Origin of the sequence: Exiguobacterium sp. UBA7533 (genome assembly GCF_002479335.1) — a bacterium.
GTDB lineage: Bacteria > Bacillota > Bacilli > Exiguobacteriales > Exiguobacteriaceae > Exiguobacterium_A.
Genome location: NZ_DLMP01000005.1, coordinates 1 through 57,671, shown reverse-complemented (window position 1 = coordinate 57,671; position 57,671 = coordinate 1). Strand labels below are relative to the sequence as shown.

Genomic DNA, 57,671 nt, shown 5'->3' with positions numbered 1-57,671 from the left:
TATCCTTCTGCGAGATCTCCTTCGAGCATGTTGCGCTCTCCACCGATTAGACACTCTGCGCCTTCCGACTTACCGATTTCAAGATACGAAAGGATTTTCTCCATCTGTTCGTTCGAAGCTTGAGCACCCATCATGACGTCGGCATCAAGAGGATTTCCGATTTTGATGGCTTTGACGCGCTCTAAAACACGTTCCATGAACGGTTCGTAAATCGATTCTTGAATCAAGGCACGCGACGGACACGTACAGACTTCCCCTTGGTTCAACGCAAACATCAATAATCCTTCGATTGCTTTATCAAAGAATGCATCGTCTGCCTGCATGATATCTTCAAAGAAAATGTTCGGTGATTTCCCACCGAGTTCGAGTGTGACCGGGATCAAGTTCTGCGAAGCATACTGCATGATCAAACGTCCTGTCGTCGTCTCACCCGTAAAGGCGATTTTGGCGATTCGTTTGCTTGAGGCGAGCGGTTTCCCTGCCTCAAGACCGAATCCATTGACGATGTTGAGCACACCTGGTGGAAGTAAATCTTCGATGATCTCAACGAGTACCATGATGCTCGCTGGTGTTTGTTCTGCTGGTTTTAAGACAACACAGTTTCCTGCTGCGAGAGCTGGTGCTAATTTCCAGACAGCCATCAGGAGCGGGAAGTTCCACGGAATGATTTGACCGACGACGCCAAGTGGCTCATGGAAGTGATACGCAACCGTATCTTGATCGAGTTCGCCGACTGAACCTTCTTGTGCACGAATGACCCCAGCGAAATAACGGAAGTGGTCGATCGCGAGCGGTAAATCGGCGTTAAGTGTCTCACGAACGGCTTTTCCGTTCTCAAGTGTTTCCGCATAAGCGAGCATCTCGAGATTTTCTTCCATTCGATTGGCGATCTTATTTAAAATATTCGAACGTTCGGTTACAGATGTTTTTCCCCATGCTTCTTTTGCCGCATGTGCTGCGTCAAGAGCGAGTTCGATATCTTCCTTTGTAGAACGAGCGACTTGGCACAACACCTTACCAGTAACAGGTGTCACATTATCAAAATATTCTCCCCCGACTGGTGCCGTCCATTTTCCATTAATGTAGTTTTCATACCGTTCCTTGTACTGTACTTTTGACCCTTGCTTGTTCGGAATGTCATAAATCATGCGTTATATCCTCCCTCAACTAAAATGGTCAAGCAGTGAGACGGATGCTTGTATGCGCTTACATTTTAATATAGGCTAAAACAGTCCTCTCGATACCATCGTACCAAAATTATATGAAAAGTCAAAAAATTCTGGTAAATACCTGTGATATTTTTCGAAAAAAAACATCTCCATTTTCGGGAGATGTTTTGCCGGTCAAGACCGTGTCGGATCGATTCCATCTTCTTGATCAGACGGTGTATCAGAACTACCAAAGTCACTGACTTTCGAGAATCCGTCCGTATCACCGTCGATGTCTTTCCCGCGAGCTGTGACAGATGGATCTAGTACATCTTCTTCGCTTGGTCGCGAATTCGGATCGTTCTCGTTTTGTTCTGCTTCTTCTTTTGCATGCTCAATGCATAATAGGGTTTCTGGAATGATATCAAGGCGTTCGATTTCAATCTCTTTTCCACAGACTTCGCAAATGCCATACGTTCCGTCCTCGATCGCTTTTAATGCGCGATCCACATCTGATAGCATATCCTCTTGCATATCCGTGATTGCTTGATCACGTTCCCGCAAGAACAATTCATCGCCAGAATCGGCAGGATGATTATCGTAACTCGACAATTCACCTTCATCGTAATCGGTATCGCGTTGTTCGATGTTTGATGTCGTCTTTTCTTTTTCCTTCAATAACCGTTGCTTGAATTCTTCCGTCTGTTGTTTAGATAACATGATTGTTCGACTCCCCTTCGTTAGAACCTCTGTTAAGAATGTAGCCTATTCGAAGAAGAATTAAACCATCACGAACACTTATAAGACCGAATTGATCCGTGAAGATCACAGATAACCGTCATACATTCATTCCCATCGTTAAAACAAATCTGATGTGATCGTCCATTCTTGGATGTCGTGATGTCATCAATCCACAGTTGCGAAGCATCTGCTGAAGACAGCATCGCGATTTTGTCGCGAATCATGAATAAATCAAACGGTAACAGATTCAAGGATTGAATCGTCAAACCATGTTTACGGAAGAGTGGATCAAGCTGATATTGCGAGAGACTGTACAAACACTTCTCGGCCCCACCAATCAACAACTGAATCGAATGGGAGGGTTCATGACTATCGATTCGCTCCTTGTGCAGGATAATTCGTCCTCGAACACCAGACTCATTGAAAATTCGTTGCGTATCCTCTTGTGAAAGACGTGGTCCACCTTCCTTAACCTTTAAGACGATGTGAGCGAATTCTGCGAAATCCGGTTTTCCGATTTCAAGCGCTGGGATATGACGAACTTCTTCACGTTCAATGATTTCAATCAAGTCACGCTCGACTTGGATGCTGACCGTATCTGTTGAAAAGACACGGACGTCGATCACGAATTGATCAAGTACCGCATTTACTTCGATCGTATACGTTAAATCCAGGTTTTTTTCTTGCTCAACCAACAATCGATTCAAGATGAGTTGATGCAATAAATGGACTGGTGTACGTGAAGAAAACTGACTCGAATAAATCAAATGCTTCGGTCCGGTTCCTTTTGTTGCTTTTGGTCGTGCTCCGTTTAATCTATATACATTCACTTTATAATTCAACATATGATCACCTTCTCTTACCTGAAAAATCGGAATAGAGATGTTCCGTTCATATAGCGTACAATGTATTTTAATCGCTAAATATTCGTTTTCGAATATTCCAAATTTAATATACAAATTGTAATCAAATTGTGATAATAAGATTTTTAGAAACTGCTTATTTTGTCGATACCATGACATATTTAAATCGTAAACTAAAAACACCCTCCACAGATGTGAAAGGTGTTCGGCTTACAGAGTTATTCATTCTTAAGCAATCGAATTGACTTGTTGTTGCATCGCTTCATAATGCTCAACGATCCGAGATCCAAGTGGATCCGTTGCTGACAGTTGTAGATATGCGTTCAGCGCATCTTCGATTCCATGTTTCGTAATATATGCATTTAATTCTGAAGATTCTGAATCATTTGGATCGAAATAGGTTAGGGCTGCTGCGATCCCACGTGCTAATCCATCTGCTTCGATCCCACGCTCCATCAATTCCTTCGCTGGTTTGACAAGTCGGTCACTTGGACTCAATTTACGAATCGGTGAACGGGCGACACGAATGATTTCATCATGAATTCGCGGGTTTTCAAAGCGTTTCATATTCTTTTGGATGTACGCACTATGATCGACCGGATTAAAGCCGTACTTTTCAAGTAACAACCACCCTGTTTCGTAAAGTGCCGTCTGGACACCCCGACGGATGCGTGGATCCGTTAAACTTTCAGCGATCGTCTCTTTATGAAATAGTGCTCCGAGGTATGAAGCAATTGCATGTCCCGTGTTGACAGTGAACAGCTTCCGCTCGATGAACGGTTCGATGTTCTCGACATAGGTGACGCCGTCGATCCGTGGATAGGCTTCCGGTAGTCCAGTCGTTTCGATCACCCATTCGAAGAATTCTTCCACTTCGACGTACAACGGATCTTCGTGATGCTGAAGTGGAACGATCCGATCAACTGCTGCATTCGGGAAATACCAATTCTCCGCTACCGGTTGATGTTTCGCCACCTCTGTTTGTAAGTGTTTTGACCCACCAATCATGTTTTCACACGCAATGACGTAGACAGGTGTCTGTTGATCCCGTTGACGTAACCCTTCCGCGATCAAAGGAGCTACTTTCGACAACAAGCTCGGTCCGACAGCTGTCGTGATTACATCTGCTTCACGAATCGCTGCAATGACCTGATCTGGTTCAGATAAACTGTTAAGTGCCGTCACGCCGTCGACCCGTTCACGCCCTCCTCTTTCAGAGGCATAACCCACCTCATAGGTATGTCGTGCTTTTAATGCATCGACGACCGTCGTATTGACATCTACGAAACAGACTTCGTAACCCGTCTTTACGAGTTGTAAGCCAATGAATCCTCGTCCGATGTTACCGGCACCAAAATGGATGGCTTTCATGGTTACACCTCCGCTGTCAATAACGCGATGATTTCTTCTTTTGATGTCGCTGCCACGATACGCTCGACGTTCTCCTCATCGGAGCAAATGACTGCGATATTTGATAACAACTCGAGATGTTCATCACCGACGCCAGCGATACCGATGACGAGTCGTGCTTGTTCCGTTCCGAACGCTACGCCTTGCGGTACTTGTAGAATCGATAGCCCCGTTTTCTTGACTTGTGATTTAGCCGACTCTGTTCCGTGTGGAATCGCGACATGGTTGCCAATGTAGACCGTTGATAAGGCATGACGTTCCTGCATTGAATCGATATACCCCGCTTCGACATATCCGTGATCGACGAGGAGTTGACCGGCAGCCGTAATGGCTGCCGTCTCGTCTGCGAATTGTTGATCAAGTAATACAAGTTCCGGTGAAAGGTTCATTGTCGTTGTCATGTTTATTCCTCCTTGAGTGTCTCTATCTTTATCTTTAAGAAATCTTATTTCTTGCTGTTTCGATCTCGTGGACGAGTTGATCATAATATCCGGCATTTAAGAAATTATCGACTGATCGGTGTTCTGCCGTTGGTACCTGTTCCTTCGCCCGCTCCGTCAAATCACGATGCGTGATGATCAGTTCGGCGTTTTGCGGCAATTGACTGATCGACGTATTCGTCACTTTGATGGGTAAGCCCGCTTTATTGATCTTATTGCGAAGGACGGATGCTCCCATCGCACTCGATCCCATACCAGCGTCACAAGCGAAGATGATATGTTCGACTTCCGCAAGTGGTTTGGCATCAGCTGAAACGAGTGTCGAGGCAATCGATTGTTTTCCTTTCATCGCACTGACGTTCGCGCTCGCCTCTTCAAGCGACGTTTCTTTTGCCTTGCTAGTTTTTAGCAGGACAGTCGAGACAACAAATGTCACAGATGCTGAAACAAGTACACCTGCAATCAATCCGACGTAAGAACCGCGTGATGCCATTGCGAGGACCGCGATGATACTACCTGGTGAAGCGGGTGCGACTAATCCGACATCAAACAGGACGAAAGTGAGGATACCACTCATGCCACCTGCAATCATCGCAAGCAACAAGACTGGCTTCATCAAGACGTATGGGAAATAGATTTCGTGAATTCCACCGATGAATTGGATAAATGCTGCACCGGGTGCTGTCTTCTTCGCTGCACCAGAACCGAAGAACGAGTAAGCAAGTAACAATCCAAGACCTGGACCTGGGTTGGCTTCGAGTAAGAACAGAACTGATTTACCCGCCTCGTTTACTTGGTCGAGACCAAGCGGGCTTAAAATACCGTGGTTGATCGCATTATTTAAGAACAAGATTTTTGCCGGTTCGATGAACAAACTCGCTAATGGTAGCAAATGTGCGCTGACGATCGCACCAACTGCTGCGGCCATGATGTCGTCAAGACCTGTCATGAGTGGTCCGAATACTTTGAATCCACCGAGCATCAACAAACCACCGATGATTCCGACTGAGAAGTTATTGACGAGCATCTCGAGACCTGGTTTGACTTTTCCTTCAATCAACTGATCGAACTTTTTGATGACGTATCCACCAAGTGGTCCCATGATCATGGCACCGAGGAACATCGGAATCTCTGTTCCGACGATAACCCCCATCGTCGCAAGCGTCCCGACAACGCCTCCCCTGACGTCATGCATTAATTTCCCGCCCGTGTATCCAATCAGCAACGGTAAGAGATAGGTGATTGTCGGACCGACAAGTTCACCGAGTTCCTTATTCGGTGCCCATCCAGTCGGGATGAAGAGTGCCGTGATGATCCCCCAAGCGATGAATGCACCGATGTTCGGCATGACCATACCGCTTAAAAAGCTACCGAACCGTTGAACTTGTACACGGATACCCCGTGCTCCATTTTGAGCTGTCGCCATTGCGTTAGCCTCCATTTCGTGTATGAGTTGATAAGATGATTGCTTTGCTATGCCCTTATTGTAAGATCATTGCAAGCGCTTACTCAATCTTTCCTAGTTCAGTCTTTGTCCAAGAAGTTGGACAGACTGGAAAGAAGCCTGCCTGATCAAAGAAAAAACCCCTGCCACTTCAAAGATCAAGTGACAGGGGTTTTTCAAGTATTGCCTAGGAATTGATCAATTACCGTTCGAAACGTTCGATTTAAAAGCAGACGAATTGCATGTTCCTCTCCGAACTCAAATTGATCCATTTGTTCGGGACTTTCAATGATTGCGGCACTAATCGAACTGAGCAATTCAAGCAGTTCGTTCGAGGTCTCTTCCGGTGCGACAAGTACAAGAAGCCTTTCGACGGATTGCAACTGTTGATCCATCCCGAGTAAGTCGATTGGTTCAGGCAATTCAAAAATGAGAAATCCTCCTCTTTGAATTGTCGCATCACGTCCGTGGAATAAAGCAAGCCGTGTTCCTGGAATACCAAGACCCGACATCTCATGACGACGCAACAATTGCGCCGAGAGTGAAACAGCTGATTTTGCTAATCCTTGATCGACCATTCTTGTGCTGATCTCAAATAATAACGATTCAATCCCATCGTCCACGCGCTCCAACCGTTCCATTTGAAATCCGTTCGACACTTGAATCGACGATGCAACGAGCCGATGCAATTGCTCGAGATCGAGCCATTCTGTTTTCGTCTGCCGTGGTTCTGGTTGGAAGGATTTTGGTAAGGCAAGAATCAATTTTCGGATCCGTTCCACCTCATCCTGAGGGAGCAACGGGTTGACAAGAAGATGTGGTGGGCGGATGTCAGGCAACGGCACGGTCGATAAAACGAAGTCATACGATTCAATCGGTAACCGTTCAATGCCAAACAGCGACGAGTTATCGATATGTTCAAGTTCAGTAAATTCTTGCCGTAACCGATTCATCAATAACTTTGAAGAGCCGAGTCCAGCAGAGCAGACGACTAAAACGCGATATGGTAGTTTAGGTGTCGGTTTGCTGAGAACAGCCCCGAAATGCATGACCCAAAATGCTAAATCCACGTCTTCAAATGTCGCATCTGTGAAGATCGACAGCGCTGCTTGTTTGACCGCATCGAACAGACGTGGATATTCCCGTTCAATTTGTTTGATGACATAGGACGGATTGACGCTATTTTGACGCGTATAGGATTGAATATGCGAAACGAGCCCCCGCTCCAAAGCATAATCTTTCGTAAAGTTCGTTCCATATAATAAAGAGACGTGTTCAATCAATCGTTTCACACGGAGGCGTGTGACGAGTTCTTCCGTATCTCCTGCGTCCGATTGAAAAAACGCGCGCAACTCTTCTGATAACCATTGACGTTCGGCAATCGACAATGTGTCAGGTAATCGCTCTTCGACGCGTTCCACCCATTTGAGAATTTCGACTGGGTACGCTTTTAACTCGTAACGCATCGGAAACTGATCTTTGCGCAACGCTTGTAAAGCTAAGCTGAGTGTGGCACGCATGATTTGTCGGTCATTGAGACGTCCTTCTTTCGTCAACGGTGCAATGACTGCATACGCTTGATTGATCATCTCAAGCCATGATGTTCGGTTCATTTGTAACAGATGGGGTAACTGATCGACATCTCCTTGCAACAACCGATAGAAAGCAAGAACATCCCATTGTGTAAAGATCAATGAGATCAATAAGCGTCGTTTGTTGATCTCTTCGCCGATGACTTCGGCACCAATGCCTTTTTTGCGCTTGATTTCAAGGTCATATTGCATAAACCACTCATCAATCCGCTCTAAATCCTGGCTGATCGTACTCGGTGCCACGTACATCGCATGGGCGATCGCCTGTAATTTGACCATCCCGTCTTCTTGCAGTAGCCGATACGCTAACTCGACTTGGCGATCCTCAGCAGTCGGTAATTGTTTGTGTGACAACAATAATTGGTCCCGTAGTACGTGTTTGGCTTCATCCGTTCCCTCAATCAACAGACCTCTGCCGCGGACATATGTCAAACGTAACTCATGGTCTTCTAAAGACTGGGCAAGACGATCCCGTTCACGCTGAATCGTTCGTTCCGATGTCTCGAGCGTTTCCGCGATTTCTTGTATTTGAACAGGTTCCTCACGTGATAAGAGGAAAAATAAGATATCGTGTTCCCGTGGTGTGAATTCAGTCATGTAGCCTCACTCTTTTCCGCCAAGATTCGAGGATGACGTCATATGCAGTCGGATCCAGAATCCGATCGACTGGATGAACAGAGCGATACGCTTTCCAGACGTGTCGATGGATAAGTTGTGCTTCTCCGACGATAAAAGATGCGTGATCAGGAAGATCTACGATTCGACATGTCTTGACGTCTATCGTAATCCCACACTCAAGTAAGCGTTTTCTAAAAATCGTAGCCCCTATGACACTACTTGCCATTCCACTCTCGCATACGAAATAGATGATTTCTGGATTCATCCGTCATTCCTCCCCTTCATTTTATAAGAATATCAGAAATAGTTTCGGGGTTTTACCTTGAAACAAAATCAATAGTTATTTTTGAACTGACAGATTTCTTTGCCAAACACAAAAAAGCCTGGATTTCTGAAGATGCCAGAAAATCCAGACTGCGTGATTTAACCAGTTTGTTGCATTGTTCTTAAATATTGACCGACGGCTTCCGCCACTTCACGACCTTCTCGAATTGCCCAGACAATGAGCGATTGACCGCGTCGTGCGTCACCTGCGGCAAATACACCTGAACGATTCGTCTCATAACGAGTCGTCTTGATTTTTCCGCGTTCCGATGCAACCGCTAAATGCTCGAGTATACGCTCTTCCACACCGCTGAATCCGATAGCGATCCAGACTTGATCGACCGGGAAGTAACGATCGCTCCCTTCGATTTCCTCAAAGATCACCGCACCCGATTCATTTTTTGTTTTTGTCGTCTGAATTGTCCAGACACCGGTGACTTGACCCGATTCACTTGTCGTGAACCGCTTAATGGCGATCAAGTATTCACGGGGATCTCGACCGAATTGTTGGAATGCTTCCGCATATCCATAATCGATCGAATAAAGCAAAGGTGTATCCGGCCACATGTTTCCTGTTGCACGTGTCGTACCTGGTTGTTCATGCTTGCCGAATTGGACGACGGAGCGGCAGCGTTGACGGAGCGCCGTCGCTACACAGTCCGCTCCTGTATCGCCGCCACCAATGACAAGAATATCCTTATCTCTCGCATCGTGATCAGGAGACAACGGTTCTTTCGAGAGCACGTGGCGTGTCACTCCAGTCAGATAATCCATCGCATAACCGACTCCTTGCGTTGGTGCTTCTGTCAATTTTCGTGGTTCCGTCGCACCGACACACAAGATTACAGCATCATACTCTGCTTCAAGTGTCTCGAGCGTGATATCTGCGCCGATCGTAACATTCGTCCGAAAGTGGATTCCTTCTGCTTCAAGCAAATCAACACGACGCTGTACGACCTCTTTATCGAGTTTCATCGCTGGTATACCGTATGTCAAAAGCCCGCCGACGCGGTCCTCTCGTTCAAAGACGGTGACCTGGTGCCCTGCTTGATTCAGCTGATCAGCAGCTGCAAGACCGGCAGGACCAGATCCGACGATGGCAATAGAATGCGACGAACGTATCATTGGAATTCGAGGCACGACCCATCCTTTTTCAAACCCGATATCAATGATCGATCGTTCAATATCCTTGATTGCAACTGCAGGTTCATGAATTGATAACGTACACGATCCTTCGCACGGCGCTGGGCAGACGCGACCCGTGAATTCAGGAAAATTGTTCGTCTCAAGCAGTCGATCGAGGGCCTCTTGAAAACGACCTTCTTCTACAAGTAAATTCCATTCTGGAATTAAGTTATAGACTGGACAACCGATCTTCACTTGATCAAATACTTCCCCTACATGGCAAAACGGGGTGCCACAATCCATACATCGACTTGCTTGTTGACTCGCTTCCGCTTCCGTCAAAGCCGTCTTGTATTCACTAAAATCCCCCACCCGTTCGCTTGGGTGTCGTTCCGCTCCGCTTGAACGAGCAACTGTCATGAATTGATCGCGTCGTTTCATCGTACTCCCCCTGTTCTTCGACCAAGATGTGTCTCGAATGCGAGTAACATCGCTTCTTCAGTGTTATGTCCTTGTTTTGCGAAATCAGCCATCAATGTTGTCACTTTCTCGTACGTCGATGGAATGACGCGGATGAACGAATGGATGATATGATCCCAGTTCGCTAGAATCGCATCGCCCTGCTCACTTCCGGTCCGTTCGACGTGCCGCTCGATGAACGTCTTCAGTCGCGTGATCTCTTCGGCATGCGTGACGGGTCCAGTCGAGACGAGTTCGCGGTTGACACGTTGTAAAAATTGTTCGGGATTACGCGGTAAGACATAAGCGACACCGCCTGACATACCGGCTGCAAAGTTTTTTCCGATATCGCCAAGGACAACGACAGATCCACCGGTCATATACTCGAGTCCATGATTGCCGATTCCTTCGACGACGGCGACGGCTCCACTGTTTCGAACCGCAAATCGCTCACCTGCCTGACCGTTGACATAAAGTTCTCCACTTGTCGCTCCGTAAAGTGCGACATTACCGATGATCGATTGATCGGACGAGACGAACGAAATCGAACGTGGAGGATGAACGGCGATGATACCCCCGGACAACCCTTTCCCTACATAATCATTCGCTTCTCCCGTGACATCAAGCGTCATCCCACGTGGGAGATACGCACCTAAACTTTGCCCAGCAGATCCCTGCAGTTCAAGTTTCAATCGATCCGTCGGAAGACCAAGTGCCCCAAATCGTCTGGTCAGCATCGCACCGGTCTGCGTGCCAATCGCACGGTCTGTATTTTGAATCGTTAAACGTAGTGTCTGTGGCTGACTGAAATCTGCCGACTCTAAATACGGTGCGACTTCACGGGCGTCAAAGGAACGCTCAACGTGATGCTGTTGTTGTTCAGCCGGACCGTGTGACACATGAACGAGGAGACGAGAAAAATCAAGACTTTTTGCCTTCCAATGCGTTCGTTGTCGTTCCGATGGTTCAAGTAAATCCGTACGCCCTACGAGATCTTGCAACCGTCTCACACCGAGCTTTGCTAAATGTTCTCGCACTTCCTCAGCGATAAATGTCATGAAATGGACGACATCATCGGCAGATCCTGTAAATTTCTTGCGGAGCTCTGGATCCTGTGTCGCGACACCAACAGGACACGTATCGAGATGACACGCACGCATCATGATACAGCCGACAGCGATAAGTGGTGCTGTCGCAAACCCATATTCATTCGCTCCGAGCATTGCTGCGAGGATGACATCACGACCGGTCAATAGCTTTCCGTCCGTCTCGAGAACGACACGCTCGCGTAACCCGTTTAATGTCAACGTTTGATGTGTTTCAGCAAGACCAAGTTCCCATGGCAGTCCGGCATGTTGAATACTCGTCTTAGGTGAGGCGCCCGTTCCGCCGTCATGACCACTGATGACGATAACATCTGCTAACCCCTTCGCAACGCCAGCAGCAATCGTTCCAACGCCTCCTTTGGCGACGAGTTTGACGCTAATCCGGGCTTGATCGTTGGCACGTTTTAAGTCATGAATCAACTGGGCTAAATCTTCAATTGAATAGATATCATGGTGTGGAGGTGGTGAGATCAATCCAACACCAGGTGTTGATGCACGTACACGTGCGATCCATGGATAGACTTTTTCACCGGGTAATTGACCGCCTTCACCGGGCTTCGCACCTTGTGCCACCTTGATTTGTAATTCGTCGGCATGTACCAGATAATGACTCGTCACTCCAAAACGACCAGAGGCGATTTGTTTGATTCGGCTCATCCGGAAATCGCCATTTTCATCGTGTTCGTATCGTTCTTCTTCCTCCCCACCTTCACCACTGTTACTTTTACCACCTAAGCGGTTCATCGCGATCGCAAGCGTCTCGTGCGCTTCTTTTGATAACGAGCCGTATGACATCGCACCCGTCTTGAAGTATTTGACGATTTCGCTGACAGGCTCAACTTCTTCGATCGGGATCGCCGTCGTCTCCTTGAACGTCAACAGATGTCGTAGCACCGTTGCCGGTTCCTCCTGAATGCGTTGAGCGTACTTTTGATAGAGCCGGTAATCATTCGTACGGCATGCGTGTTGCAACAAATGAATCGTCGCTGGATTAAACGTATGATGTTCTCCTGCTTGACGGTACCGGAAGACACTGCCGGACTCTAAATGAATCCGTTCATCTGCAACCTGTTGTGCTCGTCGGACTTCTTCTTCCATCAGCTCAAGCGTCATCCCACTCAATTGAGAGACCGTGCCAGTGAAATGCTGTTCGATGACAGAGCGATCGATTCCGACTGCTTCAAAGATTTGAGCACCCCGATAACTGAAGATCGTCGAAATGCCCATCTTCGACATGACTTTGACGACGCCTTCCGTGACTGCTTTTTGATAACGTTTGGCTACATCCGTAAAACGATCCCCTACTGCTTCTTCAAGCGTCGCATATGCCAGGTACGGATAAATCGCATCCGCACCATACCCGATCAACGTGGCGACATGATGGACTTCACGAATTTCTCCACCTTCAACGATCAAGCTGAGATTTGTACGTAATCCCTTACGGATCAGCGCATGATGAATCGCACTCGTTACTAAGAGGATTGGCATCGGTAATGTTCCAGGGCGAACGAGACGATCCGATAACGTCAATAATTCATACCCGTTTTGTGCAGCGGTCACAGCCTCATCAACGATCATGTCAAGCGCTTCTTCAAGCGAGTCGGTGAACGTCGTTGAGATCGTTTTCTGCTTAAGTCCACATTGTTTAAGCACATGGGCTTCGTCTGGTCGCAGGATCGGCGTCTCTAAGCGAACACGACGACAGTTCGCACGGTTCGGCGTCAGCAGCTCCCCTTGTCGACCAAGCCATGTTAGCGTCGAGGTGACGATCTCTTCGCGTAACGCATCGATCGGTGGATTCGTGACTTGTGCGAATAGCTGTTTGAAATAACGGAACAAGGATTGAGGACGTTCACTTAAGACCGCTAGCGGTATGTCCGTTCCCATCGCGCCTAACGGATCCTTTTGTTCTTCGACGAGTGGAATCAAGTATTGATCGATATCTTCACGCGTGTATCCAAAATGCCGCTGTTTCGTTCCAAGTTCAATGAGTGTTTCCTTGAAGTCGTTACTTGAGAGGGAAACGACTTCTTGAGCGAGCCACTCCGCGTAAGGATGACGTGTCGCTAGCTCCCGCTTAATCTCTTCATCTGCGATTAACTGACCGGACGCAAAATCGAGTAAAAGGAGTTCACCCGGTGCTAATCGTTTTTTGTACAAAATGTCTTGTTCACGAAGAGGGAGTACTCCTGCTTCTGACGACAACATGAAGTGACCATCGCGTAACAATACATATCGCGCCGGGCGTAAACCGTTTCGGTCAAGCGTCGCACCAATCTGTTTTCCGTTCGTGAAGACGATGGCAGACGGACCATCCCACGGTTCCATCATGCTACTGTGATACTCATAGTACGCGCGCTTCGCCGGTCTGATTTCGGCATGTTCGAATGGTTCCGGCACGAGCATCAGTGCTGTCTCAGCGAGAGAAAGACCTGACAGATGAAGAAACTCAAACGCATTATCAAGCATTGATGAGTCGCTACCTGTCTCATCCAATATCGGCAACACTTCCTCTGCCCGATTACCGTACGTCGTCTCAGCAAGTCGACGTTCTCGACCGCGCATTGCCCGAATGTTTCCTTGCAACGTATTGATTTCGCCATTGTGAATCAAATAACGGTTTGGATGGGCACGTTTCCAACTTGGGAACGTGTTCGTACTAAAACGTGAATGTACAATACCAAAGCCTGACTGATAGCGTTCGTCTCGTAAATCATCAAAGTACGCACGCAGTTGATCCGTCGTCACGAGTCCTTTATACACGATTGTTTCACTCGAGCTACTCAAGACGTATTGCTCAAGACCGAGTTGCTCCGATTCACGTTCAAACTCTCGTCGAATCAAAAAAAGTGTTCGTTCAAATGTCAATCCTTCCATCGCCTGTGCACCAATGAAGCATTGACGAATGACTGGCTCCGTACGACGTGCACCTGATCCAAGCACTTCGGACCGAACAGGTACGGTCCGCCATCCTAATACGTCTTGTCCTTCTGTCAAAATGATTGACTCTAACGTTCGTTCGAGTCGCATCCGTTCCCGTTCCTCACGTGGCAAGAACATCATGAAAACGCCATAATCCCCTTTTTTAGGGAAGGAAATGTGCCGAACCGTTTCACGAAACAACCGATCTGGTAATTGCGTTAAAATACCCGCCCCGTCTCCAGTCTTCGCATCACTCCCTTGTCCACCACGGTGTTCCATTTGACAAAGCATGGCCAATGCATGTTCAACGATTTCATGACTCGCTCGTCCTGTTTGATGTGCGTAAACCCCGATCCCACACGCATCATGTTCCATACGAGGGTCGTATAAGCCCTGCTGTTCAGGGTATTTATGAAATGTCATAGTAGCACTCTCCTTGCCTTCTTAATTTTCTGTATATTCAGTTAAGTTACACTTTACACCCTTTTATGTTTATTCGCTACTATGCATAATCACCATCTCGTCCACCCTCAGGAGGTAGAATTACCATATATCAACATTGATAACGCTTACATATACTTGGATATTCATTCAATATTTTTTTTAATTAAATCCAACACTTTATGCGCGTATTGCTTTGCCCGAACATGTGATTCCGTGGTATTTTTAAGTAGGAACAGCGTTACTGATTACGGAAATAAAGAGAGGAATAATACGATGAAAAAAACAATGCAATGGACGGGACTCTTGATTGCAGGAAGCTCGATTCTATTAAGCGCATGCGGTCAACAAGACGAGAAAGCAACCGCATACGATAAAATCCAAAAAGAAGGCACAATCGTCGTCGCAACAGCAGGTACACTTTACCCGACGTCCTATCATGATGAAAAAAGTAATAAATTGACGGGGTTTGACGTTGAAGTCGTCAAAGAAGTAGCCAAACGGCTTGATTTGAAAGTAAAGTTCAAAGAGATGTCTTTCGACGGTATGTTGACAAGCGTTAATACAGGTCAGGTTGACCTTGCGGCTAACGACATTACGATCACCGATGACCGTAAAGAAAAATTCGCTTTCTCAAAACCATATAAATATACGTATGGTACGGCAATCGTCCGTAAAAGTGATTTGTCAGGCATCAAGTCTCTAGAAGATCTAAAAGGAAAAAAAGCTGCCGGAGAAGCAACAACGACATATATGCAGATTGCTAAAAAATACGGTGCAAAAGAAGTCACTTACGATAATGCGACGAACGATCAATATCTACGAGATGTCTCAAATGGTCGCACAGACGTCATCTTGAATGATTATTACTTGCAAACACTGGCTGTCGATTTCTTCAAAGACTTCGATATCACGATTCATCCGGACATCGCCTATAACCCGAGCCAAGTCGGTTTAATCATGGATTTAGACAATAAAGAACTTCAATCCAACATTAACGAACAACTCGATAAAATGAAGGAAGACGGTACATTAAAAGACATTTCGAAGCAATTTTATGCCGGAAAGAATGTTTCCCAAATGCCTGACGTCAAAACGACGATTGTCGATGTGAACTAATGATGTCATCGATTGATTGGCGGTCCGTCTTCAATCCTGAATTGGCGGTTGATTCGTTTCCATATATTTTAAGTGGACTTGGACAAACATTATGGATTTCTTTGCTCAGCATGGCGATTGGTCTTGGAATTGGGTTAATTCTTGCGCTTTGTCGTCTCTCTCATTTTCGAGTATTGCGTATTGGAGCGAGCGCCTACATCTCATTTATGCGTGGTGTACCCATCCTTGTGCTATTGTTCATGTTGTATTTCGGGCTGCCAGTCATCAATATTCAACTGAACGCGTTGACCGCTGCGATTACTGGTTTTAGTTTAAATAGTGCGGCATACATGGCAGAAATCATTCGTTCTTCCTTACTCTCGATTGATCGTGGGCAGGAAGAGGCAGCAGCGTCCCTCGGTTTATCTAGGTATCGGACGTTTGTTGGCATCATTTTGCCGCAAGCGATTCGAATTGCCATCCCACCGCTTTCGAACGTCTTGCTAGATCTTGTTAAAGCTTCGTCGCTTGCTGCCATGATTACTGTCCCTGAAATTTTTCAAAAGGCAAAAATCGTTGGTGGGCGTGAATTCGACTATATGACCGTCTATTTTGTCGTTGCGTTCATTTACTGGGGTATATGTTCATGTATCGCAGTCATCCAAGAGATTCTCGAGCGTCGTTTTGCCCGGTATCTCTGATTTATTATCTCCTATATGGTAATACAAACAGGCGATGGACATGATCCTTCGCCTGTTTGTATTTTCAATTGTTTGATATCTGTTTAGCCTTCTCGATACATCGCTAAAAAATGTTCTAATTGTTGCGGCTGTAGCGGTCGATAGAATAGATATCCTTGCAACGTATGACACCCCATCTGTTCGAGCAATGTTGCCTCTTCTTCAAGTTCGATTCCTTCTGCTACGATTGTCATATTTAATCGTTTTCCTAATTGAATGATCGTCTCGATCATTGCTCGTTTCCTTTCAGAATGAATCGCTTCTTGAACGATTTCTTTTGGAATTTTTAATTGATCGAACGGTAGTTCCACGAGTGGTTGCATAGATGAGAATCCAGTTCCAAAATCATCAAGAGCGATTCGAATGCCATACAAATGGAGTGCGTTTAATGTTTCGATAATTTGCTCGGTTCCTTCGATAAAGATATGTTCTGTCATCTCGATTTCAAGTAGGGATGGAGGAAAACCTGTTTGCTTTAATATAGTGAGCACTCGATTCGTAAAATCAGCTTGTCGTAATTCCCACGGTGAAACATTAACCGAAATCGTCAGAGGTTCCTTCCCTTCCTCCAACCAAGCTTTTCCTTGAAGACAGGCTTGACGCATGACCCATCGCCCTAATGTCTCAATAAATCGTGTTCTTTCCGCGAGTGGAATGAACTCAACTGGTGGAACAAGACCATATTCCGGATGATTCCAACGAATTAAAGCCTCTACACCTGTAATTTGACGCGTTCTCGCATTGACTTGAGGTTGAAATAAAATAAAGAAGTCTCGATCCAATTCTGCATCATATAAATCGCGCGTTAACTGGAGTGCTCGCTTCCGTTCATTTTGTGTTGCTAAGTCTGTGATCGCATACGTGTTCTTTCGATTTGCTTTGGCTGTAAATAATGCAATCTCCGCGTCATTGATGACATGGTCCGTCGATTCATCATTAATATAGGAAACACCAATACTCGCAGTAACATTGATTTGCTTAAAGTCAATTTGTACACGTTCTGATACACTTGATAAAATATCGTCACAGAGGACTCGTGCATCATGATGATAAGGCGCATGAAGTAAAAAAGCACTCCCGCTCGCTTTCGCAATCGTACAATCTGAAAAACGATTCATCAATCGTCGACCAATGATGTGTAATGAACGATCACCAGTTCGGTAACCGAATGCATCATTTACTGTTTTGAAATCATCCAAATCCACGAGACAAATCATATCGCCATCTTGTTTTTTCTTATCTACTTCAATGACAAACGAAGAGCGGTTTGGTAAACCTGTCACGGGATCCGTAAATGCTTGTTCCTGTAAACGGGCTAAGTATTCAATATTTCGTTCAAGACGGGTAACGTATTGATTATGGATCAGTAAACTAATGATCGTCGCAATCAAGATAAGTCCAATACGCGCGATGTGATCGGATACAAACATCGAAGTGTTTTCAAGTGATGGAGTTTGATACCAAATATAAAGAAGAGAAACCGTCGTGATGCTTGTTGCGTACAGTAGCATCGTTCGGTTGATGACGACTAAGGAAGCTAATATGAATAGAAGGGCACATGCCCAAACTGTCTGGACTCCCCTACCGATGAATGGATGATAAATATATGGAATCAATAAAAAAACGCTAGACATCATATGTGGCTTTAGTCGGTCTGATAATGTACTTTTACCGATGAAGTATTGAACACTCCCAGCACTCGCAATGACAAGTGCACGTATCCAATCCTCTCCTTTCAAACCATAACTACTAAATGTATTGGCAACGATATATAAAACGGCACCACAACTCGTCAAAATAAAAATGATCATCCCGAACAATTGATAATTTGCCCGAATTTCTCGATGATATTGCTGACTATTGGAAGAACGTCGCTGTGTATTCATCGCCATCCCCTCTTTCAAGTTCCTGTCGTTTATTTTCCTTATCAGAACCAAAATAAAACTTGAATTTTCTAAAAATAATAAAATAATGGGAAGTCATGATTTTAAGCAAAATGGGAATAGATAGGTATAGAAAGGAGCGATCACTATGTCTCATTTACTATTCATCGAAGCAAACGATAGCACGCATCAAAAAAAAGGCATTAGTTCTGAATTAAACGATGCCTTTCTGAATGCTTATCGTGAAAATCATCCTGAGGACAAAATTACGGTTTTGAATTTATTCGAGGAACGTCTTCCCTTCTTTGATCTAAAACTTGCGAACGCGGCAGGGCGGCTATTTAAAGGGGAAGAATTAACTGGAGATGATGCGACTCATGCACAACGGCTTCAAGAATATTTAAACGGATTCTTAGATGCCGATAAAGTTGTCTTTTCATTTCCGATGTGGAACTTAACGGTTCCGGCACCGCTTCACAATTACATGGATTATCTCGCCCAGGCTGGTCAAACGTTTCGTTATACAGCCGAAGGTTCGATCGGACTTGTTGAAGACAAACAAGTGCTGTTGATTCATTCACGCGGTGGTGATTACTCGACAAAAGAGAAAGCCCCAAGTGAACACGCGGTTCGCTATATGTTGGACTTGTTAGCATTCTTTGGGATCAATGATGTATCAACTGTCATTTTAGAAGGACATCAGCAATACCCAGATCGTGCATCTGAATTGATCGAACAAGCGCTTCAAGAGTGCCGACAATTCGGTCGTTCGTTTTAAATTGGGAATAGAACATACTCTGCATATTCTTCCAGAAGACGTTTTTCATGAATCGGCATATCAAATGCACAAAATAAGGAATAGGCCATCGTAAAATCACGCTGGATATCTGAGAGATCACCATTTAATTGCTGCTTAAAGTATCCCCTTTGAAAGTAAAAGTGACCTAAGAAATGACCGTCTTCCAACTGAAGACTCTCCTGAATACCTTGTTCGGTGATTTTTAGACCGGCAAGGTATTTTTTTTTTGCAGTGAAAGTTGTTATAAAAAATTAAAACTCAAATAATATATATTGCTCCTTCATACGTAGAATCATCTGTTTTCGAACGTCGTGCTCAAACGCGTGAAACAATGTATAGGCGACGGAATACTGTTTTTGAAGTGACATCTCATCTTCACCTGACTGTTCGTGATAGTGCGCGAGCTGATAATAAAAATGTCCAAATAAAAATGTATGATTATGCAGCAAACATAGTTCATATCCTTTCTTAGCGATGGCGATACTGTCCTCAGACTTCCCTTGGTATTCAAGAATCTGACAATGATTAAAATAAATTTTTAATAGCGCATTCAGATGATTATTCGACTGAAGGATTTCAATTTCATTTTCCAATTCCTGATATACGGATTCCGTTAAATGAAATAGATCCTTTTCTGAATACATATTTGCAATCGCCATTTTGATTCGAATGAACAATTGAATGGAATGCGACCACACTTCTTTTTCATTCAACAAGTTGCTGAGTAGGCTCGCAGCTGTCCGAAAATCAATCCGATTTTGTTTTAAATCAATGATCGTCTTGATGTAAATTTTTAAAATATCTACTTCGACGATTGCATCCACTTCCTGCTGGTTGATTCGTTCCATTGCCTCTTGGTACTTTTCCTCTCGAAGCAAGTCGGATAAGAATCGATCCAGCTGAAAGAACTTTTCTTCATCTGTATGTTCTTGAAATAACAACGAGATGGGAACTTGCAACCTTACAGCCAGTTGTTGTATTAACTCAACAGTCGGAGAATTTAAGCCATTTTCAATTTTACTAATTTCAGCCTGACTGCATAAATTAGCGCACAGTTCATTTTGAGAATACCCCTTTTGAACACGAAATCGTTTTAAGTTTTCTCCAATTGGATTAGCTTTAACCATCTTATCAAATCCTCCAAATACTTTAAAACGTCACATCGTATCTTAAATCATGATTCGTGTTTAGCGGTAGATTCGAAAGTAAACAATAAATATTCTTTCTTCAAGTCAACGACTAATTGTTTCGTCGTTTGAAATTCAAATGCGTGAAGCAATGTATAGGCTAATGTATATGTTTTTTGAAATAAGCCGTTGTTGACGGATTCTTGATAATTACCTAATTGAAAATAAAAATGACCTAAAAGAAAGGTTTGTTGTGAATCTAAGCATAAATTAATCCCTTTTTGAATAAACACGTTCGCTTCTTCAAACATGTCTTGATATAAAAGAATTTGAGCATGATTAAAATAAATTTTTATCAATGAAGTGACATATAATGAACTTCCGATTTTTTCTAAAGACGCTTCAATGTCGAGATATGCACTTGTAGTTAAATGATACAACTCATGTTCAGCATATAGATTGGCAATTGCTGTTTTAATCCGAACAAATAAAGAAATAGATTCATTCCAAACATCATATTCGCGTATTAGATTACTTAATAAGGAAGTCGCCGTTCTAAAATCATATTGATCTTGTTTCAGATCCACGATGATTTGAAAGTAAGTACTTAATATGATTAAATTCATATTCTCGTTATAATCATAGTTTAAAATGAATTGTATGATTTGATCAAAATTCTCTTCTCGAAGTTGATCCGAAACAAATTTATCAAAAAACTCTATCTCTTCATTAGCTTGAGGATCCTCAAATAAAAGTGCAATTGGACTATTTAAACGAGAGGCAATTTTTTGTAATAATTCTACGGTTGGTGAATTTAAGCCATTCTCGATTTTACTGATTTCAGCTTGGCTACAAATATCTTCACATAATTCATTTTGAGTCATACGCTTTTCAATACGCAATTGTTTAATCTTTTTACCAATTGACGAAGTTAAATTTTCCAAATTCATCATTTCCCTTCACTTCTGTCGATAGGGAATAGTAATAAATCTGATAAATGTGTTTCAAGAATTTTTCGGTATGCGTGATTGTTTGTCGCAGTAAAAAATGAGTAAGCAATCGTGTAAGCTTCTTTAACACTTTTCTCAGGAGCGTTTAATGATTCTAAAAAAAAGCCCTTTTGATAATAGAAATGACCAAGGTATGTCAAATCTTCTATTTCTTTAGTTTCTTCTATGACTCGTTCTACTTCTTGTAACCCTTCCTCGAATCGCTTTAATCTGTATAAGTTACGTAAATAGTTGTATATGATTTTCATTCTAATTTTTTTATATTCTCGTGTCTGATAATGTAGTTTTAGTAATTCTACGTAGATTTGATGGGAATGCAGGTAATCTTCATGATTCGTATACAATACAGCGATTGCCATTTGAATTCGAGTATAGAGAAGAAATGATTTTTCTTCTAACTTTTCTTCGCTGACTAATTTCAATAAAGCAGAAATACATGTTCTAAAATCGATGTTTCCTTTTTCATATAATAGTAATTTTCGATGATAACGAATTAACACTTGAATTTCAAACGCTGTATTTGATTTCGCATATTCTTCTAAATCTTTGTCCATAGATGAGTAATTTTTCTCCCTCATATGGCGTAACATTTTTTGATCAATCTCATTTAATTTTTGTGACACGATTTCATCTTCAAAAAACAATGAAATCGGAATGCGCAGTCTTCGACAAATTTGCTGTAGTAAATCAATCGTCGGAGAATTTCGACCATTTTCGATTTTGCTGATCTCAGCCTGACTACAAATTCCTTCACAAAGTGCTTTCTGTGTCATTCCTTGTTTTTTTCGTTCTTGCTTGATCTTATCGCCAACAGAATGAATGACTGGATGCATGAAGTTCACTCCTCAATCAAAGATGAATCCATCATAAAAAAAGTCTTTCGTTTCAAGTATATATCACTTGAGACGAAAGACGCGTGTATGCTTCCGGCGAGAATCGAACTCGCACTGCAGCATTACCATTGCTGAGGTCTGCCATTAACCTACGGAAGCTTGTAAAATCTGTTTCTAGTATAACTTATAAGAAAAGACAAGACAAGAAGTCGACGTGATTTCCACGCAACTCCTTGTTACTTTTTTACAGTGTCGTTTTTGTTAATGAATTATCATAGACGACTAAAACCGAATAATGTTCATCCGCTTTAGACGCGACGAATGTTGAAAACTTCAACGTAATGATGGCGTTTGATCCAACACCATTGTTCTCAAAAAATTCGTTCAATCGTTCTTCTAATTCTTCAGGCGTTCGTCCGACAACTACTTTAGAATGTAACATGATCATCACTCCGTTCTGTTATGGTAGGTTCGAGTTAAATAATTGCCTGATCGAATAAATGTTAAACCTTTTATTTTCCGACTTGCTCCTTCCTCTCTTTATCCGCTATGGTGAAATGGAGTAGTTTAACTTAAAAAGAATAGGAAGTGAAGTCTGATGGAACAGATTAATTTCGATGAAACGGTTGAGAAACGAAATACAGGATCCGTCAAATGGGACGGACTTCATTTACTTTATGGATCCGATGAGCTGATTCCGATGTGGGTCGCCGACATGGATGTCCGTCCACCGCATCATCTCACAGAACGGTTGACAAGACGTGCTGCTACAGGTCATTTCGGTTACTCGATGTTTGAAGAGGAAGCAAAACAAGCGATTCAGCATTGGTTTCTGAAGCGATATGACGTAACGATCACTACCGATTCCATTCTTTATTCGAACGGTGTTGTTCCAGGACTTGCCCATACAGTCCTAGCGCTAACTGAACCTGGTGATTCAATCATCATCCAGACACCTGTCTATCCACCATTTCATCAGATCATCCAGTCTAACCAACGGCAGATCGTTGAGAATCCACTTCTTTTAGAAGAAGAGACGTACCGGACGGATTTCTCGCTTCTCGAACAACAAATGCAGACTGCGCAGATGATGATTCTGTGTAGTCCTCATAATCCAAGCGGAAAAGTCTTTCCTAAAGAGGAATTACAGCGCATCGTAGCACTCGCGAAACAACACGATGTCTACCTTGTATCCGATGAAATTCATGCGGATCTCGTCTATAAGGGTTCTGTGCACACACCAATTCTTGCCTTAGATTATGAAAAAATCATTTTGGTCAGCGCACCATCCAAAACATTCAATATTCCTGGACTTTACGCGTCTTATTTGGTCGTACCAGACACTTCGATTCGTCAACGGATCGAGGGTGTCCAGCAACGTCATTTTGTTCATCCAAACGCATTGGCTTCAACTGCTATTTCGGCGGCGTACGGAGATCATGCGAGTGAGCAATGGTTATCGCAACTCCTTGTTTATTTGGAAGACAATCGTGACCATGCCGTCCGTCGTATTCGTCAAGAAATGCCGAAATTAAATGTCATCATTCCAGAATCTACATTCTTGTTGTGGATTGATTTCAAAGCACTTAATCTCGATAGCAAAACGCGCGCCGATTGGCTCGTTAAGGAAGCAAAACTCGCTTTGACACACGGTTCTTCATTCGGTTCCCATGGAGAAACGTTTGAACGCTTAAATATCGGTTGCCCTCGCGCACAGCTCGATCAAGCTCTAGACCGCTTAAGCGCTGCGTACGAACGATTTTGGAGCAATTAATTTGACTCGAATGACCTTAAATCATTAAGGTCATTTTTTAATGCAGTGAATTATTCGGAATATTTTGATTAGAAGAACTTTAATAGGGACTAAAACCGTTTCAATCTCTTGAGGCACTAGGCATGGTGGCACTTTTCCTGAAAATGAAGTGGCTTGCAAAGTCGTTTTATCCTCTGTAAGGTGGGGAACATATCATTTGGCGAACAGGTCAATGTATGCTTGATCGTAAAAAAACTATTGTATTTGGAGGATTTAACTTTATGACGCAAGAATGGATTTCAATCATTCTGTATCTTGTTCTCATGTTGGCAATCGGTTATTTTGCCTACAAACGAACGACGAACACAGAGGATTACATGTTAGGCGGACGCGATCTCGGTCCTGGTGTTACAGCACTTTCTGCTGGTGCATCGGATATGAGTGGATGGATGCTCATGGGACTTCCCGGCGCCATGTACGCGACAGGTGTTTCAGCACTCTGGCTCGCACTCGGATTATTGATTGGATGTTACGTAAACTATTTAGTACTCGCTCCACGTTTCCGACTCTATACGGAAATGGCAAATGACTCGATTACAATTCCTGATTTCTTAGAGAATCGTTTTGAAGACAAATCACGCGTGCTTCGTACTGTGTCAGCACTCGTCATCATCATCTTCTTCACGTTCTACACATCAGCTGGAATCGTTTCAGGTGGAAAATTATTTGTCAGCTCATTCGGATTTGATTACCACTATGGTATGCTCTTGACGATTGCGGTCGTAATCGCCTACACCTTATTCGGCGGTTTTCTCGCAGTTAGTTGGACCGACTTCGTCCAGGGCTGTATCATGTTCATTGCACTCGTGCTCGTTCCTGTCGTTGCATTGACCGACGTCGGCGGAGTCGATGGTGCATTCAACTATGCTGAAAAATTAGACCCTTCGTTGTTTGATCCATTTAAAGGGACAACAGTTCTTGGAATCATCGGATTCCTTGCTTGGGGACTTGGTTACTTTGGTCAACCACATATTATTGTTCGTTTTATGGCGATTCGCTCTGTCAAGGACTTAAAAAGTGCTCGTCGCATCGGTATTGGATGGATGTTCATCTCTATCATTGGTGCCATGATGACAGGTCTAGTTGGAATTGCCTATTTCGAAGGACAAGGGAATGGACTAGGTGATCCGGAAACAGTCTTTATCCGTTTCTCGGATGTACTATTCCACCCGTATATCACAGGGTTCTTGATGGCTGCGATTCTCGCGGCAATCATGTCGACGATTTCCTCACAATTACTTGTCACATCAAGTGCGTTGACAGAAGACTTTTACAAGACGTTCTTGAAAAAGAATGCAACAGATAAACAACTCGTCTTAACAGGTCGAATTGCTGTTCTTGTTGTAGCTATCGTTGCGAGTATCCTCGCTTGGAATCCGTCAGCGACAATTCTTGCACTTGTCGGTTACGCTTGGGCTGGATTCGGTTCTGCCTTTGGTCCGATCATCTTGCTTTCCCTCTATTGGAAACGGATGACGAAACAAGGCGCATTAGCAGGTATCATCTCAGGTGCCTTGACTGTCATCATTTGGGTGCAACTCGGGCTTAGCACGACGCTTTACGAAATGGTACCTGGATTCTTCACCAGCTTGATCTTTACGGTCGTCGTCAGCTTGATGACGAAACAACCGGTCAGTGCCGTTCAGGAAACGTTCGAAGAGATGGAAGACGAATTAAAAGACGCTATTCAATAATCACTATCAACAGTGAGACCTCTGCCGCAAAATCGGCAGAGGTCTTTTTTGACTTACAGTTCAATCACGCCATAATGCAACTTCGACGTCTTACGCTTGGATCGTTCAAATCCAAAGCGCTCAAACAGCGGGCTCTCATAATGTGCTTTTAATACGATGCGCTGACGTGCCACACGCTTCGCCTCAATCATCGCTTCAACAGATAAGGCTTCATAATTCGCAAGTTTTCGTAAAGCGTCGAGATGTGTCGATTCTTCAACAGTCTGTTCAAACATGGGGTCAAAGTAGATGACATCAAAGCAATTATCCGGACATTCTTTCAAAAATGCGAGATGGTGTCTGACTTTTACTTCGATTCGTCGCATCGCCTGATTGATTGGTTCGTAAGATTCTTCCCAGCGTTTTAATCCGTCCTTGACGACAAAGGCTGTCTCAGTCTTGCTTTCTAGACCGATGATCCGCCCCTGCTCTCCAATGGCATGACTCATGACAATCGCATCTGCACCTAAACCGAGTGTACAATCTAACACATGCATCCCTTCTGATAGGCGTCCCATCGCAACGAGAGGATCTCTTCCACCTGCAGCAATTTGTTTGATGCGAAAGACCGCACTTGAAGGATGGAAAAAGAACGATGTCGTTTCGCCTAGTGGGTATAAATCTAGTCGTTTCTTATCGACGACTAATACCGGCAATCTCGTCTCCTGTTGTAGGTGTTCTATGCTTTTTTTTTGCCGTGCGATATAGACGAAGTGTATCGTCTCATCCGCTAATAATTGCTTCACACGATGATGCACGACGTCAGTCGGACGAAGACACGTCGTCAGTCCAATGGTTGGTTTCATACTTATTTCCCCCATAAAAAATAAGCCAGCCGCAGCTAGCTCATTTCTTTTTCTTCAATAATCCTTCAATATCTTCGATCAATGCTTTTTTCGAAATCAGGTCTTCTTGCTTTTCCTGTTCGACTTTTGCATCGACCGTAGTCCGTTTCATGAGAGCTTGAAGTGTCTCATCGATGCTTGACTTCAAATGATCACGATCTTCTTTGTTAAGAGAAAGATCATGTTGTACTTCATCCCCTTGTTCATCTAATTGGCGTAAGCGTTCCGTCAATTGTTTCGCTTCACGATTCAAGTCCGAATACAATCGTTCGATTTGCTCTAAACGCAATTTGATTCCGTCACGTTCTGTGAACACGTTTCCAGCCCCTTCCAGTATGCAGTTGTCTACATCATTACTTTACCATATTTCGAGGTAATTAAAACAATCACAAGATGATTACAAAATGATTTTTTTAAATTTCTTCCTGCGGATCGGTTCCAGTTAATTTTTGCAATTGCAAGGAGGGTATCGCTATAATGTAAACGAAGCATCAATTGGGATGAGGGAGGATTTTGTGATGGAATTAAGACGTCGAGCATTACGTCATGTCGATCAAGCTGAGTACGACCATTTCTTGAAGTATGGCGAGCAAGCATATGGGCTGTCTCCGCAAGAAATCAAAGGGTATGACCATGAGCTTGGAGAAGAGCGAGCTTTTGATTCCGTCGAGCACAGTTATCCTGAAGATTACTACTTTGATATCGTTGAAGCAGATACGATCGTCGGGCGGGTTCTACTTTTGAAAATGGGTCACTATTTTCAACTCGACTTTATGGTGTTTGATCCTTATACACGACGTGGTATAGCTACTCAAGCAGTTGCCGAAGCATTAAAGCATTCGGGAGTACTAGATCGTCATGAAGTACGCGCGCGTGTTCTCGATCAATCACCACACGCTTTTTACGCGAAACGTATTTTAGAAGCAAATGACTTTACGTCGATTGAGAACTATTACGTCAAAGGGAGACGACGTCGATATTCTTTACAACGACTCGGTTGAACACTATTTGAAAGACCATGAGATTCATGGTCTTTTTTTATATTGGTCACATGTGTAACTCACCTTTGACAGGCGATCGATTTCAGCGTACAATTTTCATCTGTATGAACAGAAAGGAGTCTACCTCATGAACGAATGGTTATGGATCCCTTCCATTTTATTAACGATGGGATTATTGATTTTCAGTTATTATCTATTTGGAAAGACCGGATTGTTGATGTGGATTGCCATCGCAACAATCATTGCAAACATTCAAGTCACACAAACCGTCGATATTTTTGGTTTCGTCTTCACGTTAGGAAATGTCGTTTATGGCAGTTGTTATTTAGCGACGGATATTCTCAATGAGAAATATGGCAAACAGGTCGCTCGAAAAGGTGTCTATATGGGTTTCTTTTCCTTGATCACGACGACCGTCCTCATGCAATTCAGTCTCTTGTATACCCCACTCGCCGATAAAGCAGCACTCGAAACATCTGATTCTTTACATCTACTATTCGGACTCCTGCCATGGATTGCTGTCGGTAGTCTTGCCGCTTATCTCGTGTCGCAATTGTTTGATGTCTTCATTTATTCGAAGATTCGTCAAAAGACAGGCGAACGAAAACTTTGGTTACGGACGACGGGATCAACTGTATTAAGCCAATTGCTCGATACGTTGACATTTTGTGCGATCGCCTTTCACGATATGCCATTCTCTATTTGGTGGCAAATCTTCATTACGACATATCTCGCAAAATTCGTCGTCGCCTGGTTCGCGACACCATTCATGTATTTAGCAAAGCGCATCCATCCGACGAAACGATCAACAGATGCTGCAGCCTGATAAAAAAGACTAGAAGAGTTTTGCGAATTGTCGGATAATGGGAATGGAGGTGCCTAGATGAAGATTAAACGTAATGAACCGTTTCGCTATACATTGAAAACACCCGTAACGGGCGAGTTTTATTTGCTGAAAAATGAGCAACGGACACCAAAAGGCTTGATGAAGATTCATAACATCTCACCAAATGGAATCGCAATCACTACTGCATTAAAACTGCCTCTTCAAAAATCAATGAAAATCGTTGTTGAGTTCTCGTTAATCGAAGGGCACGAGCCGCTCTGCATCGATGGATTTTTATTGCATGAGAAGCCTTCTGGTCCTGAGCGGTTGTACGGTATCCATCTTAATTCGACAATAACTGATCGCGAAAAAATTATTTCACAAGTGAAACAGATCGTGCAATTAGAACGGTCACTTCATAAAGACTAAAATGGCATCGCCCTACATTTGTAAGGGCAATGCCATTTTTTAATCAGAAAATTTAAGCGTCAAACGTTCGGAAAACGACAGATTCATATGGCCGTAATGTCAAGCCATCCGATGTATTGGTGTCAGCGTAGTTACCAATCACGCGATCCGTTGTCGCGTGAGAAATCGGTACATGAATGTCATGATCTGCAAACGAACAATAGATATACCACGTTTCTCCTTCAAGCGTCCGCGAATACGCGTAGACTTCCGGATGATCTTCAAGTAAGAGTTCATAGCGACCGTATACGACGAGTTCATGATCATGTCGTAGTCGAATCAATTGCTGGTAGTAATAGAAGATGGACTGTTCATCGGCAAGTTCCTGTTCCACATTGATGTCTGGATAATTCGGATTGACCTTCAACCATGGTGTTCCCGTCGAGAAACCAGCATTTTCCGATGCATCCCACTGCATCGGTGTCCGCGCATTGTCGCGTCCTTTGATATGGATGGAACGTAGTAGTTCCGCCGGTGATGCTCCTTGTGCCGTACGTTCTTTCCACATGTTCCGAATTTCGATATCTTCATAGTCTGTAATGTCTTCAAACGCGACATTCGTCATTCCGATTTCTTCGCCTTGATAGATATATGGCGTTCCTTTTAGAAGGTGTAAGAGCGTAGCGAGCATTTTAGCTGACTCGACGCGATACGTCGTATCATTACCAAATCGACTGACGACTCGAGGTTGATCGTGGTTGTTCCAATAGAGGGAGTTCCAGCCTGTTTCATGCAACGCTGTTTGCCATTTGGTGAAATTTTGCTTGAGTTTAAGCAAATCAAACGGAATGACATCCCATTTTCCGTTCGGACCTGAATCAAGATCCATATGTTCGAACGTAAAGACCATGTTGACCTCTTTACGTGCCGGATCCGTGTAAAGAATGGCATCATCTGTTGTTGCTCCCGGCATCTCACCGACTGTCAGGACATCGTACTTTCCAAACGATGCTTCGTTCATCTCATGTAGAAATTCATGGACACGCGGTCCATTGATATAGTGTTCTCCACCATCTCCATACAATGCTCCTGGATGGACCGTCGCATCGGGTAATCCAGGTGTCTTTGAAATCAAGTTGATGACATCCATCCGGAAACCATCGATTCCTCGATCTAACCAACGACGGATCATCCCATAAACCTCTTGACGCATCTGTTCATTTTCCCAATTCAAGTCAGGCTGTTTTTTCGAGAATAGATGTAAGTAATACTCATTTGTTGCCTCATCATATTCCCATGCAGGACCAGAGAAAATCGAACCCCAATTGTTCGGTAATGAACCGTCTGGATTTGCTGGACGCCACATGTAATAATCCCGATACGGATTGTCCTTGCTTTGACGCGATTCCGCAAACCACCGATGTTCATCCGACGAATGATTGATGACGAGATCCATGACAATTTTGATATCTCGTGCATGCGCTTCATCTAGAAGACGATCAAAATCATCCATTGTTCCGAATTCCTTCATGATGGCTTCATAATCTCGGATATCATATCCATTGTCGTCATTCGGTGAATCATAGACTGGACTTAACCAGATGACGTCGATGCCAAGTGTCTTCAGATAATCCAATTTTTCAACGATTCCGTTTAAGTCACCGATTCCATCTCCATTTGAATCCTTGTAACTACGAGGGTAAATTTGATAAACGACACTATCATGCCACCATTTACGTTCCATCTTCTACACTCTCCTCTTTTATGTACCTGTCGTGCTACATATTGAGCAAACGATTGCATCAATTTGTAAAAGCGCTTTCAATTCTCACAACCTCATCTTAACATGTCCATAAGAGGGTGCTCAAGTGAGAACTTTTACTTATTTGATATCATGGAATATGAAATAGGGGCGTTTACCACATCTAATATAATGGGAAAGAACGGTATGAGAAAGGAGTGTGGGCGAATGTATCGTCGGTATTTGCTCTTCTTGGTCTGGGCGATTGCCATTGTCTTTATCTTGTTATTTGGAAATAATCGTGTCTTTCCGGAAGGTTTCTTAATTTCATTTTTACGTTTCGATCAAAGTCAATTTGATACTTCCGCATTAAGTTTGTTTGCTTTACTTGGTATTTATCCATTTGCTTTCTTTTTATTATTTTTAGATGAAAAACGATTTATGCGACCAGGACCGCTCGTTGCAAGCATAGGGTCGTTCTTCTTAGGTGCATTCGTTTTAATGCCCTATGTCGCACTCGCTATTCCAAGGAAAACCTTTTTACCGTTTCAGCGTCGAGGTTGGATTCCAACTGTCGTCGCTTTACTGAGTGTCGTGACGACATTATTGCTTTGGCTTGCCCTCGCACGTGCCGATTGGAATATTTTCCGTATTTATTTCGAGACGAATCAATTTGTTCGAACGATGACAGTCGATTTATTACTGTTTTATATTCTTCAGGTTTATTTATTACGACGCATTCGTCTTCGAAATGAACAATCATTGCAATGGCAAGACGGCATTCCTCTTTTTGGTCTATTCCGCTATCTGTTCACAAGACATCTGCCAGCTTCCTCAAAATCGTGATGGTTTATGGTACAATGGAAATTGGATTTTTTTAAAAGGAGCTGTCATCCGATGGAACAATATCATGCACTTTGCGAACACATTTTGGAACACGGAACAAAAAAGGAAGACCGGACAGGAACGGGAACGCTGAGCGTGTTTGGTCACCAAATGCGCTTCTCCCTTCAAGATGGCTTTCCGCTTATCACGACGAAAAAGCTACATATGAAGTCGATCATCCATGAGTTGATCTGGTTTATTTCGGGTGATACGAATATTCGTTACTTGCAGGAAAACGGAGTGCGCATTTGGAACGAATGGGCAGATGAGAATGGGGATTTAGGACCTGTGTATGGAGCACAATGGCGTTCTTTTCCACGTCCTGACGGAACAACGGTCGATCAACTCGCACAAGTCATCGAACAAATCAAGACGAATCCGGATTCCCGTCGTTTGATCGTCAGCGCTTGGAATCCTGGACAAGTCGATGAGATGGCGTTACCTCCATGTCATCTCTTGTTCCAATTTTATGTCGCTGACGGAAAACTGTCCTGTCAGCTGTATCAACGTTCTGCCGACGTCTTTTTAGGCGTACCGTTCAATATTGCATCCTATGCCTTACTGACACATATGATTGCTCATGTGTGTGGACTCGAAGTCGGTGACTTCGTCCATACGCTCGGAGATGCCCACATCTATTCGAACCATGTGGAACAAGTCAATCTTCAGTTGACGCGTACCCCTAAAAAATTACCGACGCTGCGCTTCGCTCGAACAGTCGATCGTATTGAAGACTTCCGCTTCGAAGATATCATCATCGAAGGATATGATCCTGATCCGCATATTAAAGGTGTAGTGGCTGTATGATTACACACATCGTAGCGTACACGAAAAATCATGTCATCGGACGCGATAATGTTATGCCGTGGCACCTTCCATCTGATTTAGCACACTTTAAGCGTACGACGCTTGGTAAACCGATCATCATGGGGAGAAAGACGTTCGAATCAATTGGACGCCCGTTACCTGGTCGAGAGAACATCGTCATCACGCGTGATCAAAATTATGTAGTAGATGGCGTGACAATTTGGCATGATTTATCTACCTTACACCCATATGTTGATTCAGAGGAAGAAGTCTTTTTGATTGGTGGAGGAGAATTATTCGCTCAAACGCTTCCTCTCGTACGGCGCATCTATGTAACAGAAATTGATGCGACGCTTGAGGGAGATGTCTATTACCCCGAGATCCCGTCTACTTTTCAAATCACGTCTGAAACGCATTATGATGCAGTAGAAGGAAATGATTACTCCTTTGTCATTCGTCAATATGATCGATCATTATAAAACCAGCCTCTTCCATCCGAATAGCGGAAGGAAAAGGCTGGTTTTTTTACGGTATTTGCATAATCCACTCTGTGATCCATTCTTCCACTTCTTGATCTACATGAGTTACCATCACATAATCGGTAGCACCTCGAGATAAGGCTTCTGCAAGACGATCATCTTCTTGTTCCGTCACGACCAAAACATCAATGATTGAATCTCGTTGTTTTCTCCATTCTTCTAGTCGCAGAAAGTTCTCGATCGCTAATTGATCAAGCGAAAGAATCGCCAGTTGTAGTTGTGTTGTCTGCTGATCGTCTAATGGAACCACTTCGAAGTGGTATTTGGGATGATCGGGTAGATCCAACTGACGGACTTGTTTAAGCAATCTTTCCTCGACACGGATAGACACAGATAATTTTTCAATCGATATTGCCGTAGAGTAGGAAAGGACTTGGTTACGTCCATTACGTTTTGCTTGATATAACGCTTCATCTGCCTCCGCCGTCGCTTGAGCAAGCGTCGTATGTATATCAAATGAAAAGGATAGACCAATCGAAACAGTAATTTTTAATCCATTCGCAAAAACATGTCGTTCGATACGTTCACGTATTTTATTCATATTAGCGATTGCTTGAGGCAATGTTTCTGCTGAAAACAGTAAAATGAATTCCTCACCACCGAAACGAATGAACTCATCGTCGAGACGAGCCGCTTGTTGAACGACGGTCGCTAGTTCGGATAGGACTAAGTCTCCTGTCGGATGTCCATGTAAGTCATTGATTCGTTTGAAGTGATCAAGATCAAAAATCGCTAATCCAAATGTTCGTTGTTCACGTTCTAAACGTGCTGTGCGACGATCAAATGCATTCTGAAGGTATTTCCGATTATAAGCCCCTGTCAATTCATCGACCAAAATTGTTGACGATACAACTCTCAGTTTTCGTAAAAGTCGCGCAAGGCGGACATGACGTTCTTCATTCCTCACAGTTTCATCCCAATAATCATCGGCCCCCATCTCATAACTACTTTGTCGGACTTCTGATTGGCTCGGACCGACGATGATGATCGGAACGAATGCGGATTCCATCTGCTTCATGAGCTTTTTGAACACTTCCACTGAATCAGTGATACATGCATAATCGATGATGACGGCGTCCATCGTAATGTCGTGTGACATTGATAAGGTATCTTCTACCGAGCTAAAAAAACGTGACATATAGCGCGCTTGTTCCAGTGACTTTTTCCATTTAATATTCTCAAGAAAACGTTTTGTCACAGTGACGACTAATTCCTTTCGGACCCGGTTAGCACGTGAGCGCTCTGATAACTGATCGACGATAGGTTGCAATAATTCTTTGACGCTTGACTGATCAATGACAACGTCTACTCGTTCCCAAGTAATTTTTTCATGGCTTACTTGATCGGCGAGTCCCTTAAAGACTTCCTCTCTGCCGAGTCCTTCCATCCAGCTCGCCAATGCAAGCAATTCTGATCGTGGTACAGCCGGCATCCGAAGTAATGTCTCTACCATGTTGATCGTTTGCTGTAATTGTTTTTCTGCCCGCTTTCGATTTTGCTCCATGCAATTCCCTCTCTTTCTATAGATCCGAATAACGTTTCTCGGATAAAGAGAAAGCGAAGGAATATCCCCCGCTTTTTCAACTCATGCTTTTAAGTTCGGACGAACCATGTCTGCTGGTACAATCCATTGATCATATTGTTCTTCTGTTAGTAATCCTGTCGCAAGTGCCGCTTCTTTTAATGTCGACCCTGACTGATGCGCCGCTTTCGCAATTTTTGCCGCATTCTCATATCCGATATGCGGATTGAGCGCTGTTACGAGCATCAGTGACCGTTCGACGTTCTCAGCGATGACGGACTGCTCAGGTTCAATGCCGATCGCACAATGGTCATTGAACGAATGCAAGGCGTCTGTAAGTAAACGAACGGATTGAATAAAGTTATACATGATGACCGGCTTGAAGACGTTTAGTTCAAAGTTACCTTGACTTGCAGCAAAACCAATCGTTGCGTCATTTCCAAGGACTTGCGCAGCGACCATCGTCAATGCCTCACTTTGAGTCGGATTGACTTTTCCTGGCATGATTGAGCTCCCTGGTTCATTTTCTGGAATCGTGATTTCACCGATTCCTGCTCGTGGACCAGATGCAAGCCAGCGGACGTCATTTGCAATCTTCATCGCGTCCATCGCTAGTGCTTTGACAGCACCATGTGTGAAGACGAGTTGATCGTGGCTTGTTAAAGCGTGGAATTTGTTTTCCGCACTCGTGAATTCATAACCCGTCTCTTCACTCATCTTCTTCGCTGCCAAATCACCAAACTCAGGATGCGCATTAATCCCCGTACCAACTGCCGTACCGCCGATTGCTAGTTCCGTTAATGGATCAAGCGTCCGTTCGATCATTTGCTTCGAAAGCGCAAGCATCCGGACCCAGCCGCTGATTTCTTGACCAAGTGTGATTGGTGTAGCATCTTGCAAGTGTGTTCGTCCGATTTTAACGATATCCGCAAAAGCCTTTGCTTTTTCATCAAGGGTCGCATGCAGCGCATCGATAGCTGGGAAAAGTGATTCCAATAAGACTGTTTTTGCCGCTAAATGCATCGCTGTTGGATATGTATCATTTGAACTTTGTGATTTATTGACATCATCATTCGGATGAATCGTCGTTTCACTGCCTTGTTCCTTTAATTTGCGTGTCGCGACCCGAGCGATCACTTCATTGACGTTCATATTAGACTGAGTACCTGAACCCGTTTGCCAAACGACAAGCGGAAACTCATCATCGAATTTCCCCGCGATGATTTCGTCACATACTTCAGCAATGGCACCAGCTTTTTCTGTCTCAAGCACACCTAAGTCGCGGTTCGCAAGCGCCGCTCCTTTTTTCAGGACTGCAAAGGCACGAATGACTTCAATCGGCATTTTTTCCGTTCCAATCTTAAAGTTTTCTAGACTACGTTGTGTTTGTGCGCCCCACTCCTGCGCTTCCGGTACACGAATTTCCCCCATCGTGTCACGTTCTACACGGTATTCCATAAACAAATTCCCCCTTTTGATTACTTCTCTTCTAGTTTACCGGAAAGCTCGCAGAATGGGAATGAGGGAGACAGTTTTGGGGAATAGTTTATTATTGAAAAGGAGTGAAGATTTCATGTGGTTAATAAATTTAATAATTGTTTTATTATTGATTCTGGCGAACGGTATATTTGCGATGACCGAACTTGCTTTGCTCTCTTCCAAACGATCGAAATTAGAAAAAGCAATGGATGATGGTAAAAAATCAGCCCATGTCGCATTAGAGTTGCTGGATCGACCGACTGACCTGTTATCGACTGTTCAAGTCGGCATCACGTTAATTGGAATCGTCAATGGTGCATTCGGTGGTGCCGCGCTCTCCGGTCCTGTCATCAATTGGCTCGCACAATTCGGATGGATCGCTCCTTATGCCAGTACAATTGGTTATATTCTTGTCGTGACAATCATCACCTATATTTCGCTCGTCATCGGTGAACTCGTTCCTAAACGTGTTGCTCTTGTCAGTCCAGAACGAGTTACAATGTGGCTCGCCCCACCGATGCGCTTCTTCTCGATCGTTCTTCGACCATTCATCTGGGTTTTGAGTAAATCGACGAGTTCCATCTTCCGCTTGATTGGCCTCGATCGATTGCAGACGAAAGACGAGACGGAAGACGAAGTCCGGCAATTACTAATTCGTGGCACGAAAGAGGGAACATTTAATCGTTCAGAAGCTGAGCAAGTTTCTCGTGTCTTTGATTTTCATGATTTATATGCATATGAACTGATGGAGCCCAGAACGGTTACGGAGTGGATTGACTTAGCTGATGAACCCGACACGATCCTACAAGAGCTCCGACAAGCGCGACACCGAAACTTACCGGTCGGTCACGGGGATTTGGATCATTTTGTCGGATTCATCGATGCAAAAGAAATACTATCAACGGAACATCCTGTCAAAGAACTTGAACGATTAATTCAATCTCCACTGATTGTTCCCCGCCAACTGAAAGCAACCGTTTTACTTGAACGGATGCGGAAGGAAACTGTATCGATTGCATTCGTTTTAGACGAGTACGGTGGTTTTCTTGGCATGATCACCTTGTTCGATATTCTCGAAGCATTCGTCGGCGAGATTTCAAGCGTCGAGGAAGAACCGGAACTCGTCATGCGGAAAGACGGTTCGTTCCTAGCGGACGGATTATTGCACATCGATGATTTAAAACGAACGCTCGGCTATACAGATGACTTACCCGGTGAACAGTTAAACGCCTATCATACAGTTGCCGGTTTAATCCTGTATATGTTAGGTGATGTACCAACGCGTGGAAGTGCTGTCGTGATTGGATCATACCGATTTGAAGTCGTTGACTTAGACGGACGTCGCGTCGATCAAATCCTGATTGAGCGCATCGAACATGAACAAACACCCCTTCCATAAGGATAGGGGTGTTTGCCTTCAATTATGCTTCGTATAATCGTAATGCCTCGCGTGCGACGCGATCTGCTTTATTCTCAGACCGCGGAATCCACTTCACGAAGGCGAGTGGTAAGAGTTGATAGCGTTCAAAAGCAGGATCAAAGATCGTCTGCGTTCGTTTATTCTTGACGAATTCACGTTCGACCGCTAATGCAACCGCTTCTGAATCCGTCCGAAACGAAATGACGCTTTCTCCTTGAGTAATTAGTTCGTGCGCCCACTCGACGGCTTTTGCAAATGCGATGAATTCTGCCTCATGATTATTAATTGCTTGAATTTGATACATTTTTTCTGTGACTTCGCCCTCGGAGCTTTTGCTAAACAGTCCAACCGCTGCTTCGTCGTTTGAGGGACGGACCGTTCCGTCAAAATAAAGTTCAACCATGTTCAATTGCCGCCTCGATTCCTTTTCGTATCGCTTGCTCATCTAGCCCTTTCCCAATGAAGACGAGCGTCGTCTTTGGTTGTTCGCTAAATGGTTCTCGGATTGCTGTTCCGTAAATCATCCCTGTCCCTTGTAAGATTACTTTTCGTTCTGTATCTGCAAAATGGATGATCCCCTTATAACGATAGAGATCTTCCGCGTAGGCTTCTAACACCTCACGTAGGACCATACCGAATCGATTTCGATTCAATGGTCGTTCCTCAACGATCGTTAGTGCCGTAAAATCTTCGACGGATTGATGAATCTGATCTGTTTGTTGGCTGAGTCGCACTTGTTCTTCTTTTGGAAAATGGAATGTTTCAAATAGTCGATTTGATTCCAGTTGTCCCTGTTCCGTTTCAATGATGGCTGCAGATGGATTTCGTTCGCGCAGCAAAGCAATCAACGTTTCGCGTTCTGATGCTTTAATTAAATCCATCTTATTTAATACAAGTACATCAGCAAATCCGATTTGTTTCACATTTTCTTGGAACGTCAATTGTCGTTCTAAGTGATACGCATCGATGACTGTGACGACACTTGAAATCTGATAAGACTGTTCAACGGCTGGTTCAAAATAAAATGTCTGAAGAATCGGTCCTGGATCAGCGACACCAGTCGTTTCGATCAATAATCGATCGAATGATAGTTCCCCATCACGGCGACGTTTGGCAATCCGTAGCAATGCATCCCGTAAATCACCTCGAATAGAACAACAGATGCAACCATTTGTCAATTCGATCATCTCTTCATCGCTTCGCTCAATCAATGCTTCATCAATGTGAACAGAACCTACTTCATTGACAAGCAACGCAAACTTCTCTGTCGGTTGAGAAACAAGATGGTTGAGTAACGTGGTCTTACCAGCACCTAAAAAACCAGTAATGACGGTCGTACGTATTTTGTCTTGCATGATTTCACTCCTTAGCGTCCTTGTTGCTGACGCCATTTTTCTTTTCGTGCATCGAGCAGATCAATCGCATGAAGATACCAGGCATCCGCCGTTTGCGGCGTAACACTTGATCCCCACTCGCGTTTCCCATGGTGTGATAATACCATATGCATGAGACGGTGATAGACCGCTCGTGGTAACCGAATATCTTCTTCTCGAAGCGTTTGTTCGAGCACGAAGCATCCGTATGGCATATGTCCTATAAGAACACCATCTGGATCAAGCGCAATACCTGCTAGTTCTTCTTCTTCTTCGGTTACGTGTAACAGTCTCGAAAAACGATCTGTCGATGCACCTGCATGTGTATATTCCCATAGTTTACCGATATCGTGCAATAAAATACCGAGCAACAATTCATTCGGATTCGGTCGTTGATCTAACAGAGCAATTCCTTTTGCTGCTTGATAAAGCGCATCAAAGCTGTCATCCCAAGAAAATTGACGCATCTCTCGTTCAGATGCTTGGAATAGTTCATTTTTGTGATCGGCCTCTGCTTCTTGGATACATTTCAGCAATGTCAAATACGGTTGTTCACTATCACAGATTCCTTGACCAATCGTCATCATACAGGCAGTATGTTTTAATAATCCACCGATATAGGCATGGTGATGAAATAAGGCAGCCGGTCGCGTTGAAAAGTCCGCCCAGTACTGTCTCAGAATCGATAGCGCGATTTCTCGGTAAGGCGTATCTAGTTGATCGATCAATCCAAGTAACTGATCACGATACGTTTCAAGCGACTCCTCTGACGGTAGCTGCGGCAAGAACTGCGTAGGTGAAGCATCATAAATCGGTGTGACGCGTTGAACCGTCAATGATTTATTACCGGATTGCGGCGGATACTCTTCTACTTTTGCTTCGACTCGAACAATTCGTGTCTCGAGATATGGACGGAGTGCTTCTTCTGCTGTTCCTTGATTGATCCATTGTTTTCCTTTACAAGATCCAGCAGGCGAGTTGAATGTAAACTGTAACCACTCTCGTCCGGTTTGACCTGTGCGAATTTCACCCGAGGCAACGAGTAGTACTTCTTCGATTCGCTCACCAGGAACAAGTGTATCTAGCGAAAGTCCAATCGGTTGATTTGATTGATTGATAGAAAAAGCGTCATTTTCATTAGAAGGCATCGTCACTTCTGGAAGCGCCTTGAATAATTGTATCACTTCATCTCACTCCTTTTTCTTCATCCATATCATAGCAGAGACGATTTCATCACGACTACTATCAAACATATATTGTAAGCGTTTTCTAAATGAATTATGATGAACGTGGAAGTCAATTTTTATGCTTAAAGGAGGAGAAACGATGATTCGACCACTTACTCATTTATACAGCGAAGCTGTCGTCACACACGATCAATTGGATCCATCCAAAATCGTGACACGCGACCAGATTCGGCAAGCTGTTCAATCGTATGATCCGTACCAATCGCATACGTCGCATGCACTGGAAGAGTTGTTGCTTCATGAGTTACGTCAGGCATGTCATTGTGTTAAAGAAGAAGGACTATCCTTGGCTGATATGCAGACGGAATTGTTGATCCTCTCTGCTTTCCAATGTGATGCAGGTTATTTAGCAGAAGAAATTCAACATATGTCACCGACCGCTATCAAACGACATCTTTCTACACTTGATGCCGCTTTCAATCGACTATTGCATCAACTGTTTTTACATCAGTCGCAACCAGACATTCTTTGTCAACGGTTTATGACAATCCTCGCGGGTGCAGTCGCTACGAAATGTAAAATCCGTGCTAAGCGTCTCAAGGAAACCATGCTTGTTCATCCATAACAAAAAAATCCTGACTCGTATGAGTCAGGATTTTTCATTCAACGACCTGGCATTCCAGCTCCTTGATTGGTTTTGTATGAAAATGCGGCGTTCCGCTTCGTCATATTCTATTGTCATCATGCCAAACTATTCAAGTCTTGTCAATTCTTTTCTAAAAAAAGTGGACCGATTTTCGATTGAAAATCAGTCCGAATGGAAGAGTGAATAATTACCATGGCAATGCTTGATTTCATCATACAATGCCATGGAAGCGTTTACAACCCTTTTCCGTTAAATTTTTTCAAGAAAATATTCGTTTGCGAGTGGTAAGTGGATGACTTCGATTCCACTTTGTCGCATCAGGTTCAATCCGTCCCCATATTCATATCCTGTCGAATAGACGACACGATCAATTTTAGAGGCAATGAGCGCTAAACTACACGCATGACACGGACTATGTGTGACGTATGCTGTCGCATGACGCGCACTCGTCGAATCGGCAGCTAGCTTACCGAGTGCATTGATTTCAGCATGAATCTCATGCTGCTTCGACCACTCATGATGTTCCTCTTGATTTTCACAACGATAAAAGAGAATCCCGTTTCGTTCAATCGACTCTTCAGTAATCGGATGGTCGGATCTTGATGTATAGAGAATACCCTCTTGCTTTAAGTAAATTTCATTACAATTCACATGCTGACTGGGTGTTCCGTTTATCCCGATCGAAATCGGCTTTTCGTCTTTGACGATGACACAAGCAACGGATTTTGAGGCGCATTTTGAATGACGATCTGCCATCATCCGCGCAAATAATAACCATGTTGTGTCCCACTTCAATTGCTTCTCTTCTATATTCATTTAAAATCCTTCCTTTCATGAAGGAAAGGAACACGAAAATTCGTGTTCCTTAGTATGGTCGATTCGGTAATTCTCTACTTTTTGAGGCAACTTCGATGACTTTTTGTTTCAATTCATTTTCCATTCGTTCTAATTCATGCTCAGCGTCGCGACGTTTTTGTTTTCCTTCTTGTTGAATGCGTAATGTCTCATCAAGTGTCTCAATCAAGTTTTGGTGTGCCACTTTTAATGATTCGACAGAAACAATTCCTTTTTCGTTTTCTTCCGCAATTTCAATCGACGATTCTTTCAGTAACTTCGAATTTTGCTCAAGTAGCTGATTCGTCGTGTTGGTGACATCCTTTTGCATTTCGAGTGCTGCTTTTTGACGTGATAAACTTAAGGATAAGACGACTTGGTTCTTCCAGAGCGGAATCGTATTGACGACTGCCGATTCGATTTTTTCCGCTAAAATTTGGTTGTTTTGTTGAATGACGCGAATTTGCGGTGCCATTTGCAAACTGATCGTTCGTGATAATTTTAAATCATGGATTTTCTTTTCGAAACGGTCCGTCAATTGAATCAAGTCATTTAATTCCTGTAACTTCGTCTGATCCCGAGATATCTCGACTTCTGTCCGTAGCGGTTCGATTTCATGCTGACGCACATGAGCGATTTTCGTCTCGCCAGCCGCAATATAGACGTTCAATTCTTCAAAATAACGTTTATTTTTTTGATACATTTGGTCGAGTAAAGTGATGTCTTTCATCAATCCAAATTTCGATCGATCAAGATTGTGTACGACTTCTTCGAGATAAGCACTCATTTTCTCATACTGCAAGAAATACGTTTCTGCTTTTTTCTTTGCTCGCCCAATAACCGGAACGTTCGACCAGAAACTCTTTTTTTCTTGAAGTGTGTCTGGATCCATTTGACGTACACGTTGCATTAAATCACTCAGCAGTTTTCCTGCCTCCCCGCCGTCCTTCATTTTTACTTCACTTAAGACTTGATCGGAGAATTGAGAGAGTTCACGCTGGACGGGTGCTCCAAATTGCATGACGGCATCCGTCTTTTGAAGATCGATTACTTGCAGCAAACGTTCGATCTTTTGTCGTTGTTCTGCTGGAACATCCGAAGGAATCATCTCTTCGACAGGACGTGCCGGCATTTTAGGAGGTGTCTCCGCTATATTTAGATCGACCGACGGATCGGAGATCGTTGGTTGATCTTGCTCATCAGGCCATTGTTGCCACGTTTCTTTATCAGAATGGGTCATGTCGGTAACTCTCCTCCTGTTTTTGTTGTTCGGTCTCTTGTGCTAGAACCTTTTCAATCGTCAAGAGTTCCCGTTCTAAATCAACGGTATCCCCTTCGAGCAATAAGGTTTGTTGTTGTTTTAATTTTTGACCAATCATTTTCAAATTCGAAATCAGTTGATTTTTTGTATCAACTTGAACTTGGGCACCACGGCGTTCCAGATCGGCGTATTTTTCTGAAATCGATAATAAGGAATCTAGGTAGAATGTAAAGAAGTCTCGGACTTTTTTGACGTCTCGTGGACTTTCATATAACTCTTCGAACAATACATGGGCTTCGCGTGAAACCATTCGCATCTCACTTCTAATTTCACCATCTCGTATGGAGGGAACAATTTGATCATACGTCTGGATTTTCACAAATCCTTCCTCAATCGTCCGTTGCAAGACTTGAAGTTCTAAATCATCCGTCTCCTCAAAGCGTCGCGTCGCCCGCTCGGGTTTTAAGATGACACTGCCCACAAACTCATCTTCGTCATCGAGTAGTAGTTTCTTTTTGACATTTTTCCGCTTGATTTCGGTCGATTTTCGTTCAGTCCGATATCGTCGTCCTGGTTTAGTCCGGTAACCACTCCAAATGAACCATAACCCAAGTGCGATGAAGATTCCCGAAAAGTTGAACGTATCAGCCAATTGTAAAAATACGAACATCATACCGATGGAGCCAAATATCCACCATGAAGACTTCATATCATCCCCTCTTCCTTCTTGCTGATTCTTTTATCAGGTCTACATGTCTTTATTTTAACATTACGTAACGTTTAACAAAAAGTTTCCCGTTTTCCCGAAATGTTACGCCTCGTATATTTATATTTCAACATACTTTTGCAGTAATGACATCAGACCGAAGAACGAACTGTTCGCCTTTTTTTATATCAACTCTTACGATAAAGAAGGTAGTCAACATACGTTGTCGACTACCTTCCGAGAGTTTTATTTATATATCATCCAAAAATTGGCCAGATGAGAATAATCAAAATCGCAATCGGACTCAAGTAGCATACGCTTACCCGCCACACAGGAACGATTTTTTTCATGAATGGACTTGTTACTAGCTCCTGCTCGATAAGAGTTCGGTCGAGTTTGTAACCGGCAAAAATTGAAATCAATAATGCACCAATCGGCATCAGAATGTTTGAGACGAGGAAATCAACACTGTCAAAGAATGTTTTCCCCATGAATTGTGCATCACCTAGAATTCCAAACGAGAGTGCAGATGGAATCCCGACGATGGCGATTGCGAATGTCGCAAGCCAAGTCGTCCGCTTTTTATCGCGCATCGTCGCGTTTTCTTTTCGATCCGTCAAGGAAGCAACGACGACCTCAAGCATCGCAATCGATGAAGTGATCGACGCGAAAGCGAACAACAAGAAGAATAGTATCAAGAACAACGAACCAAATTGAATTTGGCTGAAGACGGTCGGCAAGACGATAAAGAGTAACGCTGGACCTTCTGCCGGGTCAAGACCTGAAGCAAAAACGGCTGGGAAAATCGCAAATCCTGCTAATAATGAGACGGCTACATTCATCGCAACAATCCATGCTGCCGAACGGTTAATTTCTCCACGTTCCTTCATATAGGATGCATACGTCAGCATCGCTGATACACCGAGCGATAAGGAAAAGAACGCTTGCCCAAGGGCACTCAGGACAGAAGTTCGGTTGAGCACCGAGAAATCAGGCTGAACGAAAAACTTGACGCCTTCCATCGCACCATCAAGCGTTAACGATCGTAAGACAAGAATGATGAAACACACGAATAATAATGGCATCATGATCTTACTCATTTTTTCAATACCAGATTGAACACCACGTAAAACGATCCAACATGTCAGAGCGAGAAAAATCAATTGCCCCGAGATGACATAAAGCGGTGAGGCTGAAATCGTTCCGAACAATTCACCGAGTGCTCCACTATCCATTGTCGTTAACCGACCTGTAAAACCAAGAATGGTATAAATTAAGACCCAGCCTCCGATGACGCTGTAGAAAGAGAGCAACAAGAAACAGGCGATGACACCCAGGACACCAATGAACGTGAACTTCTTATGACCAAGTGCCGAGAACGCTTGAAGTGCCGTTTTCCCACTCGTTCGACCGATTAAAAACTCAGCAATCAAGACAGGCAATCCAAGTAGCAAGGTAAACACGAGGAATAAAAGTAAAAAGGCGCCCCCTCCGTTTGTTCCAGTCGTATACGGGAATTTCCAAATGGCCCCCAGACCAATGGCGGATCCCGCTGCTGCTAAAATAAATCCAACTTTTGAAGCCCATGCGTTTCCTTTCATGGTGCTCCACCTCCTTTTCAAAATACTTTTTCATTGTACAGAAAGAAATCATGAAAGTCATCCTTTATCAAATATTTTCTTTAAAGCGTCAAAGCATAACCGCATATACGCATTGCATGAAAATAAAAAAGAAGGTCGAATATTATCTCGACCTTCTCTCGACTCAATTTGTATTAATCAGTGCCACCATACATTCGAAGATATTCCGGTAACACTTTGACGGTAATTGGCGTATGGATAGCTTTTTCACCATCTGTATCAATGACTTTTGCTTCTTTTGTCTTTAATTGAAATCCGCTCGTCAAGATATGGGTAAAAGATGGATCATTGGCGAGACCAATTTTTTGAAGGATGACGTCCCGGATTGTCGTCAGATTTACCTCATCAACAATTACCAAATCTAGTTTTCCATCATTATAAGCTCCATCCGACAAATTCGTCTCGATTCCACCCAGTGATTCTCCATTTGCTGCCAGAATCAATACTGCTTCACCTGTCATATGACGACCTTCATCTAAAATTAATTCATATTCGAATGGTTTTGCTTCTAGACTCGAGCGAATCGTCGATAAATAATACCCCATCTTCCCAAGACGCGCTTTTTCTTCTGTATCGATCCCAATCGATGCTTCGGCGACGAGACCGACACCGAGAAAGTTCAAGAAATAGCTATCTCCGACTTGCCCGAGGTCGACTTGAACGACATGTTGCATAGCAATTGCTTCTGCTGCAAGCCGTGGCGCCATCGGTAAGCCAAGTGTTCGTGCGAAATCATTACACGTACCTCCAGGAATAATGCCAAGTATCGGGCGATTTTCTAATTTCGCTACACCATTGATCGTCTCAAAGACCGTCCCATCTCCACCAATGACGACGACAGCGTCAAACGCGGATGATTCTTCCGCAAAATGCATAGCATCTCCTGCTTGTTTTGTATTTCGAATGACGATCTCGTCGAACAACGTACTTAACGGTTCGATGACTTCTCCAAGTAATCCTGTACCATTCGTACCGGCTGTCGGGTTACTGATCAGTAATAGTTTCATTGGATGATGCCTTCCTTCTTCAAGTAATCGCGGGCGACCGCATTTGCAGTTTTTCCACCATACGCGACAGCTTCGTTCATTTTCGACATCTCTTCATCGGAAATCTTACCCGATAATTGCTCAAGCGCTTGTTTTACCTCTGGATACTCATCGATTGTCTCTTGACGAAGTAAAGGTGCTCCTTCGTACGGTGGGAATAATTGCTGATCGTCTTTTAGAACAAGCATGTCGTATTTCGCAATCTCTGGATCGGTCGAGTACGCATCAATGACATCGATTTCACCAGATTCAATCGCTTTATAACGCAATTTCGGTTCCATCGTGACGACCTTATTGAAATTGACATCATATTTATCTTGGATTCCTTTATAACCATCTTGGCGATCCTTGAATTCTAATGTAAATCCAGCCGTCAGTTGATTCGCGACCTGTTTTAAATCAGAAATCGTCTTTAAATCGTAGCGTTCCGCTAATTTCTTCGGAACGGCTACAGCATAGGTGTTGTTATAGTTCATTGGTGGCAATAAGGTCAAATCTTGTTTTTTTAGACCGGTTTTCGCCTGTTCGTATACTTCTTTTGCATCGTTTGATTTTGGTTTTTCATTCGTCAAACTAGCGAGCACCGTTCCTGTGAATTCTGGATAAGCATCAATGTCTCCTGACTCGAGTGCTTTATAAACGAATGTCGTCTTCCCGAAGTTTGGTTTGACTTGAACCTTTAAATCCGTCTCATCTTCGATGACGATTTTATACATATTCATTAAGATTTCCGGTTCCACGCCCAGTTTTCCGGCAACGACGAGATCTGGTCGTTCGCTACGGCCGAATGCGAAAGGTGCGATGACGATTGCGACCATTAAGACGACTGCCGTCACGAGACGTGCCGTCTGCCGCTTACGAGTTGCGACTTCCGTTTGGCGTAGTAAACCGTCAAATAGAAGAGCAAGGAGAGCTGCAGGAATCGCACCAAGCAAAAGGAGATAGTTATCATTACGGTCAATTCCAAGGAGAATGATCGACCCTAGTCCACCAGCACCGATCAAAGCGGCAATCGTTGCCGTACCAATGATCAATACCATCGCCGTTCGAATTCCGGCCATCATGACAGGCAAAGCTAACGGAAGTTCGACTTTCCATAGACTTTGCATCGGGGTCATCCCACATGCGCGTGCCGCCTCTTTGATTGAAGGATCGACTTCGGCGAGACCTGTATATGTGTTTCGAACGATTGGTAATAAAGAATAGAGAACAAGTGCAATGATAGACGGGACTGTACCAATTCCGACAAGTGGAATCATCAGACCAAGTAGCGCTAATGATGGAATCGTTTGAATGACGGAAGTCACACCAATCGACCACTCACTCAGACGTTTATTCCGTGATAAGTAGATCCCAAGCGGAATGGCGATGATACATGCGATAAGTAACGAAATGACCGATAGTTGAATATGCTCAATTAACGCTTGAAGCAATTCACTTTTCCGATCTTGATACGTTTCAATCAAGCCGTTCATTCGACTTTCCCCCTGACTTGACGCATGAACTCTTGAACAAATGGATCATTACTCGCTAGTACTTCTTCCTTTGTTCCGATGAAAGCAATCTCCCCAGCGTTCATCAGACAAATGCGACTACCCAGTTTTAATGCCTCGTTCATATCGTGCGTAACGAATAAAATTGTTTTTCCAAGCTCTTCGTTTAGATGCAACAAATCATTTTGTAATTGTTCACGTGAAATTGGATCAAGGGCGGAGAAAGGTTCATCCATCAAGATGACGTCTTGCTCTGCTGCGAGCGCACGCATGACACCGACACGTTGTTGTTGCCCCCCCGAAAGTTCACTCGGATATTTCTTCTTAAGCGATGTGTTTAAACCTGTCAGACGGAATAATTCATCGACTCGACGCGCCACCTTTTCTTTGTCCCACTTTAATAATTCTGGCACGACACTGACATTTTCTTCGATCGTCATATGTGGAAAGAGGGCAATCTGTTGTAAGACGTAACCGATTCGCCGCCGCAATTCATGTTCGTTGATTGACATGATCGGCTCACCGTCGATCCAAATTTGACCCTCTGTGTGATCGATCAATCGATTGACCATCTTCATCGTTGTTGTTTTTCCGCAACCCGATGGACCAATCAAACAAAAAATCTCACCCTGATCAACGGTGAAGTTAACGTGTTGCACCGCTTTTGTTCCATCCGCATACGTTTTGCCGACATCTTTGAACTCAATCACTCCTCATCCCTCGTTTCCCCATGTTTATTATCTTTGTAAAATTCCCCTTTCTCTCGTATTCTAAAACCTATTTTGACCAATTGATCTCTCGTTTCCTAAACAATTTGTTTTACAACCGAATACTGATTCATCTTTACTAACACAAAAAAAGACGATGGAGTTTACCCATCGTCTAGTCTCGATATTCATTTATTCGAACGTCACCGTGACTTTACGGCGACCCCATTCTAAAGCTTCTTGTTTTGAACCGACAAGAAGATCCATGATTTTCCCGCGAATCGCACCACCTGTATCGAGCGCAATTGCGTCGCCGAAACCTTCTACATGTACCTTAGTTCCAAGCGGTACGACCGATGGATCGACAGCAACGATGCGACGTCCTTCGTATGTAATCGTATTCGTGACGTCATAACCCGATGCTGTTAAGGCACGACCATTATACAAACGGCTTCCATTGTTTTCTGGATTCGTCGTATATGCTGTCGTCTCAAACGTTTCCATACGCTTTGTGGAACGGTTAGCGTTTGCTTGTGTTCGACTTTGTTTCTTTACCTGTCGTGTTTCCTTTTTGGCTTCTTGTGCTGCTTTTGCTTTTTGCTCTGCGTCTGCTTTTTGCTTAGCCAAGGCTTTTAGACGCGCTTGTTTTTTCGCCTCTGCTTGTTCACGCTTCTCTTGAGCAGCTTGACGCTTCATCTCTAATGGATTTTGTACGATCGTTTTCTCCGTACCGATCCCGATTTGTGCCGCTGAAGCTTCATGATGCGGCAAAAGAATAAATATGAATCCCGCTAAACAAAGGGATAAAAGGAATGATGTTCGTTTCATGTTGATGCCAACCTTTCTCGCCGTTTTACGACCCGCACAACGTATCACGGTGACAAATAGTTTGAAAAGCGAACACCATGAATTGAAATATATCTGTTAAAAAGTAACGAAATGGTTACACGCTTACAAAAAACGCTCTCAATCGTTGTATATCAACGTTTTTATATTTTGTAACCGTTCTGTTACGAATTAATCTTTGTTACTTTTTTGTAATAAATGTATCTTTTCGATGTTTTCAGTCATTTTGTCCAATTCTTCAAAAATCAAAAGAATGTAGGATTTCATTATTATTCAGTTCACTGGATGAACATAAAAAAACACACCAACATGTGGTGTGCTTTCATGTGTTACTTTGTTTTACGTTCTAACAATTCAATCTCTGACTTTAATAAGACTTGTTTTTCAAACTCTAATCCGAGTGCCTCAAAGTTTTTCGTGTGGGATACATCACCAACGACCGTATTTGTCAATACTGCCGTTACTTCCGCTACCCAGCCTTCTTTCGTTTTTACCATATCGCCAACGATATAATCGAATAACTCTTCTGTTTCTTCCATTTGACTCATCTCCTGACACGTTCAATTACAGTTAATCATATAAAATAACGACCGAAAAAGCTAGTCACGCGTCAATTGAGCTAAGAACTGGCGCAAGATTTTAGCGGTTAATCCCCAAATCAGATAATCCCCGTGCTCATAAAAGTGCTCCGTGACTGTATACGTACGATCCAGATAGGCTTCTCGATTCGCCATGCGTTCGGTTGGCACTTCCTTACCGGGGCGGATCCGCCACTCCATATCTCCTTTAATCGGCTTCGAAGTCATCAATTCCGTTAATGACACGAGAAACACATGATCGACTTCGGCCGGCGAAGGATTAAAGTCCGTCGCATGAAGAATACCAAGATACGGGTAAATGATCGACCGGTTCGGTGTCACGAGTGGTTCAAGCGTTCCAATCACTTCAATCTCAGAAGCACTGACATTTAATTCTTCGATCGTTTCACGGACAGCTGCTGCTTTCGGTAATTCACCATCATCGATCCGACCACCTGGAAAAGCGATTTCACCTGGTTGCGAACGTAGTGTCTTAGCTCTCACTTGAAATAACAAATAGACTTCGCCATCTTGCTCGACTAATGGAACGAGTACAGCTGCCGCATGACGAGGTAAACGTTCTTCAGAATCTACGTAATGCTTTCGGATATCGGCTAAGTTCACCTGTTTCATCGCCCTTCTTGTGCAACGTGTTGGTACGCCTCTTCCAGGTGGCGCATACGGACGATGAGATCCGCATTCTTAGCAATCCGGTCCGATAAAATCGATCCTGCTACCGTCTTGTAATAGGCGTTTAACGCATGTCGTTTCGTCAGATGTGCCTCATTCTGACGGATATATTCCTTAAAATTCGCAATCAATCGTTCTGTCGTAAAAAGTTGTTCGTTCACAAGTTTCATCCTTTCACACGTCGAGCGTGTCATCAATAGTTTAATGGTAACGAGTTTTGGCTAAGATGTAAATTAAGGGGGGTTATCCGTGAATAAAAAATTAGATGTCCTCATTATTGGTGCCGGACCAACCGGTTTAACACTCGCACTCGCACTCTCGCGCTATGGATTATCCTTCCGCATCGTCGAACGTGCAAGTGGACCATCTGTCGTCTCCAAAGCCATCGGCATTCAAGCACGTTCCCTTGAATTGTTCGCAAGACTTGGCGTGGCAGAAGATTTAATGGAAAATGCGATTAAAATCAATCAAGGAAACCTCTATGTTAATGGTGCATGGCAGGCAAAGCTTGATTTTACTGATTTAAATACACCTTTTCCGTTTGTTACGCTCTTGCCTCAAAGTGAGACGGAACGGATTCTCGAAGCACGACTCGCCACTTACGGACATACCGTTGAACGAGAGACGGAATTAACAGGATTCGCTCAATTCCCAACGTTCGTTACTGCTACCTTACAACATAAAGGAGAGACAGAGACGGTAGATGCTTCCTTTATCATCGGAGCTGATGGCGCGAATAGCTTTGTTCGTCGAGAACTTGGACTTCCATTTAGCGGAAAATCGTTCAAAGAGTCGTGGGCATTGGCCGATATCGAAGTCGACTGGCCGCTCTCTTCCGAAGAGGTCCACATTTTCTTCTCTGATCATGGGGTCATTGAGTCTTTCCCACTTCAGTCGAATTTATTCCGCATTACGGGCAACCTAACGAGCGGACCTGTTCCGACTGATCATAAAGCGATTGATGATTTTTTACAAAATCGAGCCAAAGTACCGTTCGAGCTAAAAAAAGTCCATTGGTACTCCATGTTCCGTGTCCATAATCGAATTATCGAGAAATTTGGTCACCATCGAATTTATTTGATTGGGGATGCGGCACACATCAATTCCCCTGTCGGTGGTCAAGGAATGAATACAGGGATTGCTGATGCGATGAACCTTGCTTGGAAACTTTGGTGTGTGCATCAGTTCAAAGCGAGTTTTCCGTTGCTTGATTCTTACAGTGTCGAACGCCGCGAAGCGGCACAAGGTATCTTACGATCAACGAATTTAGCAACCGAACTCTTGCAGATCAACATTCCGTTTTTGTTGCCTCTACAAGAAAAAGTCATTCGAAATAGTCTCAAGATCGCACCCTTACATCATTTCGTGACAAATCGAATTGCTCAACTCAACAGTCACTACCCAGCAAGCCTGACCTTTGTCACGCAAGGACACTTCAGTCCATTGACACCTAAGCCGGGTGAACCGATGCCCTACAGTGAAGTCGTACATCCGCGGACGAAAAAAAATGAACTCTTGTTACGTCGCGCGGATCGAAATTTCTTATTACTGTTGTTCTTACCAAAAAACGCAACTGACGATCTTCTTGAGCCATTTAAGGAACTCGCCTATACCTATCCAGATCTATTTGAGACAGTACCCATCCATCAATCCCTTAAAGAGGATGGCGTCGTCGATCAAGGTGGCGAACTCGCACGACGCTTCGGCATTAAGCAATCCGGACTATATTTGATTCGCCCTGACGGTTATATCGCGTATCGCCAGCAAGGTTTAAAAAGTAAATCGTTCGCCCGTTATGTTGAACGTTTACTTTATGCGCGCTAACTCGGTATGATAGAAGATGAGGTGAAGGCAGATATGGATATACAACTGATTCGAACGATTTTGATCATTCTTCTGATTGTGGCATTTCTTGTCATCGTCAGTAGACGAGCGAAGGAAAATCTTCGATGGTCGCTTCTCGGAGAAGCATTCGGTGAAAAAGGAGAAGATTTATTGAAGGATGCTGCTCGACTTGAGGCAGCTGATCTAGACATTCGAGTCGAACGCGGCGTCAAGACTTCGTTTTTATTCCGACGCTTCAGTAAAGATTTAGACGATCGCGTAGCGGTGTATGTCTTAAAAGAAGACTTGGATCAAGCCGAGAGCATCCTTGCGTCTCGACCAAGACGATAAATTTAAATAAAAGGCAGTGAAGCGTTCGCTTCACTGCCTTTATTCATTCCTGTTGCTGCGCGAGATAAAACGCGACTTGTTTTCGTTCTTGCTCTTGAACAGGAGAGGATTTCTTTGAAACAATGAACGCTCGCACATCTTTGAATGTATGACCCGTCGGAAATTTAATTCGTTCCGTCCGCATCTGTGGTGCATTCGGAAAAAGTGTGATGCCATGAATCGGTATGACGATCCCTTGTTTTTTTAGCGTTTTTCGAACCATTTGGACAATTCGTTTCGATTGATTAATCGGATGGGGTGAAAACACCTTTTTCCCATGCATAGGATCGCTGACATGACAGGATTCTTCCGTCATCCATTCTACGACTGCATCGTTTTGCAACACAAGAAACAACCCTTTTGGACCAATCAAAGCAAAGGGAATGATAATCGTTTCAGTTAGACGTATACGTTCAAATAACATCCAATCAAAACGACATACATGACGGATTTCATTGCAGAGCGCATCTGTTTCATGCGTCATCGTATTCACTTGCTTACTTGCAAAAAAGCGACGGCGTGGTGGTGCCGGAACAGAAGCAGTCATGACTTGTAACATGATTCATCATCCTTTGTAATATGTATTAGTAGTTATCTTAACACCGTTTTCGTATACATGACGATTCTTTCAAAAAGAAGGAAATCAAAAAAGACATTTCTGACGATTGGCAGAAATGTCTTTTTTCATTAGTCTTGATGAGGGCGACCGAAAACCGCCTTCTCAAGATTCGAAATACGACGTAACATATCATAATTGGATGAACTCGACACTTGTGGTTCAACGTGTTCAACACGACGCTCTTCCCGTTTTTCTGGTTGAGCAGGTGCTTGTTTCAACGCCTCATTCTCTTTCTTCAGACGCTCGATTTCACGTTCGAATCCTTCATAGTCTTTAATGATTTGATCCAAGTATCCATCGACATCCTCGATGACATAGCCACGGAGGCCGGTCTTGAATTCCTTTTTGTAAATATCGTCCGCTGTCAACAATGGCTTATACATCCTCTTCACTCCCACTGATCATTGTATTGTAATTCTTGTTCGAGCCAAGATAAATCATCTTGTGTAATCAAAAATAACTGATAATCGGATTGTTCCATTTCCATTCTAGCACGCTCTACTAAAAATTTCGCTGATCCTCCATGCTCTTCATCAAAAACCGACAACAATCCTTGGCTTTTTTGGATCATGAATTCAGTTTTATTACGCAACTGCGATGGATCCGTATACGGTTTCTGACTGATTGCTTCGACAAAGTCAGCTTGTTCAAGAATCGAAAGATACTGTGCTTGGACTGGTTCTTTCCAGCGCGCTTCCTGTTCTAAAAACGGCAAGAGGATACCAAGATGAATATCTGGATACTCTTCTTTTAATTCAAGAACGACCTCGCATGCCCAGATTTCGCATCCAGGCGAGGCATTCGTAATGAACCACTCTGTTCCACGGTCTTCAATCAAGCGAATCATCCGCTCTCGGTATGCTGCCTTTAAGACCCGGATACCCGGGTGTTTTTGATCAAAGATGCCTAGTTCATTTGGTTTGTATCCTGTGATGGCGACTACTTTCACGAGTTACACTTCCTTTTTAACCGACGTTCTCGATGATCCAGTTCAGCTAATATTCGTTCTTTTTTAGTGATTAACCAATGATGCCGTTCGACGTGTTGTCGTGCTCGTTCCGTATAATCATAAGCAAGCACGGGATTTTTTGCAATGTGCTCTGCCCACTTCGCAAGTTCGAGATACCCCAAGTAACTATCGCTTTTTAAAAAGCAGTCTCTGGCTTGTTCATGGTTCTTCATTTTTTTATGCAAATACCCTTGGCGTAGCCATCCTTCTGCTGATAATTCTTTAACCTGCTGAAAATGAGCATGGGATCCTTCATGGATTCCAAGATCCGCTAACCAAATCGCGATGTTCTCTTGAATAGGAGAAGGTGCTTCCGCCCGATGCGTGACAAGACGGTTACACGCATCATACAGTCCAACGAGCGTTAAACAGTCATCTAGATGATGTTGTAAGACGCCCGTCATGATTTCCGGTTGCTGATGTTCGACATATTGGAAATAATGCATTGGTGCCAAAAAACCAGGTAGGTCACCTTCCCGCTCGAATCCAATCCGCTCTTCCATCGCTGTCAATCGATACGAGTCATACATTCCTTTAAAAATGCGCCGCGCAACATGGAGTAAATCAAGATGACCGACTTTCGGTAATCGTGGAACACGTTCCCGAACGAAAACGTGTCGTGTCTTGATTTGCGGCCAATCAAAGCTTTTTCCATTATAGGTCACGAATCGGACATCATCCCCGATATCATGCAGGAAGTGATGGTAAAAGGCAGCCTCAAAGTGCGGATGCGGTAAGAAATATTGTCGCATCAACAATCCTCCCTGCTCAAAGCGCGCAAACCCGAGTAAAAAAATCGTCGTTCCGGCTCCCCGCAATCCTGTCGTCTCCGTATCAAAGAAGATGACCTGCTCAAGTGGGACATCCAGCGCAAGTGGTGGATGAGGAAGCTGTAAAGACTCATACACTTCGGCAAAACTCCGGTCTCCATGCCGGTCCGTCAAAGCATAGCGTTTGTCGACCCTGACAATCCACTCTTGTTCGAATGTTAAGATATCCGCCCCACGATCAATCCAGGCTTGTTGCTCTTCAGTCCATCCGCTTGTTGGCTTTAGCGTTTCTACTTCGAGGACAGAAGGCTCTATATTCTCCGATGAGACGTCTGATGTAGATTTCAGCATTCGTCTAAGACGATTTTTCATGATAATTCCTTCTCCATTTCTGCTAACAACTGAATCGTTCGTTCTTTCTCGTCTGCTACGCCGACCATGCCGATACAAGCAGGACAACCGTCCTGGCAAGGACATGTGACAATCGAATCACGCGCTGCGCGTAGCATGACACTGCGTTGTTTGTAGATTGATTCCGCGAGACCAACGCCTCCAGGATAACGATCATATAGATAGACGGTCGGTTTCTGCGTGTGTGTCGCCTTGACTTGCGGCACGACGAAGACATCACTAGCGTCACACATCAAATAAAGCGGAGCAACACGTCGTAAACTATTCGCGACACCTTCCAACACTTGTTCAAGCTCCGTCGAGGAGCGTGCATGATCGGGTAAGGTGAACCAGACACCTGTCGTATGAATCTCTCGTTCTGGTAAGTGAATCGGACCAGACCCGATGTTCTCATGTGTTCCGAACTTGATCTTCTTGAACATCGTCGCCATCCCCCGAACACTGACATCTCCACGCGCAACACTGTATTCTCCCTCTGCATACTGTTCATCTTCTTCGAGAACGGAAAGGTCGACTGAAAAATTAGCATCTGTATAATAATCAACGTCTACTGCACGGACGAATGCTTTTTTCTCCTCAAAATCCAAGTACTCGACTTGGTATTGATCGGCCCCATGCAAATAAATGGCCTCGTCATGTAACAACGTCATTGCACTAAAGGTATCCATCTCGCCGATGACTCGATTCGGTACCTCGGTCTGATCGACGATGATGACATTCTCTTGATCACTGGACCGTAGCGATATCCCGTGTGCTGGAAACGCGTCATTCATCCAATAAAAACGATCGCCTCGCTCGTGCAGGACACGCTCTTCGACTAAGTACTCGAGGATGTCTTCCGTCTCAAGCGTTCCAAATGATTCGCCTTTCGTAAAAGGCAGTTCAAACGCCGCACATTTGACGTGATCGACGGCAATGATCAAATTATCTGGATCAAGTCGCGCTGCTTCCGGGGATTGATTCAAGAATAACTCTGGTCGTTCTGCAACATATTGATCGAGCATACCAGATGAGGCGACAAGAATGATTAGTGCATCATCTTGCCGACGCCCCGCTCGTCCTGCTTGTTGCCAAAGTGAAGCAATCGTACCCGGATAGCCGTTCATGATACACACTTGCAGTTGACCGATGTCGACACCGAGTTCAAGAGCATTTGTCGAGACGATACCTGTGATTTCTCCTTGGCGTAACCGTCGTTCGATATCGCGACGTTCACTTGGTAAATAACCACCCCGATACCCTTCGATGGATCGAGGACCAAGCTCGTGCGGATAGATACTTCTCAGATACGTCAGTAAGACTTCGACGCGGACGCGAGACCGTGCAAAGACGATTGTCTGAAACTTGTTCTTGATGAAGCGCATCGCTAATTGTTTTGTCTCAAGTGTCGCCGAGCGTCGAATACCGAGTTGTGCGTTGACGATCGGTGGTTGATAGACGAGAAAATGTTTACGTCCTGTCGGCGCACCATTCTCATCAATTAGTCCGACTGTTTTCTCCGTTAATCGTTCGGCTAGTTCCTTTGGATTTGCAATCGTTGCACTTGTCATGATGAAGACGGGATTACTGCCATAATACCGACAAATCCGTCGTAAGCGACGAATGACATTCGCGACATGACTGCCAAAGACACCGCGATACGTATGAAGCTCATCGATGACGATATATTTTAAGTTCTCAAATAGTTCGATCCATTTTGTATGATGTGGTAAGATTCCGGAATGTAGCATATCTGGATTCGTAATGACGATGTTCCCGGCTTTTCGTACTTTTGTTCGAATCGTCGGTGACGTATCTCCGTCATATGTGAAACAACGGATTGGAGCCTCTAATTGATCGATCAGTTCGAGTAATTCACTATTTTGATCTTGTGCCAGCGCTTTTGTCGGGTACAGATACAACGCTCGTGCATTTGGATGTTCGAGCAAGTGTGATAAGACCGGTAAATTAAAACAATAGGTCTTTCCCGAGGCGGTTGGTGTGACGATGACCGTCGACTCGCCTGCTTGTACGCGTTCATACGCCAATCCTTGGTGACAGTATAACTGAGTGATGCCACGTGTCCGGAGGGCTTGGCGCAAGCGTTCCGGTAACTGTTCTGGAAAATCGACATAGCGTCCCGCTGTCGCTTCCATCGTTTTCATATACGTAATCCGCTCCATGAATGAACGGTCCTGTTTCAATTCTTCAAGAAATGCAACGAGCGTTTGTTTCGCTTGCATGCCTTCACTTCCTTCCACTTTTCATTATACAAAAAAAGAAGCAAGACCAAAGAACGATCTACTCGTCTTTGGTCTTGTCTTTCTTTACAAGTCGTGCTTATGGTGTTGTAGAATTCGTAGCGTCGTTTCCACGACCATTATTTCCATTATCATTCGAGTTGTTTCGTTCCGTTGAACCGTTCGAATTGTTTTGTGCATTCGCACCATCATTTGAATTCGGTGTATCTGTTGACGGTTCATCCGTCGTTGGTTCGTCTGTCGTTGGCTCGTCCGTTGA

General features: G+C 43.8%; 56 protein-coding genes and 1 tRNA gene (1 of these 57 running past the window's edge). 15 read left to right on the top strand and 42 right to left on the bottom strand.

Annotation, left to right across the window (positions count from 1 at the left end):
* From adh to gltB, 10 genes are all read right to left on the bottom strand, one after another.
* On the bottom strand, positions 1 to 1,148 hold the 5' portion of the coding sequence (adh, locus tag B2U10_RS07640) for an aldehyde dehydrogenase (protein WP_056062075.1). The gene continues 373 nt to the left of window position 1, outside the view; the window shows 1,148 of its 1,521 coding nt (coding positions 1–1,148); the start codon lies at positions 1,146 to 1,148; the stop codon falls past the left edge of the window.
* Between the two features lie 195 nt (positions 1,149 to 1,343).
* Complete coding sequence (locus tag B2U10_RS07635) at positions 1,344 to 1,868, bottom strand: TraR/DksA C4-type zinc finger protein (protein ID WP_035407390.1); 525 nt, start codon at positions 1,866 to 1,868, stop codon at positions 1,344 to 1,346.
* A 68-nt stretch (positions 1,869 to 1,936) separates the two neighbouring features.
* The gene (locus B2U10_RS07630) at positions 1,937 to 2,734 is read right to left on the bottom strand and encodes a hypothetical protein (RefSeq protein ID WP_035407387.1); all 798 of its coding nucleotides are present in this window, start codon (positions 2,732 to 2,734) and stop codon (positions 1,937 to 1,939) included.
* A gap of 246 nt (positions 2,735 to 2,980) precedes the next feature.
* On the bottom strand, positions 2,981 to 4,123 hold the full coding sequence (locus B2U10_RS07625; protein ID WP_056062077.1) for a mannitol-1-phosphate 5-dehydrogenase: 1,143 nt from the start codon (positions 4,121 to 4,123) through the stop codon (positions 2,981 to 2,983).
* 2 nt (positions 4,124 to 4,125) lie between these two features.
* Positions 4,126 to 4,563: a PTS sugar transporter subunit IIA gene (locus B2U10_RS07620; protein ID WP_200934376.1), complete on the bottom strand. Its 438-nt coding sequence runs from the start codon at positions 4,561 to 4,563 to the stop codon at positions 4,126 to 4,128.
* 34 nt (positions 4,564 to 4,597) lie between these two features.
* Positions 4,598 to 6,028 (bottom strand): PTS mannitol transporter subunit IICB, encoded by a 1,431-nt coding sequence (locus tag B2U10_RS07615; protein ID WP_035407382.1) that lies wholly within the window; start codon positions 6,026 to 6,028, stop codon positions 4,598 to 4,600.
* Positions 6,029 to 6,222: 194 nt separating this feature from the next.
* Positions 6,223 to 8,235, bottom strand: coding sequence for a BglG family transcription antiterminator (locus B2U10_RS07610; RefSeq protein WP_290786595.1), 2,013 nt, complete (start codon positions 8,233 to 8,235; stop codon positions 6,223 to 6,225).
* Positions 8,228 to 8,521: a hypothetical protein gene (locus B2U10_RS07605; RefSeq protein ID WP_290786592.1), complete on the bottom strand. Its 294-nt coding sequence runs from the start codon at positions 8,519 to 8,521 to the stop codon at positions 8,228 to 8,230. The genes B2U10_RS07610 and B2U10_RS07605 overlap by 8 nt, the downstream gene beginning before the upstream one ends.
* A gap of 158 nt (positions 8,522 to 8,679) precedes the next feature.
* Entirely contained in the window at positions 8,680 to 10,146 is a 1,467-nt protein-coding gene (locus B2U10_RS07600; protein WP_290786590.1) for a glutamate synthase subunit beta, read from the bottom strand.
* Positions 10,143 to 14,615: a glutamate synthase large subunit gene (gltB, locus tag B2U10_RS07595; RefSeq protein ID WP_290786588.1), complete on the bottom strand. Its 4,473-nt coding sequence runs from the start codon at positions 14,613 to 14,615 to the stop codon at positions 10,143 to 10,145. Before gltB ends, B2U10_RS07600 begins: the two co-directional genes overlap by 4 nt.
* Positions 14,616 to 14,909: 294 nt before the next feature.
* Here gltB and B2U10_RS07590 point away from each other — a divergent pair, with 294 nt between their 5' ends.
* Both B2U10_RS07590 and B2U10_RS07585 read left to right on the top strand, forming a co-directional pair.
* Positions 14,910 to 15,752: a transporter substrate-binding domain-containing protein gene (locus B2U10_RS07590; RefSeq protein ID WP_035407369.1), complete on the top strand. Its 843-nt coding sequence runs from the start codon at positions 14,910 to 14,912 to the stop codon at positions 15,750 to 15,752.
* On the top strand, positions 15,752 to 16,432 hold the full coding sequence (locus tag B2U10_RS07585; protein WP_035407367.1) for an amino acid ABC transporter permease: 681 nt from the start codon (positions 15,752 to 15,754) through the stop codon (positions 16,430 to 16,432). Before B2U10_RS07590 ends, B2U10_RS07585 begins: the two co-directional genes overlap by 1 nt.
* A gap of 83 nt (positions 16,433 to 16,515) precedes the next feature.
* Here B2U10_RS07585 and B2U10_RS07580 read toward each other — a convergent pair whose 3' ends face one another.
* Positions 16,516 to 18,357: a putative bifunctional diguanylate cyclase/phosphodiesterase gene (locus B2U10_RS07580; RefSeq protein WP_290786586.1), complete on the bottom strand. Its 1,842-nt coding sequence runs from the start codon at positions 18,355 to 18,357 to the stop codon at positions 16,516 to 16,518.
* 145 nt (positions 18,358 to 18,502) lie between these two features.
* Here B2U10_RS07580 and B2U10_RS07575 point away from each other — a divergent pair, with 145 nt between their 5' ends.
* Positions 18,503 to 19,132 (top strand): FMN-dependent NADH-azoreductase, encoded by a 630-nt coding sequence (locus B2U10_RS07575; protein WP_056062089.1) that lies wholly within the window; start codon positions 18,503 to 18,505, stop codon positions 19,130 to 19,132.
* Here the strand turns inward: B2U10_RS07575 and B2U10_RS07570 are convergent.
* The 6 genes from B2U10_RS07570 to B2U10_RS07545 all read right to left on the bottom strand — a co-directional run bounded on the left by B2U10_RS07570 (position 19,129) and on the right by B2U10_RS07545 (position 22,565).
* Complete coding sequence (locus B2U10_RS07570) at positions 19,129 to 19,398, bottom strand: hypothetical protein (protein ID WP_290787648.1); 270 nt, start codon at positions 19,396 to 19,398, stop codon at positions 19,129 to 19,131. The two genes, B2U10_RS07575 and B2U10_RS07570, sit on opposite strands and share 4 nt — an antisense overlap.
* Positions 19,399 to 19,404: 6 nt before the next feature.
* Positions 19,405 to 20,280: a helix-turn-helix domain-containing protein gene (locus B2U10_RS07565; RefSeq protein ID WP_290786583.1), complete on the bottom strand. Its 876-nt coding sequence runs from the start codon at positions 20,278 to 20,280 to the stop codon at positions 19,405 to 19,407.
* A gap of 47 nt (positions 20,281 to 20,327) precedes the next feature.
* Complete coding sequence (locus B2U10_RS07560) at positions 20,328 to 21,233, bottom strand: helix-turn-helix domain-containing protein (protein ID WP_290786581.1); 906 nt, start codon at positions 21,231 to 21,233, stop codon at positions 20,328 to 20,330.
* On the bottom strand, positions 21,230 to 22,123 hold the full coding sequence (locus B2U10_RS07555; RefSeq protein ID WP_290786579.1) for a helix-turn-helix domain-containing protein: 894 nt from the start codon (positions 22,121 to 22,123) through the stop codon (positions 21,230 to 21,232). The genes B2U10_RS07560 and B2U10_RS07555 overlap by 4 nt, the downstream gene beginning before the upstream one ends.
* Positions 22,124 to 22,211: 88 nt before the next feature.
* A tRNA-Thr gene (locus B2U10_RS07550) sits at positions 22,212 to 22,282 on the bottom strand.
* 85 nt (positions 22,283 to 22,367) lie between these two features.
* Positions 22,368 to 22,565: a hypothetical protein gene (locus tag B2U10_RS07545; RefSeq protein WP_035407347.1), complete on the bottom strand. Its 198-nt coding sequence runs from the start codon at positions 22,563 to 22,565 to the stop codon at positions 22,368 to 22,370.
* Between the two features lie 156 nt (positions 22,566 to 22,721).
* On the opposite strand from B2U10_RS07545, the gene B2U10_RS07540 reads away from it, so the two are divergent.
* Positions 22,722 to 23,897 carry a MalY/PatB family protein gene (locus tag B2U10_RS07540; protein ID WP_290786577.1) on the top strand — a complete coding sequence of 392 codons (1,176 nt, stop codon included), beginning with the start codon at positions 22,722 to 22,724 and terminating at the stop codon, positions 23,895 to 23,897.
* Positions 23,898 to 24,157: 260 nt separating this feature from the next.
* Positions 24,158 to 25,630: a sodium/proline symporter PutP gene (gene putP, locus B2U10_RS07535; RefSeq protein ID WP_290751086.1), complete on the top strand. Its 1,473-nt coding sequence runs from the start codon at positions 24,158 to 24,160 to the stop codon at positions 25,628 to 25,630.
* A gap of 53 nt (positions 25,631 to 25,683) precedes the next feature.
* Here putP and B2U10_RS07530 read toward each other — a convergent pair whose 3' ends face one another.
* Entirely contained in the window at positions 25,684 to 26,475 is a 792-nt protein-coding gene (locus B2U10_RS07530) for a class I SAM-dependent methyltransferase (protein WP_290786575.1), read from the bottom strand.
* 40 nt (positions 26,476 to 26,515) lie between these two features.
* Complete coding sequence (locus B2U10_RS07525; protein ID WP_023468579.1) at positions 26,516 to 26,830, bottom strand: hypothetical protein; 315 nt, start codon at positions 26,828 to 26,830, stop codon at positions 26,516 to 26,518.
* Between the two features lie 202 nt (positions 26,831 to 27,032).
* On the opposite strand from B2U10_RS07525, the gene B2U10_RS07520 reads away from it, so the two are divergent.
* From B2U10_RS07520 to B2U10_RS07510, 3 genes are all read left to right on the top strand, one after another.
* Complete coding sequence (locus B2U10_RS07520; protein ID WP_035407341.1) at positions 27,033 to 27,515, top strand: GNAT family N-acetyltransferase; 483 nt, start codon at positions 27,033 to 27,035, stop codon at positions 27,513 to 27,515.
* 127 nt (positions 27,516 to 27,642) lie between these two features.
* Entirely contained in the window at positions 27,643 to 28,341 is a 699-nt protein-coding gene (locus tag B2U10_RS07515) for a queuosine precursor transporter (protein ID WP_035407338.1), read from the top strand.
* Positions 28,342 to 28,398: 57 nt separating this feature from the next.
* Positions 28,399 to 28,770, top strand: coding sequence for a PilZ domain-containing protein (locus B2U10_RS07510; protein WP_035407335.1), 372 nt, complete (start codon positions 28,399 to 28,401; stop codon positions 28,768 to 28,770).
* A 52-nt stretch (positions 28,771 to 28,822) separates the two neighbouring features.
* On the opposite strand, the gene B2U10_RS07505 is transcribed toward B2U10_RS07510, so the two are convergent.
* Positions 28,823 to 30,493, bottom strand: a complete 1,671-nt coding sequence (locus B2U10_RS07505; RefSeq protein WP_290786572.1) for a glycoside hydrolase family 13 protein — start codon at positions 30,491 to 30,493, stop codon at positions 28,823 to 28,825.
* A 225-nt stretch (positions 30,494 to 30,718) separates the two neighbouring features.
* Between B2U10_RS07505 and B2U10_RS07500 the strand changes: the two genes are divergently transcribed.
* From B2U10_RS07500 to B2U10_RS07490, 3 genes are read left to right on the top strand one after another with little or no spacing between them, the layout of a single operon-like run.
* Positions 30,719 to 31,336 carry a hypothetical protein gene (locus B2U10_RS07500; RefSeq protein WP_290786570.1) on the top strand — a complete coding sequence of 206 codons (618 nt, stop codon included), beginning with the start codon at positions 30,719 to 30,721 and terminating at the stop codon, positions 31,334 to 31,336.
* 51 nt (positions 31,337 to 31,387) lie between these two features.
* Complete coding sequence (locus B2U10_RS07495; protein ID WP_029341960.1) at positions 31,388 to 32,182, top strand: thymidylate synthase; 795 nt, start codon at positions 31,388 to 31,390, stop codon at positions 32,180 to 32,182.
* Positions 32,179 to 32,661: a dihydrofolate reductase gene (locus B2U10_RS07490; RefSeq protein ID WP_290786568.1), complete on the top strand. Its 483-nt coding sequence runs from the start codon at positions 32,179 to 32,181 to the stop codon at positions 32,659 to 32,661. The genes B2U10_RS07495 and B2U10_RS07490 overlap by 4 nt, the downstream gene beginning before the upstream one ends.
* 46 nt (positions 32,662 to 32,707) lie before the next feature.
* Here B2U10_RS07490 and B2U10_RS07485 read toward each other — a convergent pair whose 3' ends face one another.
* Together B2U10_RS07485 and fumC are read right to left on the bottom strand one after the other, a co-directional pair.
* Positions 32,708 to 34,225 (bottom strand): diguanylate cyclase, encoded by a 1,518-nt coding sequence (locus tag B2U10_RS07485; RefSeq protein ID WP_290786566.1) that lies wholly within the window; start codon positions 34,223 to 34,225, stop codon positions 32,708 to 32,710.
* 81 nt (positions 34,226 to 34,306) lie between these two features.
* Positions 34,307 to 35,701 carry a class II fumarate hydratase gene (gene fumC, locus B2U10_RS07480; protein WP_035407319.1) on the bottom strand — a complete coding sequence of 465 codons (1,395 nt, stop codon included), beginning with the start codon at positions 35,699 to 35,701 and terminating at the stop codon, positions 34,307 to 34,309.
* A gap of 115 nt (positions 35,702 to 35,816) precedes the next feature.
* On the opposite strand from fumC, the gene B2U10_RS07475 reads away from it, so the two are divergent.
* The gene (locus B2U10_RS07475; protein WP_035407316.1) at positions 35,817 to 37,121 is read left to right on the top strand and encodes a hemolysin family protein; all 1,305 of its coding nucleotides are present in this window, start codon (positions 35,817 to 35,819) and stop codon (positions 37,119 to 37,121) included.
* Between the two features lie 22 nt (positions 37,122 to 37,143).
* On the opposite strand, the gene B2U10_RS07470 is transcribed toward B2U10_RS07475, so the two are convergent.
* Genes B2U10_RS07470 through B2U10_RS07460 form a run of 3 tightly spaced genes read right to left on the bottom strand, consistent with a single transcriptional unit; the run spans position 37,144 to position 39,699 of the window.
* Positions 37,144 to 37,545: a reverse transcriptase-like protein gene (locus B2U10_RS07470; RefSeq protein WP_035407314.1), complete on the bottom strand. Its 402-nt coding sequence runs from the start codon at positions 37,543 to 37,545 to the stop codon at positions 37,144 to 37,146.
* Positions 37,538 to 38,497, bottom strand: a complete 960-nt coding sequence (locus tag B2U10_RS07465; RefSeq protein ID WP_035407311.1) for a CobW family GTP-binding protein — start codon at positions 38,495 to 38,497, stop codon at positions 37,538 to 37,540. Before B2U10_RS07465 ends, B2U10_RS07470 begins: the two co-directional genes overlap by 8 nt.
* An 11-nt stretch (positions 38,498 to 38,508) precedes the next feature.
* On the bottom strand, positions 38,509 to 39,699 hold the full coding sequence (locus B2U10_RS07460; protein ID WP_214854342.1) for an HD domain-containing protein: 1,191 nt from the start codon (positions 39,697 to 39,699) through the stop codon (positions 38,509 to 38,511).
* A 142-nt stretch (positions 39,700 to 39,841) separates the two neighbouring features.
* On the opposite strand from B2U10_RS07460, the gene B2U10_RS07455 reads away from it, so the two are divergent.
* Positions 39,842 to 40,327, top strand: coding sequence for a hypothetical protein (locus tag B2U10_RS07455; protein WP_035407308.1), 486 nt, complete (start codon positions 39,842 to 39,844; stop codon positions 40,325 to 40,327).
* Between the two features lie 270 nt (positions 40,328 to 40,597).
* Here B2U10_RS07455 and B2U10_RS07450 read toward each other — a convergent pair whose 3' ends face one another.
* The 11 genes from B2U10_RS07450 to yvfG form a co-directional block, all read right to left on the bottom strand.
* Positions 40,598 to 41,164: a deoxycytidylate deaminase gene (locus tag B2U10_RS07450; protein WP_056062130.1), complete on the bottom strand. Its 567-nt coding sequence runs from the start codon at positions 41,162 to 41,164 to the stop codon at positions 40,598 to 40,600.
* A gap of 49 nt (positions 41,165 to 41,213) precedes the next feature.
* Positions 41,214 to 42,422, bottom strand: coding sequence for a toxic anion resistance protein (locus B2U10_RS07445; protein ID WP_035407301.1), 1,209 nt, complete (start codon positions 42,420 to 42,422; stop codon positions 41,214 to 41,216).
* Positions 42,409 to 43,152 (bottom strand): 5-bromo-4-chloroindolyl phosphate hydrolysis family protein, encoded by a 744-nt coding sequence (locus B2U10_RS07440; RefSeq protein WP_035407298.1) that lies wholly within the window; start codon positions 43,150 to 43,152, stop codon positions 42,409 to 42,411. The genes B2U10_RS07445 and B2U10_RS07440 overlap by 14 nt, the downstream gene beginning before the upstream one ends.
* 254 nt (positions 43,153 to 43,406) lie before the next feature.
* Positions 43,407 to 44,750 carry a sodium-dependent transporter gene (locus tag B2U10_RS07435; RefSeq protein ID WP_290786563.1) on the bottom strand — a complete coding sequence of 448 codons (1,344 nt, stop codon included), beginning with the start codon at positions 44,748 to 44,750 and terminating at the stop codon, positions 43,407 to 43,409.
* Between the two features lie 173 nt (positions 44,751 to 44,923).
* Positions 44,924 to 45,796 carry a diacylglycerol/lipid kinase family protein gene (locus B2U10_RS07430; protein ID WP_035407293.1) on the bottom strand — a complete coding sequence of 291 codons (873 nt, stop codon included), beginning with the start codon at positions 45,794 to 45,796 and terminating at the stop codon, positions 44,924 to 44,926.
* Positions 45,793 to 47,310 carry an ABC transporter permease/substrate-binding protein gene (locus B2U10_RS07425; protein ID WP_056062137.1) on the bottom strand — a complete coding sequence of 506 codons (1,518 nt, stop codon included), beginning with the start codon at positions 47,308 to 47,310 and terminating at the stop codon, positions 45,793 to 45,795. Before B2U10_RS07425 ends, B2U10_RS07430 begins: the two co-directional genes overlap by 4 nt.
* Positions 47,307 to 48,038 carry an ABC transporter ATP-binding protein gene (locus B2U10_RS07420; RefSeq protein WP_035407287.1) on the bottom strand — a complete coding sequence of 244 codons (732 nt, stop codon included), beginning with the start codon at positions 48,036 to 48,038 and terminating at the stop codon, positions 47,307 to 47,309. The genes B2U10_RS07425 and B2U10_RS07420 overlap by 4 nt, the downstream gene beginning before the upstream one ends.
* Before the next feature lie 189 nt (positions 48,039 to 48,227).
* Complete coding sequence (locus B2U10_RS07415; RefSeq protein ID WP_290786561.1) at positions 48,228 to 48,863, bottom strand: 3D domain-containing protein; 636 nt, start codon at positions 48,861 to 48,863, stop codon at positions 48,228 to 48,230.
* Between the two features lie 347 nt (positions 48,864 to 49,210).
* A complete protein-coding gene (locus B2U10_RS07410; RefSeq protein ID WP_023468601.1) occupies positions 49,211 to 49,420 on the bottom strand; it encodes a hypothetical protein in 210 nt (69 codons plus the stop codon).
* Between the two features lie 60 nt (positions 49,421 to 49,480).
* Positions 49,481 to 50,092: an NUDIX hydrolase gene (locus B2U10_RS07405; protein WP_290786559.1), complete on the bottom strand. Its 612-nt coding sequence runs from the start codon at positions 50,090 to 50,092 to the stop codon at positions 49,481 to 49,483.
* Positions 50,089 to 50,319 (bottom strand): protein YvfG, encoded by a 231-nt coding sequence (gene yvfG, locus B2U10_RS07400; protein WP_217448908.1) that lies wholly within the window; start codon positions 50,317 to 50,319, stop codon positions 50,089 to 50,091. The genes B2U10_RS07405 and yvfG overlap by 4 nt, the downstream gene beginning before the upstream one ends.
* 79 nt (positions 50,320 to 50,398) lie before the next feature.
* Between yvfG and B2U10_RS07395 the strand changes: the two genes are divergently transcribed.
* Both B2U10_RS07395 and B2U10_RS07390 read left to right on the top strand, forming a co-directional pair.
* Positions 50,399 to 51,973 (top strand): FAD-dependent monooxygenase, encoded by a 1,575-nt coding sequence (locus B2U10_RS07395; RefSeq protein WP_035407276.1) that lies wholly within the window; start codon positions 50,399 to 50,401, stop codon positions 51,971 to 51,973.
* A gap of 33 nt (positions 51,974 to 52,006) precedes the next feature.
* Positions 52,007 to 52,324, top strand: a complete 318-nt coding sequence (locus tag B2U10_RS07390) for a hypothetical protein (protein ID WP_290786556.1) — start codon at positions 52,007 to 52,009, stop codon at positions 52,322 to 52,324.
* A 43-nt stretch (positions 52,325 to 52,367) separates the two neighbouring features.
* Here the strand turns inward: B2U10_RS07390 and B2U10_RS07385 are convergent, their stop codons facing one another.
* The 6 genes from B2U10_RS07385 to B2U10_RS07360 all read right to left on the bottom strand — a co-directional run.
* Positions 52,368 to 52,922, bottom strand: coding sequence for a nuclease-related domain-containing protein (locus B2U10_RS07385; protein ID WP_290751162.1), 555 nt, complete (start codon positions 52,920 to 52,922; stop codon positions 52,368 to 52,370).
* A gap of 128 nt (positions 52,923 to 53,050) precedes the next feature.
* Entirely contained in the window at positions 53,051 to 53,365 is a 315-nt protein-coding gene (gene gpsB / locus B2U10_RS07380; RefSeq protein WP_035407267.1) for a cell division regulator GpsB, read from the bottom strand.
* Between the two features lie 5 nt (positions 53,366 to 53,370).
* Positions 53,371 to 53,931, bottom strand: coding sequence for an SLOG family protein (locus B2U10_RS07375; protein ID WP_035407264.1), 561 nt, complete (start codon positions 53,929 to 53,931; stop codon positions 53,371 to 53,373).
* Complete coding sequence (locus tag B2U10_RS07370) at positions 53,928 to 55,133, bottom strand: ribonuclease H-like domain-containing protein (protein ID WP_035407260.1); 1,206 nt, start codon at positions 55,131 to 55,133, stop codon at positions 53,928 to 53,930. The genes B2U10_RS07375 and B2U10_RS07370 overlap by 4 nt, the downstream gene beginning before the upstream one ends.
* On the bottom strand, positions 55,130 to 57,394 hold the full coding sequence (locus B2U10_RS07365; protein ID WP_290786554.1) for a DEAD/DEAH box helicase: 2,265 nt from the start codon (positions 57,392 to 57,394) through the stop codon (positions 55,130 to 55,132). The genes B2U10_RS07370 and B2U10_RS07365 overlap by 4 nt, the downstream gene beginning before the upstream one ends.
* Before the next feature lie 97 nt (positions 57,395 to 57,491).
* The coding region (locus B2U10_RS07360; RefSeq protein WP_414655314.1) for a hypothetical protein at positions 57,492 to 57,671 on the bottom strand (180 nt) is incomplete at its 5' end.

Excerpts from the sequence above, each read along its gene's own strand:
- B2U10_RS07610 (WP_290786595.1), bottom strand. The coding sequence starts at position 8,235 with ATGACTGAATTCACACCACGGGAACACGATATCTTATTTTTCCTCTTA.
- B2U10_RS07615 (WP_035407382.1), bottom strand. The coding sequence starts at position 6,028 with ATGGCGACAGCTCAAAATGGAGCACGGGGTATCCGTGTACAAGTTCAA.
- B2U10_RS07390 (WP_290786556.1), top strand. The coding sequence starts at position 52,007 with ATGGATATACAACTGATTCGAACGATTTTGATCATTCTTCTGATTGTG.
- B2U10_RS07505 (WP_290786572.1), bottom strand. The coding sequence starts at position 30,493 with ATGGAACGTAAATGGTGGCATGATAGTGTCGTTTATCAAATTTACCCT.
- B2U10_RS07435 (WP_290786563.1), bottom strand. The coding sequence starts at position 44,750 with ATGAAAGGAAACGCATGGGCTTCAAAAGTTGGATTTATTTTAGCAGCA.
- B2U10_RS07630 (WP_035407387.1), bottom strand. The coding sequence starts at position 2,734 with ATGTTGAATTATAAAGTGAATGTATATAGATTAAACGGAGCACGACCA.
- putP (WP_290751086.1), top strand. The coding sequence starts at position 24,158 with ATGACGCAAGAATGGATTTCAATCATTCTGTATCTTGTTCTCATGTTG.
- B2U10_RS07495 (WP_029341960.1), top strand. The coding sequence starts at position 31,388 with ATGGAACAATATCATGCACTTTGCGAACACATTTTGGAACACGGAACA.
- B2U10_RS07490 (WP_290786568.1), top strand. The coding sequence starts at position 32,179 with ATGATTACACACATCGTAGCGTACACGAAAAATCATGTCATCGGACGC.
- B2U10_RS07370 (WP_035407260.1), bottom strand. The coding sequence starts at position 55,133 with ATGAAAAATCGTCTTAGACGAATGCTGAAATCTACATCAGACGTCTCA.
- B2U10_RS07580 (WP_290786586.1), bottom strand. The coding sequence starts at position 18,357 with ATGAATACACAGCGACGTTCTTCCAATAGTCAGCAATATCATCGAGAA.
- B2U10_RS07445 (WP_035407301.1), bottom strand. The coding sequence starts at position 42,422 with ATGACCCATTCTGATAAAGAAACGTGGCAACAATGGCCTGATGAGCAA.
- B2U10_RS07510 (WP_035407335.1), top strand. The coding sequence starts at position 28,399 with ATGAAGATTAAACGTAATGAACCGTTTCGCTATACATTGAAAACACCC.
- B2U10_RS07385 (WP_290751162.1), bottom strand. The coding sequence starts at position 52,922 with ATGTTACAAGTCATGACTGCTTCTGTTCCGGCACCACCACGCCGTCGC.
- B2U10_RS07520 (WP_035407341.1), top strand. The coding sequence starts at position 27,033 with ATGGAATTAAGACGTCGAGCATTACGTCATGTCGATCAAGCTGAGTAC.
- B2U10_RS07455 (WP_035407308.1), top strand. The coding sequence starts at position 39,842 with ATGATTCGACCACTTACTCATTTATACAGCGAAGCTGTCGTCACACAC.
- B2U10_RS07485 (WP_290786566.1), bottom strand. The coding sequence starts at position 34,225 with ATGGAGCAAAATCGAAAGCGGGCAGAAAAACAATTACAGCAAACGATC.
- B2U10_RS07500 (WP_290786570.1), top strand. The coding sequence starts at position 30,719 with ATGTATCGTCGGTATTTGCTCTTCTTGGTCTGGGCGATTGCCATTGTC.
- B2U10_RS07440 (WP_035407298.1), bottom strand. The coding sequence starts at position 43,152 with ATGAAGTCTTCATGGTGGATATTTGGCTCCATCGGTATGATGTTCGTA.
- B2U10_RS07515 (WP_035407338.1), top strand. The coding sequence starts at position 27,643 with ATGAACGAATGGTTATGGATCCCTTCCATTTTATTAACGATGGGATTA.
- B2U10_RS07545 (WP_035407347.1), bottom strand. The coding sequence starts at position 22,565 with ATGTTACATTCTAAAGTAGTTGTCGGACGAACGCCTGAAGAATTAGAA.
- B2U10_RS07450 (WP_056062130.1), bottom strand. The coding sequence starts at position 41,164 with ATGAATATAGAAGAGAAGCAATTGAAGTGGGACACAACATGGTTATTA.
- B2U10_RS07430 (WP_035407293.1), bottom strand. The coding sequence starts at position 45,796 with ATGAAACTATTACTGATCAGTAACCCGACAGCCGGTACGAATGGTACA.
- B2U10_RS07410 (WP_023468601.1), bottom strand. The coding sequence starts at position 49,420 with ATGGAAGAAACAGAAGAGTTATTCGATTATATCGTTGGCGATATGGTA.
- B2U10_RS07620 (WP_200934376.1), bottom strand. The coding sequence starts at position 4,563 with ATGACAACGACAATGAACCTTTCACCGGAACTTGTATTACTTGATCAA.
- yvfG (WP_217448908.1), bottom strand. The coding sequence starts at position 50,319 with ATGAAACTTGTGAACGAACAACTTTTTACGACAGAACGATTGATTGCG.
- fumC (WP_035407319.1), bottom strand. The coding sequence starts at position 35,701 with ATGGAATACCGTGTAGAACGTGACACGATGGGGGAAATTCGTGTACCG.
- B2U10_RS07590 (WP_035407369.1), top strand. The coding sequence starts at position 14,910 with ATGAAAAAAACAATGCAATGGACGGGACTCTTGATTGCAGGAAGCTCG.
- B2U10_RS07575 (WP_056062089.1), top strand. The coding sequence starts at position 18,503 with ATGTCTCATTTACTATTCATCGAAGCAAACGATAGCACGCATCAAAAA.
- B2U10_RS07565 (WP_290786583.1), bottom strand. The coding sequence starts at position 20,280 with ATGGTTAAAGCTAATCCAATTGGAGAAAACTTAAAACGATTTCGTGTT.
- B2U10_RS07605 (WP_290786592.1), bottom strand. The coding sequence starts at position 8,521 with ATGAATCCAGAAATCATCTATTTCGTATGCGAGAGTGGAATGGCAAGT.
- B2U10_RS07405 (WP_290786559.1), bottom strand. The coding sequence starts at position 50,092 with ATGAAACAGGTGAACTTAGCCGATATCCGAAAGCATTACGTAGATTCT.
- B2U10_RS07585 (WP_035407367.1), top strand. The coding sequence starts at position 15,752 with ATGATGTCATCGATTGATTGGCGGTCCGTCTTCAATCCTGAATTGGCG.
- B2U10_RS07530 (WP_290786575.1), bottom strand. The coding sequence starts at position 26,475 with ATGAAACCAACCATTGGACTGACGACGTGTCTTCGTCCGACTGACGTC.
- gpsB (WP_035407267.1), bottom strand. The coding sequence starts at position 53,365 with ATGTATAAGCCATTGTTGACAGCGGACGATATTTACAAAAAGGAATTC.
- B2U10_RS07540 (WP_290786577.1), top strand. The coding sequence starts at position 22,722 with ATGGAACAGATTAATTTCGATGAAACGGTTGAGAAACGAAATACAGGA.
- B2U10_RS07560 (WP_290786581.1), bottom strand. The coding sequence starts at position 21,233 with ATGATGAATTTGGAAAATTTAACTTCGTCAATTGGTAAAAAGATTAAA.
- B2U10_RS07555 (WP_290786579.1), bottom strand. The coding sequence starts at position 22,123 with ATGCATCCAGTCATTCATTCTGTTGGCGATAAGATCAAGCAAGAACGA.
- B2U10_RS07425 (WP_056062137.1), bottom strand. The coding sequence starts at position 47,310 with ATGAACGGCTTGATTGAAACGTATCAAGATCGGAAAAGTGAATTGCTT.
- B2U10_RS07415 (WP_290786561.1), bottom strand. The coding sequence starts at position 48,863 with ATGAAACGAACATCATTCCTTTTATCCCTTTGTTTAGCGGGATTCATA.
- B2U10_RS07470 (WP_035407314.1), bottom strand. The coding sequence starts at position 37,545 with ATGGTTGAACTTTATTTTGACGGAACGGTCCGTCCCTCAAACGACGAA.
- B2U10_RS07365 (WP_290786554.1), bottom strand. The coding sequence starts at position 57,394 with ATGCAAGCGAAACAAACGCTCGTTGCATTTCTTGAAGAATTGAAACAG.
- B2U10_RS07635 (WP_035407390.1), bottom strand. The coding sequence starts at position 1,868 with ATGTTATCTAAACAACAGACGGAAGAATTCAAGCAACGGTTATTGAAG.
- gltB (WP_290786588.1), bottom strand. The coding sequence starts at position 14,615 with ATGACATTTCATAAATACCCTGAACAGCAGGGCTTATACGACCCTCGT.
- B2U10_RS07600 (WP_290786590.1), bottom strand. The coding sequence starts at position 10,146 with ATGAAACGACGCGATCAATTCATGACAGTTGCTCGTTCAAGCGGAGCG.
- B2U10_RS07475 (WP_035407316.1), top strand. The coding sequence starts at position 35,817 with ATGTGGTTAATAAATTTAATAATTGTTTTATTATTGATTCTGGCGAAC.
- B2U10_RS07625 (WP_056062077.1), bottom strand. The coding sequence starts at position 4,123 with ATGAAAGCCATCCATTTTGGTGCCGGTAACATCGGACGAGGATTCATT.
- B2U10_RS07465 (WP_035407311.1), bottom strand. The coding sequence starts at position 38,497 with ATGCAAGACAAAATACGTACGACCGTCATTACTGGTTTTTTAGGTGCT.